This is a genomic window from Pseudomonas moraviensis (assembly GCF_900105805.1).
Lineage (GTDB): Bacteria > Pseudomonadota > Gammaproteobacteria > Pseudomonadales > Pseudomonadaceae > Aquipseudomonas > Aquipseudomonas moraviensis_A.
This window is the reverse complement of the sequence record NZ_LT629788.1, coordinates 1,246,878-1,302,825: the sequence shown is the minus strand read 5'-3', so window position 1 is coordinate 1,302,825 and position 55,948 is coordinate 1,246,878. Positions and strand designations below refer to the sequence as shown.

The window sequence follows — 55,948 nt, the reverse complement described above, 5'->3', positions numbered from 1 at the left end:
GCGAGGCCTATGCCTTCGCCCGCAAAGGCAAGGACAAGGCGCAGGGCATCGAGTGGACATTGAGCGCACTGGGCAACCCGATCCTCGCCAATGCCACGGCGGTGATCGAGTGCGAGTTGTGGCGTGAATATGAAGGTGGCGACCACGCGATCATGGTCGGCGCGGTGAAGAACCTGATCGTCCCTGAGCAAGTCGCCGGGCCGCTGGTGTACTGCCACGGCAAGATGGGTGCGTTGCCGGTTGTGGCGTGATCCCGGAACTGCTGAACACATCAATCCCATGTAGGAGTGAGCCTGCTCGCGATCGCAGTGTGTCAGTCGATGCAGATGTTGGCTGATATTCCGCTATCGCGAGCAGGCTCACTCCTACAGGGGTTTCGGTGTAGCTGATTACGTCCGGAACCGGCTCACCAACTGATTCAACGTCTGCGACAACGCCGTCAGGTTCTGCGCATCCTGGCGAGTCGAGTCCGCAAGGCTTGCCACTAACTGCGCATCGCCATGAATCTGGCTGATGTGGCGATTGATGTCCTCGGCTACCTGATGCTGTTCCTCCGCCGCCGTGGCGATCTGCGTGTTCATGTCGCGAATCACGTCGACCGATTCCCGGATCAATTCAAAACTCGCCCGCGCCTCGTTGATCGACACCACGGTTTCCTGCGACACCTCCAGGCTGGCGTGCATCTGCTTGCCCATCTGATGAGTGCGCCGCGCCAGATTGCCCAGCAGTGCGTCAATCTCACCGGTCGAGTCTGAAGTGCGCTTGGCCAGCGCGCGAACTTCATCGGCGACCACGGCAAAGCCCCTGCCCTGTTCTCCGGCGCGCGCGGCTTCGATAGCGGCGTTGAGCGCGAGCAGATTGGTCTGCTCGGCAATCGAGCGGATGGTGCCGAGGATCGACTGGATATCGTTGCTGTCCTGCTCCAGTTGCTGCATCGCCTCGGCACTGTGGCCGATCTCCTGACTCAAACGGCCGACGTTGCTCACCGCCGCGTCGATCTGTTGCTGCCCGGTGTGTGCCTGGCGCTGACCGTTGTCTGCCGAGTCGGCGGCCTGACTGCACGAGCGCGCGACCTCGTTGGACGTAGCGACCATTTCGTGAAACGCGGTCGACACCATATCCACCGCCTCGCGCTGACGTGCAGCCACGTCGGCCATTTCCGCCGAGACTTCGGTGGCGCTGCCGGAGCTGCTGTGAATCTGTCCCGCCGCCTGGCCGATACGCTGGATCAGCGTACGGATCGCTTCGAGAAACTGGTTGAACCATCCAGCCAATTGCGCGGTTTCGTCCTGCCCGCGCACTTCCAGTCGCGCCGTCAGATCGCCCTCGCCTTGAGCAATGCCTTCGAGACCGCTGGCGACACCACGAATCGGCTTGACCATCAGCCCGGCGAACCACGCGCCGACCATCGCAAACAGCAACGCGCAGATCACTGCGATAGCGCCGATCAGCCAGGTCAAACGAGTCGCCCCTGCCATCACATCGCTCGCCTTCACCAAGCCGACAAACCGCCAGCCCAACGCCTGCGAGGGCCAGACCAGCGCCATGTAATCCTCGCCGGCCAATTGCACCTCGACCAGGCCTTTGCCGGCCTCGGCCAGTTGCTGATAACCGTCGCCGAGCTCGCTGAGTTTCTTGAAGTTGTGCGCCGGGTCGCTCGGGTCGACCAGCACGGTGTTGTTTGCTTCCATCAACATCAGATAACCGCTTTCACCGAGGCGGATCTGCTTGACCAGATCGGTCAATTGCTTGAGCGACACGTCGATGTTGACTACGCCGGCATTGCTGCCCAACTGGTTGTTGAAACTGCGCACGGTGCTCACCAGCACCACATCATCCGCCGCCCAGTAATAGGCCTCGGTGCGCAGCGTTTTGCCGGGATTTGCCATCGCCGTTTTGTACCAGGGACGGGTGCGCGGATCGTAGTTCGCCAGTTGCGCATCGCCCGGCCAGAACAGATAACCGCCCTGCTCGGTGCCGAGTGACAGGTAGGTGTAAGCCGGATGCGCCTTGGCCAGACCATCAAACAGCTTGAACAGCTGTTGATCCTGCGGCCCCATTGGCACTTGCGCGGCGTCACTGCTCAGGTAGCGTTTGAGGCTGGCGTCGATGCTCTGCAGTTGCGGATGCTCGGCCAGGTAGGCAACGTTCTGGCTGATGCCCTCGAAAAACAGCTGCATGGCGTTTTCCACCTGACGCACTTCGCGCCCGGTGCTGTCGGTAAAGGTGTCGCGCGCGCCCTCGCGGACATTGAGGATGATCAGCGCTGCCACCAGTAACACCGGCAGGCTGGCGATTACCGCAAACGCCAAAGTCAGTTTTTGTTTTATGTTCATTGCTTGCGCCTTCCTTGTTCGAAGTGTCGGTCAGAAATATTTTGCGGATATTCCGTATTATGGTATACCAATATTCAATCAACCGAACAGCCGTCCTTGCAGGCGTGCTTGAATGGTGAGAAGACTAGCGAGCGCACAGCGTTCACGTCAGTTCGACAGGCCCGCACACGACCGGCCAATTACAAAAGACTCGAGGTAGCGTCATGAAATTTTCCCTGTTCGTACACATGGAACGCTGGGACGAAAGCGTCAGCCACCGCCAACTGTTCGAAGACCTGACCGAACTGACCCTGATGGCCGAGGCCGGCGGTTTCAGCACCGTGTGGATCGGCGAACACCACGCCATGGAATACACCATCTCCCCAAGCCCGATGCCGCTGCTGGCCTACCTCGCAGCGAAAACCACGACCATCCACCTCGGCGCCGGCACCATCATCGCGCCGTTCTGGCACCCACTGCGCGTCGCCGGTGAATGCGCCCTGCTCGACGTGATCAGCAACGGCCGCATGGAAGTCGGCCTCGCACGCGGCGCCTATCAAGTCGAATTCGACCGCATGGTCGGCGGCATGCCCGCCTCCAGCGGTGGCCAGGCCCTGCGCGAAATGGTCCCGGTGGTCCGCGCCCTGTGGCAAGGCGACTACGCCCACGACGGCGACATCTGGAAATTCCCCACCTCCACCAGCGTGCCGAAGCCGATCCAGAAACCAAATCCGCCAATGTGGATCGCCGCCCGCGACCCCGACTCGCACAACTTCGCCGTGGCCAACGGCTGCAACGTCATGGTCACGCCTTTGATGAAAGGCGACGAAGAAGTCCTCGACCTGAAGAACAAATTCCAGACCGCGCTGGACAACAACCCTGACGTGCCGCGCCCACAACTGATGGTGCTGCGCCATACCCACGTGCACACCGCCGACGAACCGGACGGCTGGAAAGTCGGCGCAAAAGCCATCTCACGTTTCTACCGCACCTTCGACGCGTGGTTCGGCAACAAGCAAACCCCGGTCAACGGCTTCCTCGCCCCGAGCCCCGAGGAGAAATTTGCCGGGCGTCCGGAGTTTGAACTGGAAAGCCTGCACAAGACCGCGATGATCGGCACCCCGGAAGAGATCATTCCGCGGATCAAGTACTACCAGGAACTGGGCGTGGATGAGTTCAGTTTCTGGTGTGACAACAGCTTGCCGCATGCGGAGAAGAAGAAGTCGCTGGAGCTGTTCATCAAGCATGTGGTGCCGGCGTTTCGCTGACAGCACGGTAGGCTGACACTCAATAAAAAAGGGGCGAATTCATCGACATGAATTCGCCCCTTTTTTTGCTTGGAGAAAACGGGGACAGACCACGTTTTCCACTAAATCGTCGGCTTTTTGGGCCGTCCCGGGCTCCCTCGCTGCACACGACGACCGATCATTGCCTCGACATCAACAGCAAACTTTGAACCGCCAAAAACATTATTTCCATTGGTCGCGTCACGAATCTGGTCAACCAATTCCGACTCTAAGTCATTTTTGAACAGTTCGCGGTAAGCTTCTGCCGGTTGCCCGCCCAGCCCTCCAAGCGCCAAATACTGAGCATGAGGGGTAACAATGTGTGATCGCTCTGATTGTGCGTTAACACGGTAACTTGACCAGCGATATTCTGCCGGATGATTTACTATTTTAGCTCTCACGGGATTCAATTCGATGTATCGATAACAACACAACAAATATCGTTCATTCTCAACAAGGCATGAACGATACCGGCCTTCCCACAAACACCCGCTGCGACTATACGTACGATTTATATATTGAGCGTATCTCTGACCGACACCTTTCATCAGCAGGCTTGCGCTGTTGGCATTATGAGGACTGACTAACAAATGAATGTGATTGGTCATTAAGCACCACGCATGAATATCACAGTCATTTTTAGAAGCCTGCTCGACCAAAAGCTCCAAATAAAAAAGGTAATCTTCCTCGGTAAAAAAACAGACAGATCTATTGTTTCCTCGCTGAATCAAGTGGAGTGGCACGCCTGGTATCAAAACTCGGGCTCTACGCGGCATCAATGAATCCTTTCAATTGGTCGAACTGAAAGCTTAGCGGGCCGAAAGGTAAACATGATGGCAAATTTTTACGTATTGTTGCAGTCAATTACATTAAACGTGGTCTGTCCCCATTTATCCAATAAAGCTCTGACAAAATCAGCATCAAACTCCATTATCAAACCAATGGCATCCTTGACTTTCCATCGGTGCAGTTCGGGATGTTCAACCATTGCGATCAAATGCTGCTTCAGCAGCGGGAGGTACTCTGAATACTTTTCACGATGCACGAAAGAATATATTTCCGATATTTCAAAAGGCCTCTCGTTGGCCAGAGCGATTATTTTTGAAAGCACATCATATACCTGACGCCTCGCTAATTCCTTTCCACTGACCTCAGCGGCATTCGCGAAATACATCGTCACTGCCATCAATATATGCCGATATGTATCATCGTACCCATGGAGTCTATGGGTATAAATACCCTCAATAATCTCTGGGCGCCGCATATATTCTTCCAGCACTATCAAGCCGTCATGGACGCCCCAACTGGTGAGAAGTTTAGAAGCCTGAAAACGCTCCATTTCATTCTCACAGTTGAGCAGCTGTCTCACTGCCGCCATTCTTTCTTGTGAAATGTCTTCTCGGTCAAGGTCACCCGCCTCCACAGCGTAATCGGCGTGTTCCGGAATACCATTGAGCAGTTCGTATGTTTTGGGATCCATCGCCTTCACCTACTTTCTAAACGTGGTCTGTCCCCATTTATCCATTTATCAACTTGCATTATCGAGTCATGAAGAAGCATCCGGATCGGCTTCCGTGCAAGCGCATCAAATTACACAAATGGCAGTAATCAGCTGCTGAGGTTCTTCTTCCAGCGGTACTCCCCAGCCTGAAACCTCAATCAAACCAAACTTTTCATCTGTTATAAACCAGCCTTCGCCCTTATCAAAGTCCAATGACGTGATTTTTTTCAACTCAGCAACATTGCTCCCCAATCTTATATTCGAAGTTAGCGATCCCTGGTAGACAAAAGCACTAGCCGCCTCACCGGGAAAACTAAAATCATAAACTTTAAGCGCGAAAACTTTGTTGCATTTCAGCATTATACTTAAAGCAGGAATACCAAACTTATTGGAATTGATAACACTATTATCATATAAATAAAATACATAACCACCTTCGCCCTTTCGATTATCGCACTTTGTCAACCTTAGGATTGGACCTTCTTCAAATTTATATAAGGTTTTTGCTTCGTCGATAGCATACATTGCCAGCCATGTTTCGAGATCAGGCGCCGCTAGCCCTAGCGGCACTCCAGCAAGTGATCTTCCAGGCAATATGGTTGCGACCCAAGATATAGAAACATTACTCATTTTGGTACCCACTTGTTGGTAGCCGGGTTAAATAGCATTTCTTGCCCCTGAGGGTTCATGAAAAGCGTATCTTTGTCATAAATCGGCTCGTTCGGCCCTTTAAACTGAGGTCGATACGTATCAGGATCAACCACTTTAACTGAAGTATTATCACTATACGTGATTCTATAGTACTCACCTATGTGCGTTGATTTATTGACGCTATCAACGGTAGACGGACTATATTGGATTTCCTTAATACCTGTTGCACTCCCACTGATCTCGTAAACTTGAGCATTACCTGACGTTTTGCTCTTAGTCGACAAAGTAGCGGTTGCTCCGTCCATTGTAAGTGACTGTTTAATATCGTCAATCGATCGTCCCCAAACGCTGGATGGATTACCAATCATATCCCGCGGAATGCCCGCCTGTCCTGCGAGATCCTCTTTCAAACCTACGCGGGAAATGGCAGACGTGGCAGGAGGTATATCTTCACTCGGCCCTTTCGTGGACGGTGAATTTGGGAGGGAAGACTCGGTGTTATCAGCAATGCCAGTCTTAGTCGTTCCTTTGCTACCGCCCGGTTTACCACCGCCCGCGACATCTGCGGCTACGCCTGCAGCATCTGCCCAAAACGCGGCGCTTTCACCATCACGCTGAACCACAATCTCTCTGATGATCGTGTTTTGCGCAGTTTGGTTATTCTCCGTAATGATCCAGCCTACGTTTGCAGCTGCACCTATATCCCCACTGAGCCTGAGCTGCTCTGCCAGTTCGCGAATTTTTGGCTGATCGGCTAGGAGCTGATCCGAAAGCTGCTTGCAGGCACTTAAGTTTTTCTGACAGAGGCTACCCAACTCCGCATTTCGCTGCTCATCCAGATTGGCATAACGCTCTCGCACTTCTGCTTTGCACGTCTCGGATGCGCATTTTGCCTGCTCATCCAACATTTCCACGATTTCGTGGTGCATAAGGTAGTTGTAATTAGTAGCGTCCTTCGCAATAGTCGCGCCCTCTTGAAGGTTACCGTCGCTTACGGCTGCCGCAGCGATACCCACCAGTTGGGAGGACATCGACAACAGGTTGCTGTCGTTCTTGACCAGCGTGGCCAACTGGGTAACCAGAGCCTCATTTGCACCCGCCGCCAATGCACCCGTTTTGAAATCGCCACCCGCAGCTTCAGTCAGCAACCCTCCAACAACCGCGTGCAATGCGATTTTTTCGAGACTGCCGTCTTTCCAGCCCTGTTTAGCAGCAAAATCGCCTACAGCATTGAATGCCGCCGCGTTCAGAGTACTCAACAGAGCGCCCGTCAACGCATTACCGAAATTCGCGTGCTGACCGAAAGTCGCGCCCAAAACAGTGGAAGTCGTGTTCTGCAGCAGCTGGTTACCGGCGAAACGGCCGATGCCTTCCAGACTGCTCAAGTCAGTCATGACTTGGCCGGTTATCGGATTTGTTGTGGTCTTGAGAATGCTGTCGAAGTAGCCCGCCGTCAGGCCAGCAGTTACTCCTGAAATAACATAGCCAGCCAGCGCATCAGAAGACGTTACATCTTTGAATACAGCGCCAAGGTTGCCACCGTTATTGATAAAACTGGTGGCGGCATTTGTCGCTGCTCCGGTGGCTACAGCAGCATAAGATGCCGCCCAGAACGTGCCCATCCCACTCATCGCCGTCAAAGCTGCCGGTCCAACAACCGCAGCCATAACGATCGCAATAATCATCTGCGAAGCCGGACCAAGCCCCGAGTTGTTGTACTTGAACGACTCGTGAATCTCTTTAACCAGACGCCAGTCGACGTCCCCACGGGCCTCGGCCTCTTTCAACCACGCCAACTGCGGGTCAGCCTTGACCATGCTGTCGATGGTCTGACTGACGGACTGCTGGTTCACATCCTTGATATCGATCTTCAAGCCATCGACGGCTTTGATGACGATGTTGCCCTTGGCAATCATTTGGGTCTGACGCAGGGTTTCGTCGGTGTTGCCCTTGCCCTTGGAGGACACCCACGCGGCGTTGTTGTCAGTCTTGGTATGGCTTTCGTTATGAAGGTCTTTTACCGCTTCAAACGTGATCGCCCCACCGCTATCGAGTGTGATGTTGTTGCCACTTTCGAGCTGGGCGACCTGATAAAGCTGATCGCCTCCGCTCTTGAGCGTCAGATCGCCGCCAGCCTTGATTTCCGAGCCGACATACTTGTTGTCGGTGACCTCGTCATGCTGCATTTTCAGCTTGCCGAAGCCGCCCTTCTTCTTCATGTCGTAAAGCGAGTAATCGGTGTCTTGCAGCGCCAGGATCTGCAGGTTGTCACCAGCCACCAAATACGCCTCATCCCCCGCCGTCACCCGACTGGAAATCACACTCAGGTCTTTGCCCGCATCCAGCCTGACATCGCCGCCTGCGGTGATGCCTGACATGACCTGAGTGACATGGTCCTCCTGGCGTTTCTCGTTCTTGTTTTTCGAGTTCGAATGTTCCTCGTCCGCCGCCGAGGTAATCACCAGATTCTCGGTCGCCTTCATCGATACATCGCGCTTGGCATCGATTTCGCTGGCGATGATGTGGATATCGCGTTTGGCGTCTGCCTTGAAATCACGCCCGGCATCGATATCAGCACCCAGTTGGGTAACATCGCTGGCACTTGCCCTCGACCCGAGTGACACGCTGTCGTTGACCTGTACTGAGGCGACATTGACGTCGCGCCCGGCATTCAACGTCATGTCCTGGCCGCTTTTCAGAACACCGCCAATAACGTTGATGTCCTTCGCCGCTTTGACAGTCAGGTCGTTGACGGCTTCGATGCGTGCGGCGTTATCGGCGTAATCCTTATGCTGGGTGACTGACCCGTACTGGTCGTCCCTTGAGGTGATGGTCCGTTCGTTGATCACATCGCCGGTGCGAGTGGTCAGGCTGACGTCCTTGCCGGTAATGATGCCGCCCGCCTTGTTGACGATGTTGTTGGTCGCCAGCAAATCCAGATGATTACCCGCCTCGATTGAGCCGCTGTTGACCAAGTCTTTGCCGGCTGTGGCGGACAGGTTATTCGTCGCTTTCAACGTACCGACGTTATCGAGGTTTTCACCCGCAATCAGCGTCACATCGTTACCGGCAATCAGCGCCCCGGTCGGGCCGAGACGGCCATTGGCTTGCGCCAGATAAACCACCGGCACCAGCACTTTCTCGCCATTCACTTCGTGTTCTTCGAGCCAGACGATGTCGTGGGTCAGCGCCGCGACTTCCTGCGATGTAAGGCCGACGCCGACCGACAGGTTGAGTGCGTCCTTGCTGGCGATGGCGTTGTTCATCAGGTACTTGAACATGCCCTCGTTGGAGGTCTGGCCATCGAGGAAAGCCTGGCCGGTGCGAGCGGTGACGGCTTGCTGGATCAGGCGTTGTTCGTAGAGGCCGTCGCCCAGACGCTTGGCGCTCTGGTCGGGGTCGAAGCCAAGTTTGTCGAGCAGGTAATCGGAGCTCATGAACGACTTGATGTCGGTGAGTGCCGGGTTGGTTTCGATCAGGTATTTGTGCGGATTGGACGGTGCTTTGGTGTCAGGTAGTCCAGTAACACGGGTGACCGGACGGGTGTCGATCGACTCTTTCATGTCGTTGCCGCGACTTGCCATGCCCGAGCCGGTGGCGCCCTCTGGTACCTTGACATCGACCGTACTGGCAACCGCCTGAACCATGCTTGGGGTGCGGTGGAAAGTGTCAACGGCGCGCGTGCTGTCAGACACCGCTGCCGGGGCATCGATGAACAGGTTGCGCGGCCCGCCACTGGTCGCTGCGACCAGATGGTCCTGGGCATTTACCGCAACATTACCGACTGTCCAGGTCAGAGCCGGTGCGGTGTTGCTGGCTGCAAAGGAAACGGGGACAGAGCACGTTTTGGAGTGCCTTCTAAACGTGGTTTGTTCCCATTTACCCGATTTAATTTCAAATGCCTCAGCCTCCGATAAGGCGACGTTGATCCGGCTGGGTGACATCGTAAACATGCTGCTCGCAACCCTGCCCGGCAAACTGAAACTCCACCAGGTAGACCGTGCTTCGCTCCGGCGTAAAAGTGCTGTTCAGCGGCCCGCAGCTATAAGTATTGCCGGTGCCCATGCTGTTGGAACGCCCCGACACCTCGAAGGGTTCGTCGGCATTGGCTTGCGTTTCCAACTGAGGGAAGTGCTTGAACGTGGCGCTATTGGCCGCTTCGCTGAGTTTGGCGATCCAGCCGAATACCTTGCCCCGCCCGGAATCCACCACGGTACCCAGCACTTCCATTCGTTGATCGGGATCTGAAGCCCGGCGAACCGAGAACTCGACAGGGTATGTGTAACCTGTGGCTTTCATGATTACTTTGGCGTGTTGCGTATCTGGCGTGACAGTTCTTTGTTGTAGTTGCAAGCCGTTTTTCAGGAGGCTGGGGGAAGAATCTCTGACGTTGGAATGGCAGCCGGTTAACGTGAGAATAAAAGACAGCAGCAGTCGAGACAGTTTCATGTATGAAGGCCCTCCGAGGGATGTGTAGTAACAAAAGCCAAACGCCAGGACGCCGACCATTTACGCGTCATTAAGCTTAGGGTATGAAAATGGTGAATCAGCTAGCGAGTTCAAATGCCACACCAATCCGCCAGATTCGCGGCTTATACGATGCGAACACCATCCGTGTTTACCAAGCTTATTCTGATGTCATTGCCGATGCCGCGCTAAGTCACGGCACCTTTGTTTCCCCGCCTTTCAAAATGGAACGGATGACATGGATAAAGCCATCCTTCCTGTGGATGATGCATCGGTCGGGATGGGGCTTGAAGGACACAAGACAGTCTCGAATTCTGGCCATCGATATTTCATGAGATGGGTTTGAATGGGCACGGAAGATTCCATGAGTGAGGAAGAATGGCTAAAACTTAAAAAGCAGACACCTGTCCGAATTCAGTGGGACCCAGATCGAGACGAACATCTCAAAGCTCAGATAAGCCGTGCCATTCAGATAGGCCTGAGCGCAAAAGCCGTCGAGCTCTATGTCAACGACATGGATCCAGAACATAAGCGATGTCACTCCACTTGCTCATGACATTCACGAGTTGCTGCTAAAGGGCGAGATTGAAAAAGCCAAAGAGCTCATCCCAATCGAATAATCCTATAATGCAGCAACTAGTGACTTGTAACCTACACCTTACTTTTTCATGGAATTAGCAATCGCACTGCAAGTTCTGACATTTCAGGAACGTCGACCTTCATCAACAACTGCAGTTTTTCCCGTGCATCATCCGCCCCTATTTCATATAGCGCGTAAATGCACTTAACTCCAAGCGCGTAATCGGAAGCAATGTATTGATGGTGAGTTAGCGCTGCTTTAAATAAATAATCAACCGCGCTAGGGTATTTAAACACCTTCAATTCCCTGGCGATATTTTCATGACTGGTGTGCCAATCCTGAATTAACAGACGGCACAAAATATCGGCACAATCCTGTGCAAATCCAAAAACAGAACCGAATATCAGCAGGCATTCAACATTATCAGAATCTTTGATTTCGAGCGCAACTTCCAACTCACGACGGAGATATCCATCAGGAATGTCGCCCCCAAAAAATATCTCAACCAATCTTTCCTTGGAAATTTTTTTTGACACCAAATCGATAATCAGATCCTGCTGCTCATGATTCATCGTTTAGCCTCCAATCGGAAAAGTCTGGCGAAAGCTCTGCGTGATGAGGTACATCATCAAGCGCAGAGCCTGGAGTGGATTTGTGAGCATCCCTCAGGGTCTGTCCACATTTATCCCATCTCCTATCTATCCCCTCTCAAGAAGCCCACTGGGTTTTCTCGGGAAACTCGCCTTTTACAAAGAGCCGAGCGAGCTTCATACCGGCTCTCTCCGACCATTTTCCGCTTACATCCAACGGGCACTCCTTTATGACGCTTATAGTTTCCTTTATTTTATCTAGCCGTATCAGACCTACATCGCCGCCCCGACCAAACGTATATTCAACATAATCTTCAGTCTCTATAACCTTGTCCATCTCTATATAAATAGCCACGTACACCTCTCAATCTAGCGGGCTTGGATAACGTATCTGTGTTTTATCATGAGAAACGCCATAATCCTGTCTAAATATACCCTCGAATCTGGACTCGAAATACTCATGCTTGAACAGCTGGATATCTTCCTGCTTAAAAGTACCACTTTGAAATCTCGACCAGGTTTCTGCGATGCCAGCATCAGGATCAAAACGACCTACACTTCCATCACGCATAGTATGTTCGTTGAAGAAAAGGACTTTAAGCAGCTCGTTGAGCTGCGGCACGCCGAGGCATTCGCCGATATAGGGTTCGAGCAGACGCGCCTTTTCGCGCTCGGACAGGCTGTCGGCGCCTTTGAGCTCAATGTCCTTGATGGTGAAACAGCGACTATCGGCGGGGGTCGTCGGTTGCGCTGGTCTGGCGTCTTTGCCGGGCAGGTCCTTGAGTTCTTCGAGACGCCGTTGCTGCTCTTCGAGCAAACGGTTCTGACGTTCGCGGATCAGGTCGGTTTCGCCGGGGGTGGGCGCAGCCCAAGCGGATTCAAGCGGAGAAAGGCAGAGCAAAGCCAAGCACCACCGCGCCGTGAAGGCGGGTGAAAACATCTTCGATCCCTCGACACAAAAAGTGACATCAAAATAGTGGCACGATATTAGATGACCATCATTTTGACATCAAACTTATGTTTGCACCGTTCATCGGGGTTCGTCGCGTTTTCAAACGTGTGAAACCAGCACCTGCGTACAAGTGACTTTCGGATTTTGCGCGGATAGTGGCCGTTGCCCATTCGGCATCTATTCTTGCCACACACGATCACAAGGAGTTTGCATGAGCACCTTCAAGACCCAAGACGGCACCGAGATCTATTACAAGGACTGGGGCAGCGGCAAGCCCGTGCTGTTCAGCCACGGCTGGCCGCTGGATGCCGACATGTGGGAATACCAGATGGAATACCTGAGCAGTCGCGGCTACCGCACTATCGCGTTCGACCGCCGTGGTTTCGGTCGCTCGGATCAGCCGTGGACCGGCTACGACTACGACACCTTCGCTGATGACATCGCCGGCCTGATCAACCATCTGGATCTGCGCGACGTGACCCTGGTCGGCTTTTCCATGGGTGGCGGCGACGTCAGCCGTTACATCGCCCGGCATGGCAGCGAGCGCGTTGCCGGTCTGGTATTGCTGGGTGCGGTCACGCCGCTGTTCGGCAAGAAAGCCGACTTCGCCGATGGCGTCGACAAATCGGTATTCGACGGCATCAAGGCTGGCCTGCTGAAGGATCGCGCGCAGTTCATCGCTGACTTCAACACGCCGTTTTACGGCATCAATCAGGGCCAGAAAATCTCTGACGGCGTGCTCACGCAAACTCTGAACATTGCGCTGCTGGCGTCGCTCAAGGGCACAGTCGACTGCGTAACCGCGTTCTCGGAAACCGACTTCCGCCCGGACATGGCCAAGATCGACGTGCCGACTCTGGTGATCCATGGCGATGGCGACCAGATCGTGCCGTTCGAAATCACCGGCAAGCAGGCCGCCGCGCAAATCAAGGACGCTGAGTTGAAGGTCTACGCAGGTGCGCCGCACGGGTTTGCCGTGACCCATGCGCAGGCGTTGAATGAGGATCTGCTGGCGTTCCTCAACCGCTGATTTCCGCTGGGCACAAGCGGCCGGTAAATGCTTATCCACCAAGGCCCGCGCAATGCGGGCCCTGTGTTTTGCGCTATGGTATTTTTCTGCGTCCGACACCAGGAGAAGGAAATCCCATGCTGCGAATTCTCGGCAAAGCCTCATCGATCAATGTGCGCAAAGTCCTGTGGACCTGCGCCGAACTGGACATCCCGTTCGAGCGTGAAGACTGGGGGTCGGGTTTCAAGTCGCCGAACACTCCGGAGTTTCTCGCGCTCAACCCCTGCGCCATGGTGCCGGTGATTCAGGACGGCGATTTCACCCTGTGGGAATCCAACACGATCATTCGGTATCTGGCGACGCGCTATGGCGGCGCGAATTTGTATCCCGCCGAGCCGATCGCCCGGGCGCGGGTCGATCAGTGGATCGACTGGCAGGCCTCGGAGCTGAATCGCTCATGGTCGTACCCGCTGATGGCGCTGGTGCGCAAGTCGACGGATTATCAGGACCGCGACGCCCTGGCCGCTGGCTGCCGGGACTGGACGCGGAACATGCAAATCCTCGATCGCCAACTGCACAAGACCGGTGCTTACGTCAGTGGCGAGCAGTTTTCCCTGGCGGATATCCCGATCGGGCTGTCGGTCAATCGCTGGTTCGAAACGCCGCTCGATCACGGGGACCTGGCTGCGGTGCGCGCCTACTACGATCGCTTGAATCAGCACGACGGTTATCGTTTGTACGGGCGCAACGGCACGCCGTAACCACGCCTGCGCTCAGCCCTGTTCACTCACCACGCCACGCTCCTCAAGCAACCGCACGAACATGCTCAGACTGCGCGACACCGTGCCCCGACGCCACACCAGCCAGGTAGTCAGATAGCGGAAATCCGCCGTCAGCGGCCAGACGCTGACCGTCGCGCTGCCGGGCATGCTTTGCAGCATTTTGCGCGGCATCAGCGCCAGGCCAGCACCGGCACTGACGCAGGCGAGCATGCCGTGGTAGGACTCCATTTCGAAAATCTTGCCGGGCACGGCGGCGTCAGTGCTGAACCATTTTTCGAAATGGTGACGGTAGGAACAGTTGGAACGAAAAGCGTAGATATTTTCGCCATTCACGTCCGCCGCACGCTCGACCGGTGAATGGTTGAGCGGCGCGATGATGACCATTTCCTCCTCGAACGCCGGCACGCCTTCCAGGGCCGGATGCAGTACCGGGCCGTCGACAAATGCAGCGGCGAGACGCCCGGACAGCACGCCGTCGATCATCGTCCCCGATGGGCCGGTCGAGAGGTCGAGGTCGACCTTCGGATGCTGCTGGTTGTACGCGGCCAGCAGTTCCGGAATGCGCACTGCCGCGGTACTTTCCAGCGAACCCAAAGGGAACGCGCCCTGGGGTTCTTCGCCCGCTACAGTGGCCCGGGCTTCTTGCACCAGATCGAGAATGCGCCGCGTGTACTCGAGAAAACTCCACCCGGCCGGTGACAGGCGCAGACGGCTTTTCTCGCGGATGAACAGATCGACGCCGAGATCCTGCTCCAGCTGTTTGATCCGCGTGGTCAGGTTCGACGGCACGCGATGAATCTGCGTGGCGGCGGCGCTGATGCTGCCGTGCTCGGCCACGGCCTTGAAGATTTCCAGTTGCACCAGATCCACAGGCATTCTCCAATCGTGAAAGAAACGATCTTTATTATTCAGTTTCCAGAAAACAAACACCACCCTACTCTTGGCCCATCCGACGAACATGAAGGACAACGCCATGAGCCAGATTTCCAGCCAGACCCACGCCATCTCGATCAACCCCGCCACCGGCGAGCAGATCGGTCACTACGCGTTTGAATCCGCCGCTGCCCTCGATGCAGCACTGACCCGCGCCGCTTACGGCTTCGGCAAGTGGAAGCGCAAGCCGCTGCAGGATCGCTCAAGCCTGCTGACCGCTCTGGCCGGCGCGCTGCGTGAAACCTCAGAAGCGATGGCGACGATGATCACCCAGGAAATGGGCAAGCCGATCACTCAGGCCCGTGGCGAAATCGAGAAATGCGCCAAGCTCTGCGAGTGGTACGCCGAACACGGCCCGGCCATGCTCGATGCTGAGGCCACACAAGTTGAAGGCGGCAAGGCGCGCATCGAGTATCGCCCGCTGGGGCCCATTCTGGCGGTGATGCCGTGGAACTTCCCGATCTGGCAGGTGCTGCGCGGCGCGGTGCCGACGCTGCTTGCCGGCAACACCTACGTGCTCAAGCATGCGCCGAACGTGATGGGCAGCGCTTATCTGCTGCGCGATGCGTTCGTCCGCGCCGGTTTCCCCGACGGCGTGTTCGAAGTGCTCAACGTCACCCCGGAAGGCGTTTCCACCGCCATCGCCGATCCGCGCATCGCCGCCGTGACGCTGACCGGCAGCGTCCGCGCCGGCATGGCCATCGGTGCTCAGGCCGGTGCAGCGTTGAAGAAGTGCGTGCTGGAGCTCGGCGGTTCCGATCCATTCATTGTGCTTAATGACGCCGATCTGGATGAAGCCGTGCATGCGGCGGTAGTCGGTCGTTATCAGAACTCCGGGCAGGTCTGCGCGGCTGCCAAGCGCCTGATCATCGAACAAGGAGTGGTCGAGGAATTCACGCGTAAGTTCGTTGAAGCTACACGCCAGTTGAAAATGGGCGATCCGCTGAACGCCGACACTTACATCGGGCCGATGGCGCGTTTCGATCTGCGTGACGAACTCGATCAGCAAGTGCGCGACACCCTTGAAGAAGGCGCGACGCTGTTGCTCGGTGGCAGAAAGGCCGAAGGCGCCGGCAACTACTATGAGCCGACGGTTCTGGCCGATGTCACTGACCGCATGACTTCGTTCAAACAGGAACTGTTCGGCCCGGTCGCCTCGATCATCACCGCCCGCGATTGCGCGCACGCCGTGGCTCTGGCCAACGACAGCGATTTTGGCCTGACCGCGACGATCTACACCGCCAACGTGGCGCTGGCCCAGCAACTGACCAGCGAACTGGAAACCGGCGGCGTGTTCATCAACGGCTACTCCGCCAGCGACCCGCGCGTGACCTTCGGCGGCGTGAAGAAGAGCGGCTTCGGTCGTGAGCTCTCGCACTTTGGCGTACGGGAATTCTGCAACGCGCAGACCGTGTGGCTGGATCGCAAATAAGCCAATCACGGTAGCAATTGTGGGAGCGAGCCTGCTCGCGAAAGCATTCTGTCAGTCGCCGAAAGTATTGACTGGCACGCCCTCTTCGCGAGCAGGCTCACTCCCACAGGGGCACGGCGGCGTATGTGAGTCGGGGCGCAACACCCTTCCACTGTGGGAGCGAGCCTGCTCGCGAAAGCAGTCTGTCAGTCGCCGAAAGTATTGACTGGCACACCCTCTTCGCGAGCAAGCTCACTCCCACAGGGGCACGGCGGCGTATGTAATGTGGGGCGCAACACCCTTCCATTGTGGGAGCGAGCCTGCTCGCGAAAGCATTCTGTCAGTCACCGAATGTATTGACTGACACCACCTCTTCGCGAGCAGGCTCGCTCCCACAGGGGCACGGCGGCGCAGGTGAGTCGGGGCGCAACACCTTCCATTGTGCGAGCGAGCCTGCTCGCGAAAGCATTCTGTCAGTCACCGAATGTATTGACTGACACCACCTCTTCGCGAGCAGGCTCACTCCCACAGGGGCACGGCGGCGCAGGTGAGTCGGGGCGCAACACCTTCCATTGTGCGAGCGAGCTTGCTCGCGAAAGCATTCTGTCAGTCGCCGAGAAAGTATTGACTGGCACGCCCTCTTCGCGAGCAGGCTCACTCCCACAGGGGGACGGCGGTGTAGGTGATGTGGGGCGCAACACCCTTCCATTGTGGGAGCGAGCCTGCTCGCGAAAGCATTCTGTCAGTCACCGAATGTATTGACTGACACCACCTCTTCGCGAGTAGGCTCGCTCCCACAAGTCCGCGCAAGTTACAGATATTTCAACCAGCTGATGTCCCGGCGCCGCGCTTTCAGTTGCGAAAACCAGCGCACTGCCGGGTACAACACCACGGCAAGGACCACCGCTGCCAGCCACACAGCCGCCACCGTCGAAAAGCCGAAATAGCTGCCCTGATTCAGGCCGAACAGCGCCACGCCAATCAGGTACAACACTTTCAACACGTACAGATGCAGCAGATAGAAAAACATCGGCGCCGAGCCGAATACGGTCAGCCAGCCAATCCAGCGGCGACTCTGCACGCGCTCGAAGGCGAGCAGCAGCAACAGGCCGGAGCTAACGGTCAATGCGATGAACAGCAGTGACGGCGGGTACTTGGTGATGTTGAAAAAGCTCATCAGCGTCTGCACCAGCGAATCGCTGACCGCCCACGGTTTCTCGCCGTAGCCGTTGATCAAGCGCAGTGCCGCAAACCCCAGCAACCCACCGACTCCGGCAAGCAGCAAACGACGCTGACGCACCGCCGCATCCATACTTCGGGCAAACCACGGGCCCAGCGCGTACCCCAAGCCGATCACACCGATCCACGGCAGCAGCGGGTACGAGGTACGCAAGCGCAGGGTGTCGCTGATCTCGATCCAGCCTCGATCATGCAGAATCGCCCAAGGCACATGCAGCGCCGACTCCACCGGGAAGTGCAGCGTATCAAGCAAGTTGTGTCCGGCGATGATCGCCAGGCTCAGCGTCAGCAACACCGCGCGCGGCAACCAGACCAGCAGCGCCAGCGCGATCATGCTCAGGCCGATCGCCCAAATCACTTGCAGGTAGATCACGCTGGGCGGTAACTGGAACGTCCAGGCGAAGTTGACGAGAGTGAATTCCAGCACCACCAGAAATAATCCGCGCTTGAACAGAAACGCGCTGACATCGGCTTTGCCGGCGTATTTTTCACCGTACAGCCAGGCCGACAGTCCGGTCAGCAAGACAAACACCGGCGCACACAAATGCGCCAGCGTGCGGCTGAAAAACAGCGCCGGCTCGGTGCTGGCGACGTCCATCGGATCGGAGACCTGGCGGTGCAGCAGGAAGGTTTCGCGCACGTGATCGAGCAGCATGAACAGGATCACCAGGCCTCTGAGCGCATCAATGGAGAGCAGCCGGCCAGTCGTCAATGGGGCAGAACGGGGAAGCACAGGGGTCATGGATCTTTCGCAATCGAGAGGGATAACACCGGACGGCCACACCGCCGCCCGCAAATTCTCGTTACCTTATAACATCAAAAAAGCAAAACCCAAACATCTCAGGATCAAGGTTGCCCATCGGCCCCGGCCTTCTATAGTGAACAGGTCTGCCCTGCCGTCGCGGCCTTCCTTGAGCGTTGTCCATGGTCAACACCGAACACCTGATCATCTGCGAGCACTGTGATTGCGTGTACGAAAAAGTCGTGCTCGCCAAGCACCAGAAAACCCTGTGCGTGCGCTGCGGTGGCGTGCTGCAGCGCTTCAACGGCCTGACGATCGAGCAGCGTCTGGCGCTGACGTTCACGGCGGCGATGCTGTGGCTGTTTGCCAATTTCTATCCGGTGATGAGCATCAGCCTCAAAGGCATGAAAAACAGCGCGACGCTGTGGGATTCGGTGCTGGCGCTGAGCCAGGGACCGATCACGTTTATCGCCATGGTCGCGGCGATTGCGATCATCATCGCCCCGGCCTTTCAGCTGGTGCTGCTGGTCTGGGTGCTGGGTTTTGCCCTCGGCCTGCGTCGGGCACCGGGGTTCAATCTGTGCATGCGCTGGCTGGAAACCCTGCGCCCGTGGAGCATGCTTGAGGTGTGTCTGCTGGGGGCGATGGTCGCAGTGTTCAAACTCGCCGGTCTGCTCGATGTGCTGCCCGGGATCGGCCTGTTCGCCCTGGCGGTGCTGAGCCTGATGATGATCCGCATTGCCGGCCGGGACATCCGCGAACTGTGGGACATTTTATGAAGCGTCCGCCGACCGCCAGCGAACTCAACCTGTGCCTGTGCCACAGCTGTGGCCTGGCCTGCGATATGACCGACGAGCCACACGAGTGCCCACGCTGCGATGCGCCGTTGCATCGGCGCAAAACCAATTCGCTGGCGCGCACCTGGGCGTACATGCTCGCCGCGCTGGCCTTTTATGTTCCCGCCAATCTGCTGCCGGTGATGAACACGGTGATGCTCGGCAACGGTGCCGACAGCACGATCATGAGCGGCGTGCTGGAGTTCTGGGAAGCCGGGGCGTGGGACATTGCCTTGATCATTTTCATCGCCAGCATCGCGGTGCCGGGGATCAAATTCGTCGCCCTGACCCTGCTACTGATCACCGTCCAGCGAAACAGCGATTGGGCGCGCAGGGAACGTTCGAAGTTATATCGCTTCGTCGAGCTGATCGGTTACTGGTCGATGCTCGACGTGCTGGTGGTCGCGCTGGTCGCGGCACTGGTGAAATTCCAGGCGCTGGGCGATATCGAGCCACGACCGGGTATCCTGTTCTTCGGCCTGGTCGTGGTGTTCACCATGCTCGCGGCGATGAGTTTCGACCCGCGCCTGATCTGGGACCAGGACACCAGCGACACGATCAGCGACGCAGAGCCTCCAGCAACACCTGCAACGGATGGCGCAGCGCCCGATCCGACTGGCGCTTGACCTGGCTGCGGCAGGAATAGCCGGTCGCCAACGCCTCGCCCTGCTCCGCCGGCGCCTGCACCTGACGCGCCCACGACTGCTCGTAAATCAACGCCGACGTCTGGCGATTGCGTGCCTCGTGGCCATAGGTGCCGGACATCCCGCAGCAACCGGTGGCTTGCGTCGCCAGCTGCAAACCGGCACGTTCGAAAACCTGTTCCCACTGCCGGGTCGCGGCCGGCGCGTTGGTCTTCTCCGTGCAATGGGCGAGCAGGCGGAACGCTTTGGCCTGAGTCTTAGGCGTCTGCTCCGGCATGACTTCGAGCAACCATTCCTGCACCAGCGCCACTTGCGGACAGGCCTGCAGGCCCGGGACGTTCAAGTACTCCTGACGGTAGACCAGGGTCATCGCCGGATCGAGCCCCAGCAGCGGCACGCCAGTCTGCGCCAGCGCCTGCAATTGCTCAGCGTTGCGCAACGCCGCCCGATTGAACGCCGAAAGAAAGCCCTGCACATGCAGCGGTTTGCCGTTGGCGCTGAACGGTGCCAGATACACCTGATAACCCAGGCGCGAAATCAGCTCGACCAGATCCGCCAACAACGGCGCTTCGAAGTAGCGTGTGAAGGCGTCCTGCACGATGACCACGCTGCGTTCGCGTTGCTCCGGCGTGAGCGTCGACAGTGTCGCAACCGTCGCTGGCTGCACCTGCCAACGACGCATCGCCGCGTGGAAATCGAAACGGCTGAGCAACGGCACATCGACCATGCCGCCGATACGCGCCAGTGCGCCACGCACCCGGCCAGCGCCCATCAAACCGTTATACAGCGCCGGAATTCGCGCCATGTACGGGATCGTATATTCCAGCGAAGCAATCAGATAATCCCGCGCCGGACGCAGGTAACGGCTGTGATACAGCTCAAGAAAGCGCGAGCGGAATTCCGGCACGTTGACCTTGACCGGGCATTGCCCCGCGCAGGATTTACAGGCCAGGCAACCGGCCATGGCGTCATACACCTCATGGGAAAAGTCCGCCGACGGATCGCGACTGTTACGCCAACGCTGCCACAGCGTGCGGAAGAACGCCGGTTGGCGAATCGCATCCGAAAGCACATCAACACCCGCCTCTCCCTGCAACCGCAGCCATTCGCGAATCAGCGAGGCGCGGCCTTTAGGTGACTGCGCACGCTCGCGGGTGGCTTTCCACGACGGGCACATGGCGTCATCGGGATCGAAGTTGTAGCAGGCGCCGTTGCCGTTGCAATGCATGGCGGCACCGTAGCTCTGCCAGACCTTCTCGTCGATCTGCCGATCCAGTTCGCCACGCAGGGTCACTTCATCGATCTTCAGCAGCGCCGCGCCGCCGTTGGCAGGCGTGGCGATCTTGCCCGGGTTGAACTGGTTGAACGGGTCGAACGCTGCTTTCAAGGCTTGCAGCGCCGGATACAGTTCGCCAAAGAATGCCGGCGCGTACTCCGAACGCAGGCCCTTGCCATGTTCGCCCCAGAGCAGGCCGCCGTAGCGCTGGGTCAATGCCGCGACACCATCGGACACCGGGCGCACCAGCGCCGCTTGCTGCGGGTCTTTCATGTCGAGGATCGGCCGCACGTGCAACACACCGGCGTCGACATGGCCGAACATGCCGTACTGCAAACCATGGCTATCGAGCAGGTCGCGCAGTTCGGCGATGTATTCGGCCAAGTGCTGCGGCGGCACGGCGGTGTCCTCGACGAAGGGCTGCGGGCGGGCTTCACCGGCGACGTTGCCGAGCAGGCCCACCGCACGTTTGCGCATGCCGTAGACCTTGTTCACCGCTGCCTGACCGACCGCCAGCGTGTGGCCCAAGCGCTCCACGGTGCGATCATTTTTCAGGTGTTCGACGAACACTTCGACGCGACGCTGCAAATCTTCGGGGTCGTCGCCGCAGAACTCGACAAGGTTGATCCCCAAAGTCGGGCGCTCAGCGTTTTCGGGAAAATACTCGGCAACACCGTGCCAGACGATGTCCTGCATCGCCAGCAACAAGACCTTGGAATCGACGGTTTCAATCGACAACGGCTTGAGCGCCATCAACGCCCGCGCATCGCGCAGTGCATCCATGAACCCGGCGTAGCGGATATTGACCAGCATCGTATGTTTGGGGATCGGCAGCACGTTGAGACGCGCTTCGACAACGAAGCCCAGCGAGCCTTCCGCGCCACAGAGTACGCTGTTGAGATTGAAGCGCCCGTCGGCCTCGCGCAGGTGCGCCAGGTCATAACCGGTCAGGCAACGGTTGAGATCGGGGAAGCGTGCCTTGATCAGCTCGCCCTGCTCATCAATGATCTGCCGTGCACAACGATGGACTTCGCCGACCCGATCATTGCGAGCGCACTGCCTTTCAAGCTCATCCTCCGTCAGTGCCAGACCGTGCAGACGCTCGCCGCCGCGCAGGATCATCTCAAGTTCCAGCACATGGTCGCGGGTCTTGCCGTAGGTGCAACTGCCCTGGCCACTGGCGTCGGTATTGATCATGCCGCCGACCGTGGCGCGGTTCGAGGTCGACAATTCCGGGGCGAAAAACAACCCGGCGGATTTCAACGCGGCGTTGAGCTGATCCTTGACCACCCCGGCCTGCACCCGCACCCAGCGCTGTTCGACGTTGATTTCCAGGATGCGGTTCATGTGCCGCGACAGGTCGACGACGATGCCGTCCGTCAGCGACTGGCCGTTGGTGCCGGTGCCGCCGCCACGCGGGGTGATCACTACGTTCTCGTAGGCGGGCTCGGCAATCAGCCGTGCTACCCGCGCCACATCGCCCGCATCCAGCGGAAACACCGCCGCTTGCGGCAGGCGCTGGTAGATCGAGTTATCGGTAGCGAGCACCACGCGGCTGGCGTAATCGGCGCTGATTTCACCGCGAAAGCCGCTGTCTTTCAGGGCCGCGAGGAATTGTTGGTAATCGCCGGTGAGGGCTTTGGCGGGCGACAGCTGGGCAATCATCGGTCAGGTCATCTCGGTCAAATCGGGCTGTGTGGCGGTGAACAGTTGTGCGCAACGAATGATTGCGTCAGGCTCCGCCATCTGATTGCGCCCATGTTCATTGCTGGCAAACCTTGGAACAAGCGTAAATTCGGCCCGCTATCAATGAGTTTTACGAATGAATCCGCGCACCCTCACGCCGTCCATGTCGCTGCTCCTGGCTTTCGAGGCCGCCGCCCGGCACGAAAGCTACACCCGCGCCGCCCATGAACTGTCACTGACGCAGAGCGCGGTCAGCCGGCAGGTACAGATTCTCGAGAAGATGCTCGGCATGCGCCTGTTCACTCGCGAAGGCCGGCAGGTGGTACTGACCGATGTCGGGCGCATGTATCAGCGCGAGCTCGCCGAAGCCCTTGGGCAGATTCGCAGCGCGACGTTGCAGGCGATGGCGTTTGGTTCGGGCATTCACAGCCTGCGCCTGGCGACGTTGCCGACCTTCGGGTCGAAATGGCTGCTGCCACGGCTGAAGGATTTCTACACGGCGCACCCGGGCATGACCGTGCACCTGCACTCGCGGATCGAGACCATCGACTTCGACACCAGCGAAATCGACGCCGCCATCTGCGTTGGCGGGGGTGAGTGGCCAGGCCTGACTGCCCTGCCCTTGCACACCGAAGAACTGGTGGCGATTGCCAGCGCGCAGCTGTCGGAAACTGAACGCGACGAGGCCGAGGGGAACATCGCCGGGCAGTTGCTGCTCAACGTCAGCAGCAATGCCCAGGCGTGGGCGGAATGGTTCAGCCATCATCAACTGCCGCACCGCAGCATGAGGATCGGGCCGAGCTTTGAGATGACCTCTCACTTGATTCAGGCGGTACGCGCCAATATCGGCGTGGGCCTGGTGCCGCGAATTCTGGTCGGGGAAGAATTGCTCAAGGGCGAATTGCTGCAACTGGGCGAGCCAATTACCAGCCGGCGCAGCTATTACCTGGTGTATCCGCCGCGCAATGAGAATCTGCCTTCGTTGAAGGCGTTTCGGGATTGGCTGCTGGAGACGCTTTGACAGCACCGGCGCCATCGCGAGCAGGCTCACTCCTACAGGGGAGCGCATTTCAAACTGCAGGAGTGAGCCTGCTCGCGATAGCGCCAAATCAGACACCTCAGAATCGGGGTTTGACCGCCCGCCAATCCGCCTTGTACCGCTGCATCTGCCGCACATCATCCCTCTGGCGAATCCCGCAGGTCAGGTACTGATCATGCAGCTTGCCCAGTTGCTCATGATCCAGTTCCAGCCCCAGCCCGGGCGCCCTGGTGATCTTCACGCAGCCATCGACGATCGGTAGCTTGCCGCCCTTGATCACTTCCTCGTCCGGCTCCTGCCACGGGTAGTGAGTGTCACAGGCGTAATCCAGATTCGGCACCGCCGCCGCGACGTGCGCCATGGCCATCAGGCTGATGCCCAGGTGCGAGTTGGAATGCATCGACACGCCGAGCCCGAATACCTCGCACATTTTCGCCAGCGTCTGCGTATCACGCAGACCACCCCAGTAATGGTGGTCGGCAAGGACGATCTGCACACTGTTCTGCGCAACGCTGCGGCGGAACTCGTCGAAATCGGTGACCACCATATTGGTCGCCAGGGGCAGACCGGTGCGCTTGTGCAATTCGGCCATGCCATCAAGGCCGGGGGTCGGGTCTTCGTAATACTGCAGATCATCGCCGAGTAGTTCGGCCATGCGAATCGCCGTCTCCAGCGACCAGTTGCCGTTTGGGTCGATGCGCAGCGGAAATCCCGGAAAGGCTTTTTTCAGCGCCTTGATGCACGCCACTTCATGCTCCGGCGGCAAGGTGCCAGCCTTGAGCTTGATGCTCTTGAATCCGTACGCCTCGATCATCCGCGCGGCCTGCGCGACGATCTGCTGCTCGTTCAGCGCCTCGCCCCAGTTGTCCGGCTTGTAAGGCGAGTCGATATGCTCGGCGTATTTGAAAAACAGGTAGGCGCTGAACGGCACTTCCTCGCGGATCGCCCCGCCGAGCAGGTCCACCAGCGGCACATTCAGGTAGTGCGCCTGCAAATCGAGAAACGCCACTTCGAATGCCGAGTAGGCATTACTCACCGCTTTGCTGGCGTGGGAACCGGGCGCCAGTTCGGCGCCAGCGATGCTTGCGGGTTTATTCGCCGCCACGGTGGCTTGTACGATCGCGCGCAATTGATTGAGATTGAACGGATCAAGGCCGATCAACTGACTCTGCAATTGTTGCTGGATCGCCAGCGCCGGGGCATCGCCGTAGCTTTCGCCGAGGCCGATGTAGCCGTTGTCACTCTCGATCTCGATGATCGAGCGCAAGGCAAAAGGTTCGTGGATGCCACTGGCGTTGAGCAGTGGCGGATCGCGGAAGGCAATCGGGGTGACGCTGACACGGGTGATTTTCAAGATGACGCTCCTGACAGATCAACAATCGATTCAGTGGCTCGCAGCCGGACGAACCGGCGCCACAACGGCGGCTTCGTCACTTGGCTTTGCCGGGATTTGGCCTTTGGCACCGGGCGCTGTGCGGGCGAAGAAGATCACCACGGCGGCGACCAGCGATGTCGCTGCCAGGCCATACAGGCCGCCTTCGATGGAGCCGGTGGTTTGTTCGAGAATGCCGAACGCGGTCGGCGCGACAAAGCCGCCAAGGTTGCCAATGGAGTTGATCAGCGCGATCACCGCCGCAGCGATGCGTGCATCCAGATAGCTTTGCGGGATCGGCCAGAACAGCGCCGACGCCGCTTTGAAGCCGATGGCCGCGAAACAGATGGCGACGAAAGCAAACACCGGCCCGCCCGTGGTCGACATGAACATGCCGATGGCCGCGATCACCAGGGTCAGCGCGACCCAGGCCTGTTGGAATTTCCACTTGCCGGCCATCGCTGCAAAGCCGTACATGGCGACAATCGAAATAATCCAGGGAACCGAATTAAGCAGCCCGACCTGGAAATCTCCGAGGTTGCCCATCTTCTTGATCATGCTTGGCAGCCAGAACGTCGCGCCATAGATGGTCAGGGCAATGGAGAAATAGATGAAGCAGAACAGCGCGATCTGCCGGTCGGCCAGCAGCTTGAACATCGACGGCTTGGCGACTTGTACCGCTTCGCGGGCGCGCTGTTCCTCGGCAATCGCCGCGACCAGTGCGTCTCGCTCTTCCTCGCTGAGCCATTTCGCTTGCCGCGGATGCGATTGCAGCCAGAACCAGACGAATGCGCACAACACCACCGAGGCCGCGCCTTCGATCAGAAACATCCATTGCCAGCCGTGCATGCCCAAGCCACTGATATGCAGGAGCGCACCGGAGACCGGGCCGGAAATCACCGAGGCAATCGCCGAGCCGCTGAGAAACACCGCCATGGTTTTGCCGCGCTCGGACGCCGGCAGCCACTGGGTGAAGTAGTAAATGATGCCCGGGAAGAACCCGGCCTCCGCCGCGCCAAGGATAAAGCGCAGTACATAGAAACTGGTTTCACCCTGGACAAATGCCATGGCCATGGCCGCAGCGCCCCAGGTGAACATGATCCGGGTCAGCCAGACCCGCGCGCCGTAGCGCTGCAACAACATGTTCGATGGCACTTCGAACAATGCGTAACCGATAAAAAACAGACCGGCACCCAGTCCATAAGCCGCCGCGCCGATGCCCAGATCGGTCTCCAGATGGCTGCGCACGAAACCGATGTTGACCCGATCGATGTAATTGACGATGAACATCACTACGAACAGCGGCAGCACATGGCGCTTGACCTTGGCGGCGGCGCGGGCAAGCACCGTGATGTCCGGCGAATTCTGGAGGGTTTTCAAGGGGCGACTCCCGATCTTGTTTTTTTAGGGATGGCTTGAAGCGATGAGCCGATCATGGACGCCGCGCATTGATCCCGTCTAATCTAAACTGGCATTCGATTGATACCCGGATTAGATCAATGTTCGAACTCACCCAACTGCGCTGTTTCACCACGGTCGCCACGGAACTCAACTTCCGCCGCGCCGCCGAACGCCTGAACATGACCCAGCCGCCGCTGAGTCGGCAGATTCAATTGCTCGAACATCACCTTGGCGTCGAGCTGTTCACCCGCAGCACCCGCAGCGTTGCGCTGACGGCGGCGGGCCGGGCGTTTTTCGTTGAAGCGCAGAATCTGCTGGAGCGCGCACAGCAAGCGGCGGTCACCGCGCGCCGGTTTGCCGAGGGCGATATTGGTACGGTGAACATCGCGTTCGTCGGCAGCGCGGTGTATGAGTTTCTGCCCAAGGTGATCGCCGAAGCGCGACTCAAGCAGCCCCAGGTAAAAATCGATCTGGCAGAGATGAACACCTATCAGCAGCACGAGGCGTTGAGGGCTCGCCGTATCGACTTGGGCATCGCCCGGGCGCCATTGCAGGAACCGGGCTATGCCACCGAATGCCTGGTGCGCGAGCCGTTCGTGCTGGCGGTACCGAGCGGGCATCGGCTGGCAAACGCGGCTGAAGTGTCAGTCGCTGATCTGGATAAACAACCGTTCCTGATGTACTCCCATGAAGCTTATCCGCCGTTCAACGAACTGTTGACCGGTACGCTGCGTTCAGCGCGGGTGGCACCGGATTACGTGCAATGGCTGGGGTCTTCGCTGACGATTCTGGCGCTGGTCAACGCCGGCATGGGTCTGGCACTGGTACCGCGTTGCGCGACCAGCGTGGTGTTCAGGAATGTGGTGTTTCGCGAGATCGATCTCGGCGAAGGGGTGCAGAGCGAGCTGCATCTGATCTGGCGGGAGAACAATGACAACCCGGCGTTCGCGATGTTGCTGGAGGCGATTCGCCGGGCGGTGGTGGAGGGTTGGGGCTGAGGAAGCTTATCGTGTAGGCCGGGGTTTCAGAGGCGGCGGCGCACTGGGCCCCTTGATCAACGGCACTTCAAGCATTTTCCCGTCCGGCCCGACAAAGAGTCGCTCTAAATGCTTTGGCATGGGTTGTGGTGCTCTGGCAGTTGGCATGCTGATCCCTCTGATGTTGGGCTGAACTCAACCCATTTGACTTTGGCGGAATCTATCAATAAAAACTCGGCGCCAATAGGTGCCGGTTGGCCATCATCGCTGAGCCAACGCGGGTATTTCATCACGAACTGACCATTGGATGATTCGCGTGGCCACTCGACGGGCCAGCCTAATACGCGCCTTTCGTCATTTAAATGCAGGGTTATGAAGCGCTCATATTGGGAAAAAGCGCAGAACCATTCACTCGGATAAGAAGATTGTTTCGTGACGTTTCGCCGGCGTAACCAGCCATGCAATTTGTCATTCGTAGCCAGGTAACAGGCAAACAATCCCAGCATCAGCGAAAACACAAATGCCCAGAGCGTTTGCGCCCGATCATCCCAGCGTCCTAATGAAAACCCCTTCGAGCCGATCCACAGACAGAGATTGCCCACCGCCAACACCGCGCCCTGAATCAAATCTCCATCCAGGAAAAAAGGCAGACACCGGGGATTCGGTGTCTGCCTTTGCTGTGAATCAGAGGCGTGGCTACAGGCAGTCACGCACCGATTGGCGCAGCGACCCGGACTTGGCCCATGGCGGCCCTTGGTAAAGGGACACTTTGCTGCCGTCCTTGTACTTGACGATATCGAGAATCTCATCCGCCGTGATAATGCTCGGCGCGGTAATTCGATAGCCGTTGGAAATCGACGTCTGCGCAGTCTTGGCGACGTCCTTCTGCCACAACGGTAACAAACATGCCGCATATTCTCTGGGAGGCTTGTCACTGGTCTTGCTGAGGTTTGGCTCGCCCGGCACCAACGATGCTGGTAACGAGCAACCCGTCAACAGGGCCAATGCCAAAGTGCCGATCCATACGCGCATGCTGTTTACCTGATCTGAAAAAAAGCGAATGTACCGTTTAACCGCGTGCACATCCATCGTGGCACCCCGCCGTTATCGGCGATCGGACAATTTTTTACATCGGTTCAGCCGAGCGTCAGATGACCCGGTTGCATCTGGAAAAATGCGACTACTCTTTTCTACCGAGAATGTTCTGGAGGTGATCATGCGGCTCAATGAATACGAACACGAACTTCAACGGGATCTGCAAAGCGTGGCGTCCGACCTGAGGTGGTCGGCAGTCGACCTCAAGCGCATCGCTGAACAGCTGCGCAAATCGGGTAACGAGGCAGACGCCCAGACCGTTTTGCGCTCTTGCGAAATCCTGCAAAGCGACGAGGAAAGATTGCAAGGTTATGCCAAGGAGGTAAAAGCCCGGACCATCAGCCGATCCAAAATCCACTGACGCCGATGCGCCTGCTTCAACAAAAAAGCCCCGGTCGCAACCGGGGCTTCATGACTACATGTCAACCGACTTTGTGACTCTGCACCGGCCTGGAGCGTTTTTTATAGCCGGGAAGCGCCGCCGCATAGGCCATCGCCTCCTCCCTGCTGGTGAATGACGCCAATCGATCGCCCTGCGTGCAGACCCGCCAGGGGCCGTTGTTCACGCTGAGCACGTCATAACCGTTCATGTGCAGCTTGTTCAGCATTGGAATGCTCATGAGCACCTCCTTTTTGCCAACGGTGTTTTCGGTGTACGTGTTCACCTTACACCGGGTCCCCGCTGCGGTGTAAACCGGATGTCGCGTCCCTTACCGTCAATAGGCCGGCACTTTTCCACATGCAGAAGGCTCCCAATTAAACGGGAACCTTTAAACCCGCGCACGGCTCGAATATTGCAGTTCAATTACAGTTTTATGACATCAACCAGCAAGGCATCCATGAAAGTACGCGCTACCGTCATCTGCGAGCAGGATCGTCACATCCTCCTCGTGCGCAAACCCCGTCATCCGTGGTCATTGCCCGGCGGCAAGGTCGAGCGCGGGGAAACCCGCGCGGCCGCTGCCGTGCGCGAGTTGCAGGAAGAAACCGGGCTGAATGCCGATGAAGTGCTGTACTTGATGGACCTGCAGTCCGGTAGCACGCGGCATCACGTTTACGAGGCCTCAGTGGTCAACATCGACGATGTCCGCCCACAGAACGAAATCGTCGATTGCATCTGGTTTCCGCTCGATGCCGTGCACAATCTCGAAACCAACGACGCCACGCGGCGCATCGTGCAGGCCTTTCAACGGCGTTTATAAAGTCAGCCGGCGAAAGCCCGGCGTCCCGCGCTCATTTCAGTGCGCAACTCACCGATGAAATTGGAAATGTCCCGGATGGTCACCAGATGTTCGGGAGAAACGCCATCCAGCAACAGTTCAATACGCCCGCTGCCCGGCTCATACACCTCGATGCGCAACAACCCCTGCGCCGTTGGCGCGCAATCACATTTGTAGTTAGGGAAGCCTGACTCGACGATGCGACAAATATCGGCAATGGCAAGCATGGACGGACGCCTCGCAGGCGGAATCGATCCAACGAGCATAGATGCAGGAAGTGTTCATTGCCCGGCCCGAAAATGCCAAGCCGATCACAGATTACTTACGCCTCAATGTGCGTCGTGATCCCAGATCCAGTTCCACATTCCGGGCAGATTCACCGGTTCAGCGCTTTCCTGGACAATACGCGCCAGCGCAGCTTTTTCCAGCGCGGCCTGATCGTCGTAGAACGGCTTGTCCGCCAGTCTGACCCCGGTTGCCGCCGCGCTATCGAGCAGAATCTGCAGATATTCCCGGGTGTGGCGCGCCGTGTAGCGATTGAGATCATGGAACGTCACCACCACCGGAATCACACCGTCCACCGTCGGCAATTGACCAACGGCGATGCGTTCGCGCACTTCGGACAACTGCCGCAGCATATTCGCGCGACGCCGGGGACTGGCATTGAAGCCCCAGACCTTGCCGTCATTGGCGCTCACATCCGTGAGCAAAACCTGCAAGCCGTGCTTCTGGTAGGCCGCGAATGTGCGTTTGTCATAGTTCCAGAATGGCGGGCGCAACAGCTTGGGCGGCGCTCCAGTAATAGCTGCGATGTCGGCGCTGCCTTCGGTCAGCGACTGCTCCAGTTCTTGCGGATCGAGCGAGCGATGGTTGGTGTGCCAGTGAGTCGCGGTGTGAAAGGCCAGAATATGCCCCTCGGCGTGTTCACGACGCATCAAGCTGCGACCGATCTCGCTGTCACCTGCCCGAGGCGCCCGGGTCTGCACGAAAAACACGGCTTTGATGTTTGCCTGCACAGCGCTGCTTTTGAGGCTGTCGAGCACCGTGGCCGTGGGGTTCCACAAACCTGAATCGCTGGGGCCATCATCGAACGTCAGGAGAAAACGTACGGGTGCCCGGGACTGCAGGCGGGTTTCGGTTTGCGCGGTCATTTCGACCGGCGCGGCGATGCAGCCGGCCAGACCGAACGCGACGAGCGCAGCACAGAGAAGTTTGCATCCGGAAGTCATGTTTCGCCCTGAGTCCGGCGATAGCCGTCGTGTTGTCCAATGGCAAAACTCCCTCGCCCTTGTCCTTTCCTGCGCTGCTACCAGCGAGCGCAGGTTGGATAAGGTACACAGGGTTTGGTTCCGATGCTGGTTTTCAGTGAGTCAAGGCTTGTTGAAACGAAGTGTCGATGATGCCTGCCGTCGCCAGCGGTGCGGGCAGTGCTTTGACTTTGAACAGGAAGTCCGCCGTGCTCTGCAGATCCGCTGCCGCCTGCTGATCCACCGGTCCGACGCTCATGTGCGCCTGGCGCAACCAATGCCGCGAGACCGTCTGATCGAGATTGGCTTTTTTTGCCCAGAGGTCAGCGTACTCGTCGGTATGGTGATCAACCCAGGCTCGCGCTTGTTTCAATCGTCCGAGAAAATCGGCAATCGCCGCACGCTTGCTGTCGATGGAAGGAGTCGAAGCCGCGATGGCGCTCAGCCCTGGCATCAGGTTTTTCGCCGTCAGGATCGGCCGAGCGCCAGAGAACACGATCTGTTGCGAGATATACGGTTCCCACACCGGAAAGGCGTCGATGCTGCCCTGCGGCAAAGCGGCGGCCGCGTCGATCGGCATCAGCTTGACGAAGTCGACGTAGTTTTCCGGCAGACCACCCTGCTCCAGAGCGCGCAAGGTCAGTTGCTGGCTCCAGGCTCCGGGCCAGTAAGCGACTTTTTTCCCCTTGAGGTCGGCGATGGTTTTCACCGGCGAATCCTTGGGCACCAGTAAGGCAATGGTGTCGGGGTTCTGCCGCGATACGCCAATCAGTTTCACTGGTGCCTGTTTGGCAGCAAGGAAAAGGAAACCGGAATCGCCGAGAAAACCCAGATCCAGCGAGCCGGTTTGCAACGCTTCAGCGAGCGGCGCGGCAGCCTGGAAGTGTTTCCAGTCGACTGTGTAAGGCGCGTCTTTCAACACACCTGAGGCTTCGACCGAAGCACGGATGTTGTAGTAGTTCTGATCGCCGACGTGCAGGACTAAAGGCTCCGCGGCGTAGGCCAATGGCGAGATCAACAACGCAATGGTCAGCGCGCGGCGTAGGAAACGAGACAGCTTCATGGCGAGTCCTGCAAATGAGATTTGCATAGACCATAACGCTCTTGAATTTAATTTTTAAATTCTAATTTTGCATAACGTAATCACGGTATTGCGCACCGTCGAGGCAGACTGGCGGGCGAGCAGTTGAACGAAGGATCGACTAAATATCTACCGACTCGGCGCGTTATCCGAACATGCCTTGCATTGATTCCTCAGCGTTACAAAAAGTGTTTCAACCGCGAAACAGCCTCGATAAAACAGCCGTTTGAGCGAATCAACCGCCTGTCTGACATTTCGACTGTCATACATACATTTTCTCGCGCTGCGGATAGCATGCGCGCCGCCTTTCCGATTGGTATACCAGTTGACCAAAGAGTCAAAGAGATCAGGAATCCATCAACAACTTTCAAGCCTTGCAGAGAAATAAGTGAGCGACGATTTTGCAATCAAACAGGTCAGCGGCCTGAAGTGTGTCCATCTGTCCAAGACAGAACGCCTGGAACTCGACTGTTTTATCGGCCATTACATCAAGACCCGAAACCTGCACAGCGTGCCCGACATCGAACGCACCTTGCGCAGCACCCTCGAGGGTTATCCCGGCCATCCGCCGGTGATGGTCAATGAGCTCAATGCGTGGATCGATCGAACGTTGGGGTATCGAGCGACATACCCGGACTTCACGCAGCTGGAAGACCTCTGAAACGCGAAGAGCCCCGCTGATGCGGGGCTCTTCGTATGCGCCGTTCAAGGCTTCAGAGGACGCTCCTGATCGCGCTCCGACAGCTCGCGGCTGTCATCATGCTTCCAGGTTTTCTCCTCCCTTCTCTTCTGCCGCTCGATCTCGGCCTCTGTCGGCTCATCTTCATCGGGACGCGTTTGCTCGTTCGCCATGTGCATCTCACCTCTGAACAAGTTGATCATTGTTAAAGGGTAGAACACTTTTCCTGATCCGAATTCACCAAGGAATTTTGTCTCGCGCGGCGTACCATAGCGCCATTCATCTTCACGTCAGGAAGACGCCATGCTGTACCGAATCGCCGCCGACGGGCTGGTGCTGTTTCACTTGAGTTTCATCCTCTTCGTCCTGCTCGGCGGGCTGTTGGTGCTGCGCTGGCCACGGCTGATGTGGCTGCACCTGCCAGCGGCAGGCTGGGGCGTGGCGGTCGAGGTGTTGCACCTGACCTGCCCGCTGACCTACTGGGAAAACCTGATGCGCCACGCGGCCGGGCAGACCGAATATGCCGGCGGCTTCATCGAGCATTACATCTGGCCGATCATCTACCCGGCAGGTCTGACCCCGCAGATTCAACTGGCGCTCGGCAGCGTGGTACTGGCGATCAACCTGATCGTCTACGCGCGACTGCTGCGCTCATGGAAACTGCGCCGCGCCCGGCGCATTCCGTTTTAACGCGAGGCCGGTTTCAATGTCTCCAGCCATTGCGGGTCGAAGCGTGGCTGGTGTGGATCAAGGCCCTGCGCCTGCATCCGCGCCTTATGCTGTTCGACTTCGTCACGCAATTGGCCGTGATCGCTCGAGTTGCCGTCCAGCTCGTGCATCTGCAGCAATCCCAAGTGGTAGAAACGCAACACCTTCATCGCCGTCGGATCATCGCTTTGCACTGCCGCTGTCACCTGATGCATCACATTGGTGATGCTCATCAGGTTGCGCTTGAGGCGCCAGCCATACACGGCTGGTGCCATCCAGGTCTGATGCCAGAAACGTCCGCGCAACAGCGCTGCCGTCAGCAGAAACGCCACGAACACGCCGCCAACATTGAAGCGCAGATTATCCCCATCGGGCTCACCGAACACTGCCACCGCGACCGACGAAAACAGCATCGCCAGCAACAGGAACAGCACCGCGATGATGACTGTGCTGCGGCGCGTCTGCTGGCGAAAGGTAGCGGGGTCCATCGGCTGAATCTCGAACATCGAAAATGACTTCCCTGAGTGACAAGAGGCGCAATGGAAAAAACTCGCCGGCGCATTATCGCATCGCAGCGGGTTTTAGCTATGCTGGGCTCCTTTTCATCTTTTCAGCGTCCAACGGGGACATGGCGGTACAGCGCAGATCGTGCCATCTTCATTCATGGATACACACTATTCGGATGCCCTCCGCTGCGTTGCGGAAGGCATCGTTTTAAGGATCACTGCATGACCCAACGACACGTAATCAATGCCTCGGTCAGCCCGAAAGGCAGTCTGGAAACCCTTTCTCAACGTGAAGTCCAACAACTGAGCGAAGCCGGATCCGGCAGCACCTACACCCTCTTCCGCCAGTGCGCCCTGGCCATCCTCAACACCGGCGCGCATGTCGACAATGCCAAGACCATTCTCGAAGCCTACAAAGACTTCGAAATCCGTATTCACCAACAGGATCGCGGGGTGCGCCTGGAGCTGCTGAACGCTCCGGCCGACGCGTTCGTCGACGGCGAGATGATCGCCAGTACCCGCGAGATGCTCTTCAGCGCTCTGCGCGACATCGTCTACACCGAGAACGAACTCGACAGCCAGCGCATCGATCTGAGCAATTCCCAGGGCATCAGTGACTATGTATTCCACCTGCTGCGCAACGCGCGCACCCTGCGCCCGGGCGTCGAGCCGAAAATCGTGGTGTGCTGGGGTGGCCACTCGATCAACACCGAAGAGTACAAGTACACCAAGAAAGTCGGCCACGAACTGGGCCTGCGCAGCCTCGACATCTGCACCGGTTGCGGCCCGGGCGTAATGAAAGGCCCGATGAAGGGCGCAACCATCGCCCATGCCAAACAGCGCATTCACGGCGGCCGCTACCTCGGCCTGACCGAGCCGGGCATCATCGCTGCCGAAGCGCCAAACCCGATCGTCAATGAACTGGTGATCCTGCCGGACATCGAAAAGCGTCTGGAAGCCTTCGTCCGTGTTGGACATGGCATCATCATCTTCCCGGGCGGCGCCGGTACTGCCGAGGAGTTCCTCTACCTGCTCGGTATCCTGATGCACCCGGGCAACGAAGGTCTGCCATTCCCGGTGATCCTCACCGGGCCGAAGCATGCCGCGCCGTATCTTGAGCAACTGGATGCGTTCGTCGTCGCAACACTCGGCGAAGCGGCGAAGCAGCATTACGAGATCATCATCGATGACCCGGCCGAAGTGGCGCGGCAGATGACCCAGGGACTGAAAGCGGTGAAGCAGTTCCGCCGCGAGCGGAACGATGCGTTTCATTTCAACTGGCTGTTGAAGATCGACGAGGGCTTCCAGCGTCCGTTCGATCCGACTCACGAAAACATGGCCAATCTCAAACTGCACCGCGACCAGCCACCGCATGAACTGGCGGCCAATTTGCGTCGAGCGTTTTCCGGCATCGTCGCCGGCAACGTCAAGGACAAGGGAATTCGCCTGATCGAAGAACACGGGCCGTATCAGATTCGTGGTGATGCGGCGATCATGCAGCCGCTGGATGCACTGCTAAAGGCCTTTGTCGCCCAGCACCGGATGAAGTTGCCGGGTGGCGCGGCATACGTGCCGTGCTATCGGGTGGTTGCGTAATACCTTCAGGCACCACGCAACGAATGTAGGAGTGAGCCTGCTCGCGATCGCGGTCTATCAGTCAGCTTTTATTGACTGAACCACCGCTATCGCGAGCAGGCTCACTCCTACAGGGGCTGCGGTGTGGCGCAAATTGTTTTCACAACCTCAATATCCTGTAGGGGCGAGCCACAGGGAACGCATCAATCCCTCAGACTCTTCACCAACCGCCCTGCCAACGCTTTAGCCTGCGCCGCGACATCCGTCACCGCCGTACTCTCCCACCACATCCCGCGCAACGGCGGGCCCATGGCAAACAGCTGAGCACTCACGCGCCCATCGGCATCCAGCACTGCGCCGTCCACAGCGGCGATCCCCAGCGCCAACGGCCCCGCCTGCACCAGTCCCCGCGCCAGCAACTGCTGCGGCAACGGCCGAGCAACCCGCCGCCAGTCGTATTCGATGCCGCTGGAGTTGATCAGCGCCGCACCACTCACGACGCGTGTTTCAGTCTCACCGCGAGGACGGATGCGAATGGCCACAGCATCGCCACTGCCCGGCTCAAGCCCCTTGAACGAAGCGGCATGAATGCGCAAGCGCCCTGCCTTACTCAGCCGCTCGATCAACTCGGCACTCAGCGGCGGCGAGCGATGGTGATGGCTCTCCCACCACGGCCGTACATGCCGTACGAATTGTCGACGCTGCACGTCAGTCGCCTGACTCCAGAGCCGTCCAATATGCGCGCGAACCGTATCCAGTGGTGCCTGCCAATCGATGCCTTGGGCGATGGCATCGCGACAGTGCCGACGCAGTTCGCGCAACAACTGGCGCGGCGTACGGATGCTGTGATCCTGCGCCAGAAAATCCACCCAGGCTGGCGGTTGCCGACGAACATGGGGCAGCAACCCATGCCGTGAAAACACTTCGATCGGCCCGCGATGCCCGGCCTGCTCCAGCGACACCACGGCATCGACCATGGTCAGACCGGAGCCGATGATCAGTACGGTGGATTGCGGATCGAGATTGCGCATGGCCGCCACATCCCAAGGATCGAGGGCGGCGGCATTGAGTCCAGTGGATTGCGTCTGCGGCGTGCGGGCGGCGGGGAACATGCCGGTGGCGAGGACGGCGCGGGAACCCTGCAAAAGCTGACCATCGCTCAAGGTGAGCTTCACTGAAGCGGGATCAACTTGCAGGTCGACGGCCTCGGCACAGATGTGTTCGACAGTCGAACCTTGCAGCGCACCCACTTCCCTGGCCTCTGCAAGCCGGTGCTGTACGTAGACACCGAACAGCCCACGAGGTGGAAACAGGTCACTGACCGGCACATCCTGCTCAGCCGACTCCGGCCAGCCGCCAGCAGCAATATGCGCGCTCAACCACTGCGTCAGATCATCAGGATTATCCGGGTCGACGCTCATCCGCGCAGCGTTGCCGTTAAGCGTATGCCCCAACTCGACAGCGCTGTAGGCCTCCCCCCGCCCCAGTTCAGTACGCGACTCGACGATCAAAATTCTTCGTTGTCCAGGCAGACGTAACAATTGCACCGCCAGCATCGTGCCGCTGAGCCCGCCGCCGATGATCAGGATGTCCGCAGGCTGCTCCATTCAGATCACCACATTACGCACGAACCACGCTGCGACTTCGCCATCGTTGCGATAAGAATGCGGCTGATTGCTGGCGAACATGAAAAACTCTCCTTTATTGATGTGCTGCGGCTGATCGCCGAGCATCAGCGTCAAACAGCCTTCGAATACGTAGATTTGCTCGCTCCAGCCATCGGCGTCTGGTTGCGACGGGTAGACCTCGCCCGGTTGCAGACACCACTCCCATTGCTCGACTTCGCGGGTCGCGGTGGCCTTGGACAGTAGCACGGCCCTGCTGCCGGTAATCGCGCCCGCCCAGGCAACCTCGTTGATCCGGCTCGGGTCGCGCGCATCGGGGGCTTGAATCAGATCGCTGAAGGCCACGTCCAGCGCTTCGGCGACGCGATCAAGCGTGGTCAGGCTGACATTCTTCTCGCCGGCCTCGATCGCCACCAACATGCGTCGGCTCACCCCGGATTTTTCCGCCAGCGCGGCCTGGCTCATGTCCGCAGCATGGCGCAGACGTCGGACATTCTGGCTGACGTGTTGCAGGACGGAGGCTCGCTGAGTCGAATCTTTGTGCACTATATTGCTCACTCGGTGGGGTTGGGCAGTATACTGCGCAACGTTGGCGGCATTGTGCGGCCTCTCTTTTACAGTGCGCAAGGTCATGATGTCGCCGAACAATTCTTCTTCCCGCATCCGCTTCTCCCGCTTCAGCAAAGCCGAGTGCGTGCTGGTGCTGATTACCATGATCTGGGGCGGCACGTTTCTGCTTGTGCAGCATGCCATGACGGTCAGTGGCCCGATGTTTTTCGTCGGCCTGCGCTTTGCAGCAGCGGCGGCAATCGTCGCAATGTTTTCCTGGCGTCACTTGCGGGAGCTGACCGTGTTCGAGGTCAAGGCGGGGTCGTTCATCGGCGTGGCGATCATGCTCGGCTACGGCTTGCAGACAGTCGGGTTGCAAACGATTCCAAGCAGCCAGTCGGCGTTCATTACCGCACTGTATGTGCCTTTTGTGCCCTTGCTGCAATGGCTGGTGTTGGGACGGCGACCGGGGCTGATGCCAAGTATCGGGATCATGTTGGCGTTTACCGGGCTGATGCTGTTGTCGGGCCCTTCGGGGGCGGCGTTGAACTTCAGTCCCGGAGAAATTGCGACATTGATCAGCGCCGTGGCGATTGCTGCCGAAATCATTTTGATCAGCACCTTCGCCGGGCAGGTCGATGTGCGCCGGGTGACGGTGGTGCAACTGGCGGTCACGGCGATGTTGTCGTTCCTGCTGGTAATCCCGACCGGTGAAGTGATTCCGGACTTTTCCTGGTTGTTGCTGGCGACGGCTCTGGGCCTGGGCGCGGCGAGTGCAGCGATTCAGGTGGCAATGAACTGGGCGCAGAAGAGCGTTTCACCGACTCGGGCAACGTTGATCTACGCAGGTGAACCGGTGTGGGCCGGGATCGTCGGACGAATTGCCGGAGAGCGTTTGCCGGCGATTGCGCTGGTTGGGGCCGGGTTGATTGTTGCAGCGGTGATTGTCAGTGAGTTGAAGACCAAGGGTAAGGTTGTTCAAACGCAGGATGAACTGGAGCAGGAAACGCTTGGTTGAGATCGGGAATCTGCCTTGCACGATAAATAGCTATCGCGAGCAGGCGCACTCCTACAGGTGAACGCGTTGCAAATTGTAGGAGTGAGCTGCTCGCGGTGAGGACTTTTGCGGCATCAAATCCGTCTCTGAAACAACGCTAAACACAAAATTCCAGACTACTTTGTAGGATTCTGAGACATCCTCGCGTTTGGTGATCGGGGAGCTGGCACGTATGATGCTTCACAAACTTCCGCAGATTAGAAGCCTATGTCCCTGATAGTTCTACTGCTTCTGCCATTCATTGGCAGCTGTCTGGCAGCTGTGCTGCCGCACAATGCGCGTAATGCCGAATCGCTGCTGGCGGGCCTGGTTGCCTTGATCGGCACCGTTCAGGTCGCGATGCTGTACCCGCAAATCGCCCACGGCGGCGTCATCCGCGAAGAATTCATGTGGTTGCCCAGCCTGGGGCTGAACTTCATTTTGCGCATGGACGGCTTCGCCTGGCTGTTTTCGATGCTGGTGCTGGGCATCGGCACACTCGTCTCTTTGTATGCTCGTTATTACATGTCGCCGGACGATCCGGTGCCGCGTTTCTTCGCGTTTTTTCTGGCATTCATGGGCGCCATGCTCGGTCTGGTGATCTCTGGCAACCTGATTCAGATCGTGTTTTTCTGGGAGCTGACCAGCCTCTTCTCATTCCTGCTGATTGGCTACTGGCACCACCGCGCCGATGCGCGACGCGGTGCCTATATGGCGCTGATGGTCACCGGTGCCGGCGGGTTATGCCTGCTGGCGGGGGTCATGATTCTCGGCCATGTCGTCGGCAGCTACGACCTCGACAAGGTCCTGGCCGCCGGTGATCTGATTCGCGCACATGCCCTCTACCCCGTTCTTTTGCCACTCATTCTGATCGGCGCGCTAAGCAAAAGCGCGCAATTTCCGTTTCATTTCTGGCTGCCCCACGCGATGGCGGCACCGACTCCCGTCTCGGCATATCTGCACTCGGCGACCATGGTCAAGGCCGGGGTTTTTCTCCTTGCACGTTTGTGGCCGTCGCTGTCGGGCAGTGAAGAATGGTTCTACATCGTCAGCGGTGCCGGCGCCTGTACGCTGTTGCTCGGCGCGTACTGCGCGATGTTCCAGAACGATCTCAAAGGTTTGCTGGCCTATTCGACCATCAGCCATCTGGGCCTGATCACTTTGCTCTTGGGCCTGAACAGTTCACTGGCCGCGGTCGCCGCGGTTTTTCACATCCTCAATCACGCCACGTTCAAAGCCTCTCTGTTCATGGCCGCCGGCATCATCGACCACGAAAGCGGCACCCGTGACATCCGCAAACTCAGTGGTCTGATCAAACTGATTCCCTATACGGCGACGCTGGCCATGGTCGCCAGTGCCTCGATGGCCGGCGTGCCGTTGCTCAACGGTTTCCTGTCGAAAGAAATGTTCTTCGCCGAAACCGTGTTCATCAACGCCACCGCGTGGGTCGAAACCAGCCTGCCGATCGTCGCGACCATCGCCGGCATGTTCAGCGTCGCCTATTCGCTGCGGTTCACGGTCGACGTGTTCTTCGGCCCCACCGCTACCGATCTGCCGCACACCCCGCACGAACCGCCGCGCTGGATGCGCGCGCCGGTGGAGCTGCTGGTCTTCACCTGCCTGCTGGTGGGGATTTTCCCGGCGCAGATTGTCGGGCCATTGCTTGCCGCTGCGGCACTGCCGGTTGTTGGTGGTGAGTTGCCGGAATACAGCCTCGCCATCTGGCACGGCTTGAACGCACCGATGATCATGAGCCTGATCGCCATGTCCGGTGGCATCGTCCTGTATCTGCTGCTGCGCAAGCAGTTCAAGCTCGGCCGCTTCAAGTACCCGCCGCTGGTGGGCCGCTTCAACGGCAAGCGGCTGTTCGAGCGCAGTCTGGTCGTGATGATGCGCATCGCCCGGCGTGTCGAGCGTCGACTCGGCACCAAACGTTTGCAGATGCAGCTCTTTCTGATGGTATTGGCCGCCGTCTTCGCTGGTCTGATCCCGATGCTGCACAGCAGCCTGAGCTGGGGCGACCGGCCGAAAATCCCCGGTTCGATTGTCTTCGTGACCCTGTGGCTGCTGGCGATTGCCTGTGCGCTTGGCGCCGCGTGGCAAGCCAAGTATCACCGTCTCGCCGCCCTGACGATGGTCAGCGTCTGTGGCTTGATGACCTGCGTGACCTTTGTCTGGTTCTCGGCGCCGGATCTGGCGCTGACGCAGCTGGCGGTCGAAGTGGTAACCACGGTGTTGATTCTGCTTGGCCTGCGCTGGTTGCCGCGACGTATCGAAGAAGTTTCGCCATTGCCGGGCAGCCTGCGCAAGGCGCGGATTCGGCGTCTGCGCGACTTGCTGCTCTCGGTTGCCGTCGGCGCCGGCATGGCCCTGCTGTCCTACGCCATGCTCACCCGACAGACGCCTAACCACATTTCCTCGTTCTACCTCAGTCGCGCCCTGCCCGAGGGCGGCGGCAGCAACGTGGTCAACGTGATGCTGGTGGACTTCCGTGGCTTCGACACCCTCGGCGAAATCACCGTCCTGGTCGCCGTGGCGCTCACCGTATTCGCCCTGCTGCGCCGCTTCCGCCCGCCCAAGGAAAGCCTGCAGTTGCCGGCCCAGCAGCGCCTGCTGGCACCGGACGTGGTTACCGATCTGGTCAACCCGCGTTCGGCCAGCGACACGGCACTTGGCTTCATGATGGTCCCGGCGGTGCTGGTCCGTCTGCTGCTGCCTGTCGCGCTGGTGGTGTCGTTCTACCTGTTCATGCGTGGACACAATCAACCGGGCGGCGGTTTTGTCGCCGGGCTGGTGATGTCGGTCGCGTTCATTCTGCAATACATGGTTGCCGGTACCCAGTGGGTCGAGGCGCAGATGAGCCTGCGCCCACTGCGCTGGATGGGCACCGGGCTGCTGTTCGCGACCGCCACCGGTCTCGGTGCGATGCTGGTCGGCTATCCGTTCCTTACCACCCACACTTGGCACATCAGCGTGCCGTTGCTCGGCGATATCCATATCGCCAGCGCGCTGTTCTTCGACATCGGCGTGTACGCCGTAGTGGTCGGATCGACGCTGCTGATCCTCACCGCCCTCGCCCACCAATCGGTGCGTGGTCACAAGACAGCATCGCTGCCCAAGTCCGTCGCCAGCAAAGGAGCCGTCTGATGGAAGAAGTCATCGCAATCGCCATCGGCATTCTCGCCGCGTCCGGGGTCTGGCTGATCCTGCGGCCGCGTACCTTTCAGGTGGTCATGGGCCTGTGCCTGCTGTCCTACGCGGTCAACCTGTTCATTTTCAGCATGGGCAGCCTGTTCATCGGCAAAGAGCCGGTGATCAAGGACGGCGTGACCCAGGATCTGCTGCACTACACCGACCCGCTGCCCCAGGCGCTGGTACTGACGGCGATCGTCATCAGCTTCGCCATGACCGCGCTGTTTCTTGTCGTATTGCTCGCTTCGCGCGGCTTGACCGGCACCGACCATGTCGACGGCCGGGAGCCTAAAGAATGATGGCAATGACTCACCTGATCGCCGCACCGATCCTGCTGCCGCTGCTGACCGCCGCGATCATGCTGATGCTGGGCGAGAAGCACCGGCCGCTGAAGGCGAAAATCAACCTGTTCTCCAGCCTCGTCGGCCTGTTCATTTCGGTAATGCTGCTGCAATGGACCCAGACCACTGGCGTGCCCGGCTCCATCGGCGTGTACCTGCCGGGCAACTGGCAGGCCCCGTTCGGCATCGTCCTTGTGGTTGATCGCCTGTCGGCACTGATGCTGGTGCTGACCGGGATCATCGGCGTCAGTGCCCTGCTCTTCGCCATGGCCCGCTGGGACGGCGCCGGCTCGAGTTTCCACGCACTGTTTCAGATTCAGCTGATGGGCCTGTATGGCGCCTTCCTGACGGCGGACCTGTTCAACCTGTTCGTGTTCTTCGAAGTGTTGCTCGCCGCCTCCTACGGCCTGTTGCTGCATGGATCCGGCCGCGCGCGGGTGTCATCAGGATTGCATTACATCTCGATCAACCTGCTGGCCTCGTCGCTGTTTCTCATCGGCGCGGCGTTGATCTATGGGGTGACCGGCACGCTGAACATGGCCGATCTGGCGATGAAGATCCCGCTGGTGCCGGAAGCCGATCGTGGTTTGCTGCATGCGGGGGCGGGGATTCTTGCGGTAGCGTTTCTGGCCAAGGCTGGCATGTGGCCGCTGAATTTCTGGCTGGTGCCGGCCTATTCCTCGGCCAGCGCGCCGGTGGCAGCGATGTTCGCGATCATGACCAAGGTCGGCGTCTACACCCTCCTGCGCCTGTGGACCCTGCTGTTTTCCGGTCAGGCCGGCGCCTCGGCTTTCTTCGGCGGCGACTGGCTGATCTACGGCGGTATGGCGACCATGGCTTGCGCAGGGTTGGCGATCCTCGCCGCACAGCGTCTGGAGCGCATGGCCAGCCTGAGCATTCTGGTGTCGGCGGGCATTTTGCTCTCGGCAATCGGCTTCGCGCAGCCGAACCTGATCGGCGCTGCGCTGTTCTATCTGGTCAGCTCGACCCTGGCGCTGAGCGCACTGTTCCTGCTGGCTGAACTGATCGAACGCTCGCGCTCGGCCAACGAAATCCCACTGGAAGACGAAAGCGAACTGCTGCCGCGTCCGCAGGAATCGCTGCAACCGCCCAAGGGCATCAACCTCGACGACGAGCAGAAAGCCGTGGTCGGCCAAGTCATCCCGTGGACCATGGCGTTTCTCGGTTTGAGCTTCATTGCCTGCGCACTGTTGATCATCGGCATGCCACCGCTGTCCGGATTCATCGGCAAGCTCGGCCTGATCGGCGCATTGCTCAACCCGCTGGGGCTTGGCACCGAGGCGCCGCTGTCTCCCGGCGCGTGGGGATTGCTGGCCCTGCTGATCCTGACCGGCCTGGCCTCCCTGATGGCCTTTTCGCGCCTCGGTATCCAGCGCTTCTGGACGCCGGAAGAACGGCCATCGCCATTGCTGCGCAAACTTGAATGCGCGCCGATTTTCCTGCTACTGGGGCTGAGCATCGCTTTGACTTTCAAGGCTGAACCGCTGCTGCGCTACACCCAGGCCACGGCCGATGCGCTGAACAATCCGCAGCAATATGTGCTGGCCGTCCTTGGCACGCGCGCGGTGCCGAGCCCGCAGGCCAGAGCCGACATGCTCGAGGTGCAGCCATGAACCGACTGTTTCCGGCTCCCTGGTTATCGCTGGCCCTGTGGATTCTGTGGCTGACCCTGAACCTGTCGGTCAGCCCGGGCAACCTGCTGCTCGGCGCCGCTCTGGGGTTCGCTGCGCCGCTGATGATGCGCAAGCTGCGACCTAAACGCGCGCGCATCCGTAACCCCATGGCCATCCTGCGCCTGTTCTTCCTGGTCGGCCGTGACGTGATCATGTCCAACCTGATCGTCGCCTGGGGCGTACTCAACGCCGGACGCCGCCCACCGCGATCATGCTTCATCAAAGTGCCACTGGACCTGCGCGATGCCCACGGTCTGGCGGCACTGGCGATGATCTGCACCGTGGTGCCCGGCACTGTATGGTCGGAACTGGCGCTGGATCGCAGCGTTCTCTTGTTGCACGTCTGGGATCTGGACGATGAAGCGCAATTCATCGAGCACTTCAAGAGCACTTACGAGCGACCGTTGATGGAGATTTTCGAATGAGCCCATTACTGTCGAATGCGATCCTGCTGACATTGTTTCTGTACTGTATGGCGATGGCTTTGACCCTGGTTCGGTTGTTCAAAGGCCCGTCAGCTCAGGATCGGGTTCTGGCGCTGGATTATCTGTACATCGTCGCCATGTTGATGATGCTGACCCTGGGTATCCGTTACGCCAGTGATACCTACTTCGAAGCGGCGCTGCTGATCGCACTGTTCGGCTTTGTCGGCTCGTTTGCCCTGGCGAAATTCCTGTTGCGTGGCGAGGTGATCGAATGAATGCCGAATTGTCTCTATGGGTCGAGATCCCGGTGGCGGCTCTGCTGGTGCTGAGCGGCGTTTTTACCCTGCTGGGCGCGACCGGGTTGCTGCGCATGAAGGACTACTTCCAGCGCATGCACCCGCCAGCACTAGCCTCGACAATCGGGGCATGGTGTGTGGCACTGGCGTCGATCATCTGCTTTTCAGCACTGAAATCCGGGCCGGTAGTGCATGCCTGGCTGATTCCGGTTTTGCTGGCGATCACCGTGCCGGTGACGACGTTGCTGCTGGCGCGGGCAGCGCTGTTTCGCAAACGTATGGCTGGGGATGATGTGCCAGCTGAGGTCAGTAGCCGCCAGACCGAGAGCGGAAGCTGAGATTTTGGCGGTGGCTATGACGCCGCCATCGCGAGCAGGCTCACTCCTACATTTTTGAGATGCGTTGCCATGTGTGAGCAAGCCTGCTCGCGAAGAGGCCAGTCGGGTCGTTGCAAATCCCGGATCAGCTCAGACCCAGGCCACCGCCAACAACCCCGCCCCCAGCAGCGCACACAACGGCGAATACACCCAGGTATCCAGCCGTGCGAATCGCGAATCCTTCACTTCCTTGAAAAAACCGACCAGATTCGAATCACCGATCGCTCGGGCAAACATCAGTAACGCAATCGCGCTGATGACCCACTGCAGTGCCTTGTGCTGCACCGCAGGCACTCCCCAACCGACCCGCATGCAAACCAGCGCCGCGATCACCAACAGCGCAGCGGCAACTAACAGAGTCAGCCAGCCTGAAGGCTTGAACGCTGGGCGCACAGTGGCGACGAAGCCAGACACCGGCACCTGCGGCACCACCACCGCAGCCGCCCATTGCCCACCCAACGCCCAATACACGTGCATCAGGCCGATTGCCGCGAAGACCGTCACCAGCCATTGAGCCAACACAAAGGTCATGGTTGAAATCCTTCAAAGGGATTTGAACAAACCATCGTAGTCGGATTTTTTGCCGGTGCACGACCGGTCGGCGGTGCGGTACTTTGTTCGCGTTATTTCAGATCAGCCGTCACCTTGTCGGCCACATCCTTGGGCAGCCACGCTTGCCACACATCCGGATGCGCTTTCATGAACGCCACCGCCGCCTCACGAGGCGCGGTGTGTTTATCGCTCATATCCGCCAGCGCTTTGTTCAACGGCTCGATCGGGAAATCAACCTTGCTGAAGAACTCGGCAATTTGCGGATTCTGTTTCTGGAATGGCGTCGATACGCCGATCGACAGCTTCGATGCCAGCGAGCGGGTCGGTTTCGGATTGGGATTATCAGCGTCGGTCAGCGTCTTCCACGCTTCGGCATCGAACGGTGGCTCTTGCAGCTGCACCAGTTTGAATTTGCCAAGCAGTGGCGTCGGCGACCAGTAATAGAACAACACCGGTTTACCGCGACGAATCGAAGAGCTGATTTCGGCATCCAGCGCGGCACCCGAGCCGCTGCGGAAGTTGGTGAAATCGTCCTGCAAGCCATACGCCGTGAGCTTCTGCTTGTTGACCACTTCCGAGGTCCAGCCGATCGGGCTGTTGAGGAAACGACCCTTGCCCGGGCTTTCCGGGTCCTTGAACACATCCTTGTACTTCTTCAGATCCGTGACACTGCGCAGATCCGGCGCCAGCGGCTTGATGCCTTTGGCCGGGTCGCCCTTGATCACGTATTCCGGCACCCACCAGCCTTCAGTGGCGCCTTTCACGGTATCGCCAAGGCCGACGACCTTGCCTTCTGCCTCAGCCTTGACCCAGACCGGACTGCGCCCCGCCCACTCTTCGCCGATCACCTGAATGTCGTTGTTGGCCAGCGCGGTCTCAAGGGTAATGGTCGTGCCCGGCAAGGTATCGGTCGGCAAGCCGTAGCCTTTCTCGACGATGATCCGCAACACCTCGGTGATCAGGCTGCCGCTTTCCCAGTTCAGGTCGGCAAAGTGGATCGGCGCTTGTGCAGCCTGCAGCGATTGCGCTGACGTCAGCAAACCAAAGGTGGCCACGCTGGCAGCCAGTAACCGTCGAAATCCGTTCATGCATCGCACCTCGTGCTGTTCACAGCAATGGCAGTTGGCCTGACAGAAACGCAAGCCTCTGAATGACTCAGTCAACTGACTTTAGCCGAGGTTCCTGCTTTTTCCGGGGTCTGCTGCGCGCGCGATTACATTTCAGACTTTTCCTGCAGGCTTTGCAGCTCACGTCTGACCATGCTGGCGTAAGCCGCCGGTTGCAATGCGTAGATCTGCGACGCCACCCAACTCAGCCAGGCACCTTGCAGTTCGGCTTTTCGGGCGAGCAGGCGCTGCGCTTCTGCACGTGCATTGTCGAGGTTTTGCGAATGGAATTGCGCGCGGCTCACTCGCTGGCCTTGAACGTGACCAGCTCGCCCTTGCGCCATTTGGCAGCTTTGGCGGTGACAGCTTTCAGGGTTTTGGTCAGGCCTTCCTGCAATTGTTCATTGGCGGCAAACACGGTGACGACGCTATGGCCTTCCTTGAACAGGATCGCGTGACCGTCGGCCGTGCTGACAAACGCGTAATCGCCCAGGCCGTAGACCGTCAGTTTGATGTCGCGAAAACGAATGTCCATCTTGCCGCCTTCACGGCTGGGCAGAACCGATGCAATGAAATGGTCGCCGACCTTGAGTTTGAGCCCCGGTTTGTCATCGACTACCAACGCACTTTCGGTATCGATTTCGGCGATGTAAATGCCTTCGGCGTTTTGCTCGGTGATGTAAACAAAACGTGATTGGAATTGCTTGACCAGCTTTGCACGCAAATCACCCAGCACGAACAAAGCATGCATATCGAGGTTACTGACTGCCAAAGAAACATCCCCACATTTGAAAAACCGCGCAGCGAAAAACGCCCACGGCAAAGAAACGGCCAGGCCGATGAAAACTGCAAAGACACTCAAAAACCCGACGCGAGCAAAGCGCTCTTGAATCGCGAGGTTCGTAGACTACTGGATTGTCATTAGTGAAACCCGCTCTGAAATCGCCAAACCTTGAAGGAAAAAGCCTCAAGTGCGACTAGAGCAAATCTGACTACGAACTTTAGGGAAATTTCTCACGAAAAAAAGCACTTTTCCGACATATCGCTGGCGAAAAATTGCTTTAGATAAGCCCGGTCGTCAGCAGGTTCTGGCGATTCTAGAGCAGCGATGCTCATTACGACTACCCGCAACGGCCGTTAAATTCAGGCCGACTGATGAAAAGGACTTCATATGTGCACCTTGACTCATTTCGCCACGTCGGCTGACGCAGGAATCAGCACACCTCTGACGGTGCAGGTTGCCGACCTCGATCAGCTTCCGACATCTTCTAACAATCACCAAACCCCGCACTTCCAAGTGGTGCCAGCGGGCATCGCCTTCTTTCATATCAAGGAAATATCCACGGGACGTGTCAGAGGTTTCCGCGGCAATCACAACGAAGCGTGCGCCCTCGCCCGCTCGCTCGAATCAAAAATCGAACTCCGCGCCAGCGCATGCCTCTGATAAGGAAGTGAGCGAACAAGCCCTATCGGCACCGACCCAGGAGTAGATGATGGAACTGCCAACCGAGCTTAACCTGACCACCCTTTTCGAACAGCTGGGCCTACCGGCCGATGAAGCGTCGATCAATGACTTTGTCGAAGCCCATCCGCTGGACCCGGATACCAAACTGATCGATGCCGGTTTCTGGACGCCCCAACAGGCGCAATTACTCAAAGAGTGGCTGCGTGCCGACGGTGAGGAAGCGGTCATTGTCGATGAGCTGAACGTACGTTTGCATCGCGGCAAATAAGGGCGATCAGTGCAGGCTGTCGCCGGGCTCGATGCTCAATTGTTCGAGCCAGGCAGCCTTGCACTCCTCCGCCTCATCGCGACTGGCGAAGGCTGTGCCGCGTCGCTCACCGTTGAGCAGAACCACCCAACACACACTGCGCCCCAGCGCACGTAATCCGGCCGGCACGCCGCTGCCGATCATCACTGCCACATCCACCCTGCACTGCATGTGCTCTCCGAATAATTAGCTACCTAACTAAGTCGGCAGAGTAATACTTTCCTTCGCGCGGAAACAGCAAGGGCCGTGCACAGATTCATTGCGCCAACGGTAACAATCTCAGCGCGGATTTTCCGGTTTGTAACCCAGACGCAACCCGCCCCAATGACGGCCCCTGATCATGATCGGCACCGACAAGTCATGCATCAGCTCACCCGTGTCGCGCGTGTAAGTCTGCAACAGCACCGGTTGTTGATGGCTGCCGCAACGGCTACCCGTGCGGTCACTGAATTTGCGCTTGGTGCGGTTATTCACCGTGTCGACCTGCACATCACCTGTCAACGGTTGGCTGAATGCCTGATTATGCGTCGGTACATAGCCCTGCTGCGTGCAGGCGATCGCGAACACCAAGCCTTCATGACGCGCTAACAGCGGTTCCTGAATCGCCGGCAAGACCTGATCGGTGTAACGATCGAACCGGGTCTGGAATTTGGCCGGTTCGGTGCCCGGAATCGGTTGGTAACTGCGGTCGAACAAATCATCCAGGCTGATCCGCCCCTGCTCGACATCCGCCTCGAAGCGCGCTGCGATCTGACTCGCACCTTCGCGCGCCAGGTCATAAATGCGCTGGTGATAGTCGTCCAGGCCCACCTCGGCCAAGCGTTCGCTGATGGTTTCCGCCTGCCCCTCCATCTGCACCGCTGCTTCTGCGAGGCGGCGGGTCTGTTGGTCGCTGATCGCCAGATCACTGCGCATTTGCTCGATTGCGCTGAACAGCGCATCAAGCTGTTGGCGATTGGTTTGCGCGCCGCGGGCGATTTCGCTGACCTGGGTTTCGACGCCGGCTGCCAGTCGTGCGATGTTCTCCAAATGCTGGCCGGTGTGTTCGACCTGTTCAACACCAATGTGCAGATCGCTCGACAACTCGCGAATCTGCGCCACCACCTGCGCGGTGCGTTGCTGAATGTCAGCAACCATTTCGCCGACTTCGCCCGTGGCCGCCGCGGTACGCGCCGCCAACCCGCGCACTTCATCGGCGACCACAGCAAAACCGCGCCCATGTTCACCGGCCCGGGCCGCTTCAATCGCTGCGTTCAAGGCCAGTAGGTTGGTCTGGCTGGCAATCGACTGGATCACCAGCGTCACGCGCTGAATGTCGTCACTGCGCACACTCAAGGCTTCGATCAATTCGCGGCTGGCATTGGCGCGTTGACTGAGTTGCTGCATGCGCGCAATCGAGTCGAGCAATTCGCTACGTCCCGCCGCGCTGCTCTGATGCGCTTCGCTGGCGGCGTCGAGCGCCTCGCGGCTGAGCTGCGAGGTGGCCTGCTCGGTGGCGATCATCACTTCGGCGTTGCTGACGATCTGCGCCGCCGCGTCGAGTTGCGATTCAAGTTTGCTGGCCAGCGCCTTGACCGAGAACGCCACGCCGGCGGCCGACAGTGCGTTGTGACTGGTGGTGTAGGAAAGATCCCGGGTCAGTGCAGACAATGCGCTCGCACTATCGACCGCAACAGTGGCAGGAACGTTGCGTGAACGCAGGCGCGGCAGCCAGACGATCAGCACCGCCAGCGGCATGCCGAGGTACAGCGACCAGTCGGTCAGGGCCACGCCGGCGAGCAACAGCATCAGGGCAATGCTTTGCAGGGCCGGTGCGATCCAGCGTTCTTTCGGCAAAAGCACTGGTGCAGGCAGCGCCGCAACCAGAGATCCGTCTCTCGTCATCTCTAACACCCCACGTTTGTTCTCATTGTTGTACCTGCATTAAACGCCACTACAACGCCATTATCCATGGTCCGTTAGTCGTGGGTCTGTGGCAGGTCAATGGAACGGTTCGGGAAGAGTGCAGACGAGCAAAAGCAAAGATCGCAGCCTTCAGCAACGCCCGTGTAGGAGCTGCCGGAGGCTGCGATCTTTTCAAGGCGCCCTGTTGAAAGGGTCACCCCACAGAATCAGGCCTGACGCTGGTGCTTGTCGATCTGCTCGTGACGCTCTTGAGCTTCGATGCAGTACTTGGTGGTCGGGCTGATCAGCAGGCGCTTGAGACCGATGGCCTCGCCGCTGTCGTCGCACCAGCCAAAGCTGTCGTCCTTGATGCGCTCAAGGGCTTGTTCCAGTTGCGGCAGCATGCGCTGGTCGCGATCGATCGCATTGACCAGCCAGGTGCGCTCTTCTTCAACCGAAGCCGCGTCCGCCGGGTCAGCCGGGGTGTCCAGGCTTTCGATGGCGATACGATTTTGCTCAATGCGCTCGTGGGTTTCGACTTTCATGTTCTGCAACAGCTCGGTGAAGAAAGCGTGTTGCTCTGCATTCATGTAGTCATCTGCCGGCATGGCCAGCAACTTGTCCTTTGTCATTGATATCTCTATAAAAAAACGTGCATTAAGGCGAATAAGGGAGCGTTTCGGCGAACCGTGGGGGCCGTCGAAAAGGCATCGTTTTATTGCAAACGCCACCCGGCACTCAATTTACGAGGGGCGGCAGTCTAAGGCCCGATCAAGACCTCAGCAACAGTAAATACAGGGAATTTGTCCGACAGGACCAGGAAACTGCTCTGACACAGGCTTCACATGGCCATCGGAGTGCGTTTATAGCAAGAAATTCAGTCGAGCGGCTGTATATAGAAGACAAACGGCTAACCCCACCGCGTTCGTACGCAATTTTCTACTATGCACTGCATCGTTTCAGCAAAGCAGAACTGCAAAAGCCCCCCTAATATCAGCCGCAACCCAGCAACATTGCGGCGAGAGAGCTTGCTTGAGTTGGGGCGAAGAGGCCCAGTGTTTTACATCCGGGGCCTGCTACGCAGTCCAGCGGGAGCAAGCGCCCTCGCCACAAGGTGATCGATCAGCCCGAAGGAAGACTTATGCCCCGCCCCGCTATGCCGGCTACCGACGAGCACTCACTCGCCAGCCCCCCGATCATTGCCGAGCGCCTGCTGCAAACGATTACCGACGAATACGACGCGCTGCCGCGCCAGACTGACAATTGCCTCAGGCTCGGCTAGGTTATGCGTTCCCACCGGTTCGACTTGAAGGAACGCGTCATGAAACTGATCGGCATGCTCGACTCCCCTTACGTGCGCCGCGTAGCGATCTCCGCCAAATGCCTGGGGATCGACCTCGAACATGAGTCGGTCTCGGTGTTCCGCCATTTCGAGCAGTTCCAGCAGATTAACCCGGTAGTCAAGGCGCCGACGCTGATCCTCGACGACGGCATGGTTCTGATGGACTCGACACTCATCCTCGACTATCTCGAAAGCGCATCCGGTAAAAGCCTGCTGCCGAAAGAATTGCCTCAGCGCGCCCAAGCCCTGCGCCTGATCGGCCTGAGCCTTGCCGCCTGCGAAAAAGCCGTGCAGCTGTATTACGAACGCAACCTGCGCCCGGCCGACATTCAATATCAACCTTGGGTCGAACGCGTTGAAGGCCAACTCGCCGCCGCGTTTACCGCGCTGGAAAAAGAACTCGAGCATCGTCAATTACCCATCGACGGCTCGCTCGCCCAGGATGGCATCAGCCTGGCGGTTGCCTGGAGCTTCACCGACCTTGTGGTGCCCGATCAGATCGACGCCGCACGCTATCCGCGAATTGCCGAATACACCGCCTACGCCGAAGGCACCGACGCCTTCCTCAGCACACCGATGAACTGACCATGAGCACCACCGACACCGCCGCTCCGGCGCTAAAGGAAATCTTCAACGCCGAGCGTCTGCAGCACATTGCTGATGAAATGAGCGCGGTGTACCCGGCATTCAAAGCCCAAGCGTTTCTTGAACATGCCAGCCGCGGGCTGGCCGAGTTGTCGGTGATGCAACGCATGGCCCGCGTCGCCGAAAGCCTGCATGCAGTGCTGCCGCTGGACTACGAAGATTCCCTCGATGTATTACGTGAACTCGCGCCACGCCTGAACAGCGGATTCGTCAGCATATCCCTGCCGCATTATGTCGCGAGCTACGGTGCTCACGCTTTCGATACTTCTATGGAAGCCCTGAAGTACTTCACCACCTTCGGCTCATCCGAGTTCGCCATTCGCTATTTTCTGCGCGCCGACCTTGAACGCTCGCTGGAACGGATGCATGACTGGACTCGCGACGAAAACCACCACGTCAGAAGATTAGCCAGCGAAGGCAGCCGCCCTCGCCTGCCTTGGTCGTTTCGGTTGGAAGCGGTACAGGCGGATCCGCAGTTGGCCGCCGGGATACTGGATCGGTTGAAGGCGGATGAGAGTCTGTACGTGCGCAAGTCCGTGGCGAATCATTTGAATGATGTGACGAAAGTGCATCCGCAGTGGGTGTTGGACACGATTGAAGGTTGGTCGTTGGAGAACAAGCACACGGCCTGGATTGCCAAGCATGCGTTGCGGAGTTTGATCAAACAGGGGGATTTGCGGGCGCTGACGGTGATTGGCGCGGGGGCGAAGGCTGAGGTTGAGTTGCTGGATGTGAAGGTTGAGCCGGCGGTGGTGAGGTTGGGTGAGGCTATTACTTTATCGTTTACGGTGAAGTCCACGGTGGCGCATGAGCAGCGGCTGGTGATTGATTACGCGATTGACTATGTGAAGGCGAATGGCGGGGGTTCGAAGAAGGTTTTCAAGTTGAAAACGGTGGAATTGCCGGGGTTTGGGGTCGAGCCAGTGCGGCGCAGACAGGTCATCAAGGATTTTACGACGCGCAAGCATTTTGCCGGACGGCATGGGGTTCAGGTGATGGTTAATGGAGAGGTGTTGGGTAGTGCGGCGTTTGAGGTTTTGATTTGAGCAGTGTTTATTGACCCAAAGGGTCGATAGTGGATCAGTGCACTGGCGGCCGTGCATCGAAATTGAGCGCGGCGGCACAATGGACGACTCACGGCTTCAGCGGTTACCAACTCCCGTATGGGATGCCGAATTTTTCGATGTAACGTTTGGACTTTTCGCTTACGGGATATGCGTAGCGCCCTTGGTTCTTGCCTTGGCTAGGCCCTAGCGGTTCTATCTCTGCCTGCGCTCTCGCGACTTTGACAGGATGGTGGCATGAGTCTCTGACCCAAACCTGCACTACCCCTCCAGGCGCCAATCCCAAATAGACCGATGAAATATAGGTGCTCCGCTGCTCCGGTGTTTTCGCGCAGCGCTGGCTAACCGAAGTCCGCATCAGTTGCCTAGCTTCTTCCGGTATATCCACCCAGGCTCGATAGGTCTGAGGCTCTACGATGGACTGCCAGCGAACGAAAATTCGTTTTGGGAGATCAGCGCCGACCACCGCTTTTGCGGACGCGCCCACTCCGTCCCAGCCTCGGGCAGACTCAGTACCATCTTCTGGGTACCCGCCCGACGCAGAACCTCCACCCGTGCGCAGAAACGTCTTGCCCCTAATGTCTTCCACAGCAGTGTCTTCAACCCATACTTTCATGTAGTTGGGTTCGGTAAAACCGAGTTCCCACCATGGAGATTTAGGGTCGTTCTTTGCTGACAGCGGATCGGCATTACAGCCAGCCACAAAGAGCGCGCACAGCAGTGCTGTAAATAACTTCATTACCAAAGCGTCCAGTCCGGTACGTGTGGGTGCTTTACTCGGATTGCATCTTCCGTGGGGGCGTTGATGTAAACAGCTCTGATGCCACTTCCATCTCTCCTGCCAAGCGGATGGTTCCAATTGGCGGATGTGTGAATGTACTTGAGTTTGAGGATGTGCTCCTCCTCTGGCGTGGTGCTGTAGTCGCCGGCGGCAAAACGAGCACACATGGGCTGAAGCTCTTCAGGAACGGCGAAGTCTGGCGTCTCGGGAATGTCTTCGAAGCGAACGCCTTTGGCTTTGGCGAGTTGATGCATCACGCGCAGGCTCACTCTCGACAGTAACCCACTCACCGGACGCTTGAGTTGAACGGCGGCGTAGACTCGTTTGACTCGAGGACTCAGTCGATCCTGAGGACTGATCGGCATCAGTAAAGGAGGTGGTGTAACGACTTCAAGCATTTCGGAAGGCCAGCCATCGGCTAACCACTGATTTCTCACATTGACCGCATCCCGGTAGATCGATGTGGTGGTGATATCCGCGTAGTTGCCGACCTCTAGCGTTTGCATTGGGCTAATGAGCACACATTCTTCAGCTTCCTCAAGGTAACCGCCACCCACATCGGAATGCACACCTGGCAAGACAATTTCCGGATGATCCATCGCTACTCGATTGAGAGCGAAGTTAGCCCTGCACTCATCCCGCGCAGCCAACTGCACAACGTCGGTGAAGTAACGTCGGTCGAGGTAGAGTTTGATTCCTGTTGCGACTGCACTTTTGATATTGCCCAAATTGGACCATCCAGCAATCGACGGTACAGTGTCGAACAAACCAATGAAGCCCATGTTGATGTCGCTGTGGTATTGGTCGACAAAGGTCGAACTGAGCGCATCGGACTGATTGCGAAGAATCTCGCCCAAAGGGCCTTGTCTGCCACGCACAATCTCATTGGCGAAATGTCTGGCGGCTGCCGCACCGCGACTGAAGCCAAATGTATCGAAGGTCAACGAAACAATTTCACTACCGGGATTTTTGTCCAATACCTCAGTGATACGCTGCTCGATCACTGCGAAAGAGGATTGCACTCGCCCTGCAACGCCGGTTTCGCCACGTCCTGTACCGGCGCCGAACTTACTGTCTTCTTCACCCGAACGGGTACCTATGCCTTCGACGTAGACCATACCGAAAGCTTTCTTTCGTGGCCCCTCTCCCTCAGCGAGTCGCGTCGCCCCATACAGTTCACTAAGCTTTTTCACATTGCTGACATCGTTACCATAACTACTGTCCGGGTCACTCATGTAAGGCTGGCAGCTGGCGGGAATATCCTCAGGCGCAATCGGATGCTGAGCGCCACACAACAACCCAGCAGCAGAGTTGTTCGCATTATTCCCAGTACCATCAAAGAAAACCCCAATCCTCAACGCAATGCCGATTTTTTCAGGTTCGCGCGCAGGTTCTTTCCCGTACTTCTCATATTCCGCCCAACGCTCGGCATGAATATCGACGGGTTTGGCTTCTTCGTAACGAAAA

Annotated in this window: 57 protein-coding genes and 4 pseudogenes (2 of these 61 only partly in view); 28 read left to right on the top strand and 33 right to left on the bottom strand. The window is 58.2% G+C overall.

All coding sequences use genetic code 11. The features are described from left to right. Positions 1-251: the 3' portion of a flavin reductase family protein gene (locus tag BLU71_RS06295; protein WP_042606747.1), read on the top strand. 235 nt of this gene lie to the left of the window's left edge; only the last 251 of its 486 coding nucleotides appear in the window; its start codon lies beyond the left edge, outside the window; its stop codon occupies positions 249-251. A 138-nt stretch (positions 252-389) separates the two neighbouring features. Here the strand turns inward: BLU71_RS06295 and BLU71_RS28095 are convergent. Beyond that, positions 390-986, bottom strand: a pseudogene (locus BLU71_RS28095) (methyl-accepting chemotaxis protein); the annotation flags it as partial. Positions 987-1,295: 309 nt separating this feature from the next. After that, positions 1,296-2,180: pseudogene (locus BLU71_RS28090) on the bottom strand (cache domain-containing protein); the annotation flags it as partial. A gap of 359 nt (positions 2,181-2,539) precedes the next feature. Here BLU71_RS28090 and BLU71_RS06285 point away from each other — a divergent pair. Beyond that, positions 2,540-3,583: an LLM class flavin-dependent oxidoreductase gene (locus tag BLU71_RS06285; RefSeq protein ID WP_083352566.1), complete on the top strand. Its 1,044-nt coding sequence runs from the start codon at positions 2,540-2,542 to the stop codon at positions 3,581-3,583. A gap of 101 nt (positions 3,584-3,684) precedes the next feature. Here BLU71_RS06285 and BLU71_RS06280 read toward each other — a convergent pair whose 3' ends face one another. From BLU71_RS06280 to BLU71_RS06260, 5 genes are all read right to left on the bottom strand, one after another. Continuing rightward, positions 3,685-4,377, bottom strand: a complete 693-nt coding sequence (locus BLU71_RS06280; RefSeq protein WP_080902441.1) for a transposase — start codon at positions 4,375-4,377, stop codon at positions 3,685-3,687. 68 nt (positions 4,378-4,445) lie between these two features. Beyond that, a complete protein-coding gene (locus BLU71_RS06275; protein ID WP_042606744.1) occupies positions 4,446-5,081 on the bottom strand; it encodes a hypothetical protein in 636 nt (211 codons plus the stop codon). Positions 5,082-5,186: 105 nt separating this feature from the next. After that, positions 5,187-5,732, bottom strand: coding sequence for a hypothetical protein (locus BLU71_RS06270; protein WP_042606743.1), 546 nt, complete (start codon positions 5,730-5,732; stop codon positions 5,187-5,189). Further along, positions 5,729-9,706, bottom strand: a complete 3,978-nt coding sequence (locus BLU71_RS06265; RefSeq protein WP_083352565.1) for a DUF637 domain-containing protein — start codon at positions 9,704-9,706, stop codon at positions 5,729-5,731. The genes BLU71_RS06270 and BLU71_RS06265 overlap by 4 nt, the downstream gene beginning before the upstream one ends. Further along, a complete protein-coding gene (locus tag BLU71_RS06260; protein WP_083354306.1) occupies positions 9,657-10,202 on the bottom strand; it encodes a hypothetical protein in 546 nt (181 codons plus the stop codon). The genes BLU71_RS06265 and BLU71_RS06260 overlap by 50 nt, the downstream gene beginning before the upstream one ends. Before the next feature lie 83 nt (positions 10,203-10,285). On the opposite strand from BLU71_RS06260, the gene BLU71_RS27875 reads away from it, so the two are divergent. Both BLU71_RS27875 and BLU71_RS27870 read left to right on the top strand, forming a co-directional pair. Next, positions 10,286-10,555 carry a DUF4291 family protein gene (locus BLU71_RS27875; RefSeq protein WP_268893410.1) on the top strand — a complete coding sequence of 90 codons (270 nt, stop codon included), beginning with the start codon at positions 10,286-10,288 and terminating at the stop codon, positions 10,553-10,555. Positions 10,556-10,566: 11 nt separating this feature from the next. After that, entirely contained in the window at positions 10,567-10,776 is a 210-nt protein-coding gene (locus BLU71_RS27870) for a DUF4291 family protein (RefSeq protein WP_317615020.1), read from the top strand. Positions 10,777-10,886: 110 nt separating this feature from the next. Here BLU71_RS27870 and BLU71_RS06250 read toward each other — a convergent pair whose 3' ends face one another. Both BLU71_RS06250 and BLU71_RS27250 read right to left on the bottom strand, forming a co-directional pair. Beyond that, entirely contained in the window at positions 10,887-11,372 is a 486-nt protein-coding gene (locus BLU71_RS06250; protein WP_083352564.1) for a hypothetical protein, read from the bottom strand. 607 nt (positions 11,373-11,979) lie between these two features. Then, a pseudogene (locus tag BLU71_RS27250) lies at positions 11,980-12,330 on the bottom strand (POTRA domain-containing protein); the annotation flags it as partial. A 223-nt stretch (positions 12,331-12,553) separates the two neighbouring features. Between BLU71_RS27250 and BLU71_RS06235 the strand changes: the two are divergent. Both BLU71_RS06235 and BLU71_RS06230 read left to right on the top strand, forming a co-directional pair. Continuing rightward, positions 12,554-13,372: an alpha/beta fold hydrolase gene (locus BLU71_RS06235; RefSeq protein ID WP_064363468.1), complete on the top strand. Its 819-nt coding sequence runs from the start codon at positions 12,554-12,556 to the stop codon at positions 13,370-13,372. Between the two features lie 116 nt (positions 13,373-13,488). Further along, positions 13,489-14,112, top strand: coding sequence for a glutathione S-transferase family protein (locus BLU71_RS06230; RefSeq protein ID WP_064363469.1), 624 nt, complete (start codon positions 13,489-13,491; stop codon positions 14,110-14,112). A gap of 12 nt (positions 14,113-14,124) precedes the next feature. Here the strand turns inward: BLU71_RS06230 and ptrR are convergent, their stop codons facing one another. Continuing rightward, a complete protein-coding gene (ptrR, locus tag BLU71_RS06225; RefSeq protein ID WP_064363692.1) occupies positions 14,125-15,003 on the bottom strand; it encodes a putrescine utilization regulator PtrR in 879 nt (292 codons plus the stop codon). A gap of 103 nt (positions 15,004-15,106) precedes the next feature. Between ptrR and BLU71_RS06220 the strand changes: the two genes are divergently transcribed. Next, positions 15,107-16,498, top strand: a complete 1,392-nt coding sequence (locus tag BLU71_RS06220) for an aldehyde dehydrogenase family protein (protein WP_064363470.1) — start codon at positions 15,107-15,109, stop codon at positions 16,496-16,498. Positions 16,499-17,288: 790 nt separating this feature from the next. Here BLU71_RS06220 and BLU71_RS06215 read toward each other — a convergent pair. Beyond that, the gene (locus BLU71_RS06215) at positions 17,289-18,458 is read right to left on the bottom strand and encodes a DUF1624 domain-containing protein (RefSeq protein ID WP_083352562.1); all 1,170 of its coding nucleotides are present in this window, start codon (positions 18,456-18,458) and stop codon (positions 17,289-17,291) included. A gap of 182 nt (positions 18,459-18,640) precedes the next feature. Between BLU71_RS06215 and BLU71_RS06210 the strand changes: the two genes are divergently transcribed. Together BLU71_RS06210 and BLU71_RS06205 are read left to right on the top strand one after the other, a co-directional pair. Continuing rightward, the gene (locus BLU71_RS06210) at positions 18,641-19,237 is read left to right on the top strand and encodes a paraquat-inducible protein A (protein ID WP_042606737.1); all 597 of its coding nucleotides are present in this window, start codon (positions 18,641-18,643) and stop codon (positions 19,235-19,237) included. After that, positions 19,234-19,920 (top strand): paraquat-inducible protein A, encoded by a 687-nt coding sequence (locus BLU71_RS06205; RefSeq protein ID WP_083352561.1) that lies wholly within the window; start codon positions 19,234-19,236, stop codon positions 19,918-19,920. Before BLU71_RS06210 ends, BLU71_RS06205 begins: the two co-directional genes overlap by 4 nt. Here the strand turns inward: BLU71_RS06205 and BLU71_RS06200 are convergent. Continuing rightward, positions 19,853-22,879, bottom strand: a complete 3,027-nt coding sequence (locus BLU71_RS06200; RefSeq protein ID WP_083352560.1) for an FAD-binding and (Fe-S)-binding domain-containing protein — start codon at positions 22,877-22,879, stop codon at positions 19,853-19,855. The two genes, BLU71_RS06205 and BLU71_RS06200, sit on opposite strands and share 68 nt — an antisense overlap. Before the next feature lie 157 nt (positions 22,880-23,036). On the opposite strand from BLU71_RS06200, the gene BLU71_RS06195 reads away from it, so the two are divergent. Next, a complete protein-coding gene (locus tag BLU71_RS06195; RefSeq protein WP_083352559.1) occupies positions 23,037-23,921 on the top strand; it encodes a LysR substrate-binding domain-containing protein in 885 nt (294 codons plus the stop codon). Between the two features lie 97 nt (positions 23,922-24,018). On the opposite strand, the gene BLU71_RS06190 is transcribed toward BLU71_RS06195, so the two are convergent. Then, the gene (locus BLU71_RS06190; protein ID WP_083352558.1) at positions 24,019-25,293 is read right to left on the bottom strand and encodes a glucarate dehydratase family protein; all 1,275 of its coding nucleotides are present in this window, start codon (positions 25,291-25,293) and stop codon (positions 24,019-24,021) included. Between the two features lie 30 nt (positions 25,294-25,323). After that, positions 25,324-26,691, bottom strand: coding sequence for an MFS transporter (locus BLU71_RS06185; RefSeq protein ID WP_065616155.1), 1,368 nt, complete (start codon positions 26,689-26,691; stop codon positions 25,324-25,326). A gap of 119 nt (positions 26,692-26,810) precedes the next feature. Here BLU71_RS06185 and BLU71_RS06180 point away from each other — a divergent pair, with 119 nt between their 5' ends. After that, on the top strand, positions 26,811-27,710 hold the full coding sequence (locus tag BLU71_RS06180) for a LysR family transcriptional regulator (protein WP_064363475.1): 900 nt from the start codon (positions 26,811-26,813) through the stop codon (positions 27,708-27,710). Between the two features lie 104 nt (positions 27,711-27,814). Here BLU71_RS06180 and BLU71_RS06175 read toward each other — a convergent pair whose 3' ends face one another. Continuing rightward, a complete protein-coding gene (locus tag BLU71_RS06175; protein WP_328810087.1) occupies positions 27,815-28,315 on the bottom strand; it encodes a DUF6338 family protein in 501 nt (166 codons plus the stop codon). Positions 28,316-28,385: 70 nt separating this feature from the next. Further along, positions 28,386-28,721, bottom strand: coding sequence for a hypothetical protein (locus BLU71_RS06170; protein ID WP_064363476.1), 336 nt, complete (start codon positions 28,719-28,721; stop codon positions 28,386-28,388). A gap of 184 nt (positions 28,722-28,905) precedes the next feature. On the opposite strand from BLU71_RS06170, the gene BLU71_RS06165 reads away from it, so the two are divergent. Continuing rightward, positions 28,906-29,145, top strand: coding sequence for a hypothetical protein (locus BLU71_RS06165; protein WP_042606728.1), 240 nt, complete (start codon positions 28,906-28,908; stop codon positions 29,143-29,145). 61 nt (positions 29,146-29,206) lie between these two features. On the opposite strand, the gene BLU71_RS06160 is transcribed toward BLU71_RS06165, so the two are convergent. Continuing rightward, on the bottom strand, positions 29,207-29,404 hold the full coding sequence (locus BLU71_RS06160; RefSeq protein WP_065616154.1) for a DUF2188 domain-containing protein: 198 nt from the start codon (positions 29,402-29,404) through the stop codon (positions 29,207-29,209). 219 nt (positions 29,405-29,623) lie between these two features. Here BLU71_RS06160 and BLU71_RS06155 point away from each other — a divergent pair, with 219 nt between their 5' ends. Then, positions 29,624-29,986, top strand: a complete 363-nt coding sequence (locus BLU71_RS06155) for an NUDIX hydrolase (RefSeq protein ID WP_064363477.1) — start codon at positions 29,624-29,626, stop codon at positions 29,984-29,986. Between the two features lie 2 nt (positions 29,987-29,988). Here the strand turns inward: BLU71_RS06155 and BLU71_RS06150 are convergent, their stop codons facing one another. From BLU71_RS06150 to BLU71_RS06140, 3 genes are all read right to left on the bottom strand, one after another. Next, on the bottom strand, positions 29,989-30,231 hold the full coding sequence (locus BLU71_RS06150) for a DUF1652 domain-containing protein (protein ID WP_083352557.1): 243 nt from the start codon (positions 30,229-30,231) through the stop codon (positions 29,989-29,991). Between the two features lie 102 nt (positions 30,232-30,333). Continuing rightward, positions 30,334-31,233: a polysaccharide deacetylase family protein gene (locus tag BLU71_RS06145; protein ID WP_083352556.1), complete on the bottom strand. Its 900-nt coding sequence runs from the start codon at positions 31,231-31,233 to the stop codon at positions 30,334-30,336. Positions 31,234-31,366: 133 nt separating this feature from the next. Then, positions 31,367-32,314: an ABC transporter substrate-binding protein gene (locus tag BLU71_RS06140; protein ID WP_083352555.1), complete on the bottom strand. Its 948-nt coding sequence runs from the start codon at positions 32,312-32,314 to the stop codon at positions 31,367-31,369. A gap of 406 nt (positions 32,315-32,720) precedes the next feature. Here BLU71_RS06140 and BLU71_RS06135 point away from each other — a divergent pair, with 406 nt between their 5' ends. Then, complete coding sequence (locus BLU71_RS06135) at positions 32,721-32,993, top strand: hypothetical protein (RefSeq protein WP_042606722.1); 273 nt, start codon at positions 32,721-32,723, stop codon at positions 32,991-32,993. A 44-nt stretch (positions 32,994-33,037) separates the two neighbouring features. Here BLU71_RS06135 and BLU71_RS27460 read toward each other — a convergent pair whose 3' ends face one another. Then, a complete protein-coding gene (locus tag BLU71_RS27460) occupies positions 33,038-33,184 on the bottom strand; it encodes a hypothetical protein (protein WP_165839201.1) in 147 nt (48 codons plus the stop codon). Between the two features lie 130 nt (positions 33,185-33,314). Between BLU71_RS27460 and BLU71_RS06130 the strand changes: the two genes are divergently transcribed. Beyond that, positions 33,315-33,701, top strand: a complete 387-nt coding sequence (locus BLU71_RS06130; RefSeq protein WP_065616151.1) for a DUF2784 domain-containing protein — start codon at positions 33,315-33,317, stop codon at positions 33,699-33,701. On the opposite strand, the gene BLU71_RS06125 is transcribed toward BLU71_RS06130, so the two are convergent. Further along, positions 33,698-34,225 carry a DUF3087 domain-containing protein gene (locus BLU71_RS06125; protein ID WP_065616150.1) on the bottom strand — a complete coding sequence of 176 codons (528 nt, stop codon included), beginning with the start codon at positions 34,223-34,225 and terminating at the stop codon, positions 33,698-33,700. The two genes, BLU71_RS06130 and BLU71_RS06125, sit on opposite strands and share 4 nt — an antisense overlap. A gap of 222 nt (positions 34,226-34,447) precedes the next feature. Here BLU71_RS06125 and ppnN point away from each other — a divergent pair, with 222 nt between their 5' ends. Next, the gene (gene ppnN / locus BLU71_RS06120) at positions 34,448-35,821 is read left to right on the top strand and encodes a nucleotide 5'-monophosphate nucleosidase PpnN (protein WP_042606719.1); all 1,374 of its coding nucleotides are present in this window, start codon (positions 34,448-34,450) and stop codon (positions 35,819-35,821) included. 182 nt (positions 35,822-36,003) lie between these two features. Here the strand turns inward: ppnN and BLU71_RS06115 are convergent, their stop codons facing one another. Next, positions 36,004-37,407 (bottom strand): FAD/NAD(P)-binding protein, encoded by a 1,404-nt coding sequence (locus tag BLU71_RS06115; RefSeq protein ID WP_083352554.1) that lies wholly within the window; start codon positions 37,405-37,407, stop codon positions 36,004-36,006. Next, positions 37,408-37,971: a helix-turn-helix domain-containing protein gene (locus BLU71_RS06110; RefSeq protein WP_065616148.1), complete on the bottom strand. Its 564-nt coding sequence runs from the start codon at positions 37,969-37,971 to the stop codon at positions 37,408-37,410. It abuts the gene before it with no gap. 85 nt (positions 37,972-38,056) lie between these two features. On the opposite strand from BLU71_RS06110, the gene BLU71_RS06105 reads away from it, so the two are divergent. The 7 genes from BLU71_RS06105 (at position 38,057) to BLU71_RS06075 (ending at position 45,296) form a co-directional block, all read left to right on the top strand. Next, positions 38,057-38,992, top strand: coding sequence for a DMT family transporter (locus tag BLU71_RS06105; protein WP_083352553.1), 936 nt, complete (start codon positions 38,057-38,059; stop codon positions 38,990-38,992). A 246-nt stretch (positions 38,993-39,238) separates the two neighbouring features. Next, the gene (locus BLU71_RS06100; protein ID WP_083352552.1) at positions 39,239-42,157 is read left to right on the top strand and encodes a monovalent cation/H+ antiporter subunit A; all 2,919 of its coding nucleotides are present in this window, start codon (positions 39,239-39,241) and stop codon (positions 42,155-42,157) included. Beyond that, complete coding sequence (locus BLU71_RS06095) at positions 42,157-42,501, top strand: Na+/H+ antiporter subunit C (protein WP_016775082.1); 345 nt, start codon at positions 42,157-42,159, stop codon at positions 42,499-42,501. The genes BLU71_RS06100 and BLU71_RS06095 overlap by 1 nt, the downstream gene beginning before the upstream one ends. Then, entirely contained in the window at positions 42,498-44,177 is a 1,680-nt protein-coding gene (locus BLU71_RS06090; protein WP_042606714.1) for a monovalent cation/H+ antiporter subunit D, read from the top strand. Before BLU71_RS06095 ends, BLU71_RS06090 begins: the two co-directional genes overlap by 4 nt. Next, positions 44,174-44,662 carry a Na+/H+ antiporter subunit E gene (locus BLU71_RS06085; RefSeq protein ID WP_083352551.1) on the top strand — a complete coding sequence of 163 codons (489 nt, stop codon included), beginning with the start codon at positions 44,174-44,176 and terminating at the stop codon, positions 44,660-44,662. Before BLU71_RS06090 ends, BLU71_RS06085 begins: the two co-directional genes overlap by 4 nt. Then, positions 44,659-44,937: a K+/H+ antiporter subunit F gene (locus BLU71_RS06080; RefSeq protein WP_042606712.1), complete on the top strand. Its 279-nt coding sequence runs from the start codon at positions 44,659-44,661 to the stop codon at positions 44,935-44,937. The genes BLU71_RS06085 and BLU71_RS06080 overlap by 4 nt, the downstream gene beginning before the upstream one ends. Next, entirely contained in the window at positions 44,934-45,296 is a 363-nt protein-coding gene (locus BLU71_RS06075) for a Na+/H+ antiporter subunit G (protein ID WP_083352550.1), read from the top strand. The genes BLU71_RS06080 and BLU71_RS06075 overlap by 4 nt, the downstream gene beginning before the upstream one ends. A 129-nt stretch (positions 45,297-45,425) precedes the next feature. Here the strand turns inward: BLU71_RS06075 and BLU71_RS06070 are convergent, their stop codons facing one another. From BLU71_RS06070 to BLU71_RS06055, 4 genes are all read right to left on the bottom strand, one after another. Then, positions 45,426-45,866: a DUF3995 domain-containing protein gene (locus tag BLU71_RS06070; RefSeq protein ID WP_064363488.1), complete on the bottom strand. Its 441-nt coding sequence runs from the start codon at positions 45,864-45,866 to the stop codon at positions 45,426-45,428. Between the two features lie 92 nt (positions 45,867-45,958). Next, complete coding sequence (locus tag BLU71_RS06065) at positions 45,959-46,975, bottom strand: ABC transporter substrate-binding protein (RefSeq protein ID WP_083352549.1); 1,017 nt, start codon at positions 46,973-46,975, stop codon at positions 45,959-45,961. Positions 46,976-47,100: 125 nt separating this feature from the next. Next, positions 47,101-47,298, bottom strand: a complete 198-nt coding sequence (locus BLU71_RS06060) for a hypothetical protein (RefSeq protein WP_083352548.1) — start codon at positions 47,296-47,298, stop codon at positions 47,101-47,103. Beyond that, positions 47,295-47,765, bottom strand: a complete 471-nt coding sequence (locus BLU71_RS06055; RefSeq protein WP_039763128.1) for a hypothetical protein — start codon at positions 47,763-47,765, stop codon at positions 47,295-47,297. Before BLU71_RS06055 ends, BLU71_RS06060 begins: the two co-directional genes overlap by 4 nt. A 399-nt stretch (positions 47,766-48,164) precedes the next feature. Here BLU71_RS06055 and BLU71_RS06050 point away from each other — a divergent pair, with 399 nt between their 5' ends. Both BLU71_RS06050 and BLU71_RS06045 read left to right on the top strand, forming a co-directional pair. Beyond that, positions 48,165-48,437, top strand: coding sequence for a hypothetical protein (locus BLU71_RS06050; RefSeq protein WP_042606707.1), 273 nt, complete (start codon positions 48,165-48,167; stop codon positions 48,435-48,437). Between the two features lie 49 nt (positions 48,438-48,486). Further along, on the top strand, positions 48,487-48,726 hold the full coding sequence (locus tag BLU71_RS06045) for a DUF2789 family protein (protein WP_064363491.1): 240 nt from the start codon (positions 48,487-48,489) through the stop codon (positions 48,724-48,726). Positions 48,727-48,732: 6 nt separating this feature from the next. On the opposite strand, the gene BLU71_RS06040 is transcribed toward BLU71_RS06045, so the two are convergent. The 3 genes from BLU71_RS06040 to BLU71_RS06030 all read right to left on the bottom strand — a co-directional run bounded on the left by BLU71_RS06040 (position 48,733) and on the right by BLU71_RS06030 (position 51,281). Next, entirely contained in the window at positions 48,733-48,936 is a 204-nt protein-coding gene (locus BLU71_RS06040) for a hypothetical protein (protein WP_042606705.1), read from the bottom strand. Positions 48,937-49,044: 108 nt separating this feature from the next. Further along, entirely contained in the window at positions 49,045-50,268 is a 1,224-nt protein-coding gene (locus BLU71_RS06035) for a methyl-accepting chemotaxis protein (RefSeq protein ID WP_419866580.1), read from the bottom strand. A gap of 608 nt (positions 50,269-50,876) precedes the next feature. Next, complete coding sequence (locus tag BLU71_RS06030) at positions 50,877-51,281, bottom strand: TraR/DksA family transcriptional regulator (RefSeq protein WP_016775095.1); 405 nt, start codon at positions 51,279-51,281, stop codon at positions 50,877-50,879. Positions 51,282-51,790: 509 nt separating this feature from the next. Between BLU71_RS06030 and BLU71_RS27245 the strand changes: the two are divergent. From BLU71_RS27245 to BLU71_RS06020, 3 genes and pseudogenes are all read left to right on the top strand, one after another. After that, positions 51,791-51,904: pseudogene (locus BLU71_RS27245) on the top strand (MurR/RpiR family transcriptional regulator); the annotation flags it as partial. A 66-nt stretch (positions 51,905-51,970) separates the two neighbouring features. Beyond that, positions 51,971-52,576, top strand: coding sequence for a glutathione S-transferase (locus BLU71_RS06025; protein ID WP_064363493.1), 606 nt, complete (start codon positions 51,971-51,973; stop codon positions 52,574-52,576). Between the two features lie 2 nt (positions 52,577-52,578). Beyond that, positions 52,579-53,682 (top strand): DNA alkylation repair protein, encoded by a 1,104-nt coding sequence (locus tag BLU71_RS06020; protein ID WP_083352546.1) that lies wholly within the window; start codon positions 52,579-52,581, stop codon positions 53,680-53,682. A 103-nt stretch (positions 53,683-53,785) separates the two neighbouring features. On the opposite strand, the gene BLU71_RS06015 is transcribed toward BLU71_RS06020, so the two are convergent. Together BLU71_RS06015 and BLU71_RS06010 are read right to left on the bottom strand one after the other, a co-directional pair. Next, entirely contained in the window at positions 53,786-54,439 is a 654-nt protein-coding gene (locus tag BLU71_RS06015; RefSeq protein WP_083352545.1) for a DUF2931 family protein, read from the bottom strand. After that, positions 54,439-55,948, bottom strand: the 3' portion of a protein-coding gene (locus tag BLU71_RS06010) for a T6SS phospholipase effector Tle1-like catalytic domain-containing protein (protein ID WP_083352544.1). The gene runs 32 nt beyond the window's last position; 1,510 of the gene's 1,542 nt are visible here — the last part of the coding sequence; its start codon lies beyond the right edge, outside the window — the gene reads right to left on this strand; its stop codon occupies positions 54,439-54,441. The genes BLU71_RS06015 and BLU71_RS06010 overlap by 1 nt, the downstream gene beginning before the upstream one ends.

Bases quoted from the DNA above. Each gene is read 5' to 3' on its own strand.
- BLU71_RS06070 (WP_064363488.1), bottom strand. From the start codon at position 45,866: ATGACCTTTGTGTTGGCTCAATGGCTGGTGACGGTCTTCGCGGCAATC.
- BLU71_RS06030 (WP_016775095.1), bottom strand. From the start codon at position 51,281: ATGACAAAGGACAAGTTGCTGGCCATGCCGGCAGATGACTACATGAAT.
- BLU71_RS06220 (WP_064363470.1), top strand. From the start codon at position 15,107: ATGAGCCAGATTTCCAGCCAGACCCACGCCATCTCGATCAACCCCGCC.
- BLU71_RS06180 (WP_064363475.1), top strand. From the start codon at position 26,811: ATGTTCGAACTCACCCAACTGCGCTGTTTCACCACGGTCGCCACGGAA.
- BLU71_RS06155 (WP_064363477.1), top strand. From the start codon at position 29,624: ATGAAAGTACGCGCTACCGTCATCTGCGAGCAGGATCGTCACATCCTC.
- BLU71_RS06020 (WP_083352546.1), top strand. From the start codon at position 52,579: ATGAGCACCACCGACACCGCCGCTCCGGCGCTAAAGGAAATCTTCAAC.
- BLU71_RS06025 (WP_064363493.1), top strand. From the start codon at position 51,971: ATGAAACTGATCGGCATGCTCGACTCCCCTTACGTGCGCCGCGTAGCG.
- BLU71_RS06105 (WP_083352553.1), top strand. From the start codon at position 38,057: ATGATGTCGCCGAACAATTCTTCTTCCCGCATCCGCTTCTCCCGCTTC.
- BLU71_RS06285 (WP_083352566.1), top strand. From the start codon at position 2,540: ATGAAATTTTCCCTGTTCGTACACATGGAACGCTGGGACGAAAGCGTC.
- BLU71_RS27460 (WP_165839201.1), bottom strand. From the start codon at position 33,184: ATGGCGAACGAGCAAACGCGTCCCGATGAAGATGAGCCGACAGAGGCC.
- BLU71_RS06270 (WP_042606743.1), bottom strand. From the start codon at position 5,732: ATGAGTAATGTTTCTATATCTTGGGTCGCAACCATATTGCCTGGAAGA.
- BLU71_RS06260 (WP_083354306.1), bottom strand. From the start codon at position 10,202: ATGAAACTGTCTCGACTGCTGCTGTCTTTTATTCTCACGTTAACCGGC.
- BLU71_RS06165 (WP_042606728.1), top strand. From the start codon at position 28,906: ATGCGGCTCAATGAATACGAACACGAACTTCAACGGGATCTGCAAAGC.
- BLU71_RS06125 (WP_065616150.1), bottom strand. From the start codon at position 34,225: ATGTTCGAGATTCAGCCGATGGACCCCGCTACCTTTCGCCAGCAGACG.
- BLU71_RS06045 (WP_064363491.1), top strand. From the start codon at position 48,487: ATGGAACTGCCAACCGAGCTTAACCTGACCACCCTTTTCGAACAGCTG.
- BLU71_RS06075 (WP_083352550.1), top strand. From the start codon at position 44,934: ATGAATGCCGAATTGTCTCTATGGGTCGAGATCCCGGTGGCGGCTCTG.
- BLU71_RS06195 (WP_083352559.1), top strand. From the start codon at position 23,037: ATGAATCCGCGCACCCTCACGCCGTCCATGTCGCTGCTCCTGGCTTTC.
- BLU71_RS06145 (WP_083352556.1), bottom strand. From the start codon at position 31,233: ATGACTTCCGGATGCAAACTTCTCTGTGCTGCGCTCGTCGCGTTCGGT.
- BLU71_RS06160 (WP_065616154.1), bottom strand. From the start codon at position 29,404: ATGAGCATTCCAATGCTGAACAAGCTGCACATGAACGGTTATGACGTG.
- BLU71_RS06150 (WP_083352557.1), bottom strand. From the start codon at position 30,231: ATGCTTGCCATTGCCGATATTTGTCGCATCGTCGAGTCAGGCTTCCCT.
- BLU71_RS06065 (WP_083352549.1), bottom strand. From the start codon at position 46,975: ATGAACGGATTTCGACGGTTACTGGCTGCCAGCGTGGCCACCTTTGGT.
- BLU71_RS06130 (WP_065616151.1), top strand. From the start codon at position 33,315: ATGCTGTACCGAATCGCCGCCGACGGGCTGGTGCTGTTTCACTTGAGT.
- BLU71_RS06100 (WP_083352552.1), top strand. From the start codon at position 39,239: ATGTCCCTGATAGTTCTACTGCTTCTGCCATTCATTGGCAGCTGTCTG.
- BLU71_RS06015 (WP_083352545.1), bottom strand. From the start codon at position 54,439: ATGAAGTTATTTACAGCACTGCTGTGCGCGCTCTTTGTGGCTGGCTGT.
- BLU71_RS06170 (WP_064363476.1), bottom strand. From the start codon at position 28,721: ATGCGCGTATGGATCGGCACTTTGGCATTGGCCCTGTTGACGGGTTGC.
- BLU71_RS06205 (WP_083352561.1), top strand. From the start codon at position 19,234: ATGAAGCGTCCGCCGACCGCCAGCGAACTCAACCTGTGCCTGTGCCAC.
- BLU71_RS06275 (WP_042606744.1), bottom strand. From the start codon at position 5,081: ATGGATCCCAAAACATACGAACTGCTCAATGGTATTCCGGAACACGCC.
- BLU71_RS06215 (WP_083352562.1), bottom strand. From the start codon at position 18,458: ATGACCCCTGTGCTTCCCCGTTCTGCCCCATTGACGACTGGCCGGCTG.
- BLU71_RS06200 (WP_083352560.1), bottom strand. From the start codon at position 22,879: ATGATTGCCCAGCTGTCGCCCGCCAAAGCCCTCACCGGCGATTACCAA.
- BLU71_RS06235 (WP_064363468.1), top strand. From the start codon at position 12,554: ATGAGCACCTTCAAGACCCAAGACGGCACCGAGATCTATTACAAGGAC.
- BLU71_RS06040 (WP_042606705.1), bottom strand. From the start codon at position 48,936: ATGCAGTGCAGGGTGGATGTGGCAGTGATGATCGGCAGCGGCGTGCCG.
- BLU71_RS27875 (WP_268893410.1), top strand. From the start codon at position 10,286: ATGAAAATGGTGAATCAGCTAGCGAGTTCAAATGCCACACCAATCCGC.
- BLU71_RS06085 (WP_083352551.1), top strand. From the start codon at position 44,174: ATGAACCGACTGTTTCCGGCTCCCTGGTTATCGCTGGCCCTGTGGATT.
- BLU71_RS06280 (WP_080902441.1), bottom strand. From the start codon at position 4,377: ATGCCGCGTAGAGCCCGAGTTTTGATACCAGGCGTGCCACTCCACTTG.
- BLU71_RS06035 (WP_419866580.1), bottom strand. From the start codon at position 50,268: ATGATCGCCACCGAGCAGGCCACCTCGCAGCTCAGCCGCGAGGCGCTC.
- BLU71_RS06050 (WP_042606707.1), top strand. From the start codon at position 48,165: ATGTGCACCTTGACTCATTTCGCCACGTCGGCTGACGCAGGAATCAGC.
- BLU71_RS27870 (WP_317615020.1), top strand. From the start codon at position 10,567: ATGGGCACGGAAGATTCCATGAGTGAGGAAGAATGGCTAAAACTTAAA.
- BLU71_RS06250 (WP_083352564.1), bottom strand. From the start codon at position 11,372: ATGAATCATGAGCAGCAGGATCTGATTATCGATTTGGTGTCAAAAAAA.
- BLU71_RS06080 (WP_042606712.1), top strand. From the start codon at position 44,659: ATGAGCCCATTACTGTCGAATGCGATCCTGCTGACATTGTTTCTGTAC.
- BLU71_RS06210 (WP_042606737.1), top strand. From the start codon at position 18,641: ATGGTCAACACCGAACACCTGATCATCTGCGAGCACTGTGATTGCGTG.
- BLU71_RS06230 (WP_064363469.1), top strand. From the start codon at position 13,489: ATGCTGCGAATTCTCGGCAAAGCCTCATCGATCAATGTGCGCAAAGTC.
- BLU71_RS06095 (WP_016775082.1), top strand. From the start codon at position 42,157: ATGGAAGAAGTCATCGCAATCGCCATCGGCATTCTCGCCGCGTCCGGG.
- BLU71_RS06115 (WP_083352554.1), bottom strand. From the start codon at position 37,407: ATGGAGCAGCCTGCGGACATCCTGATCATCGGCGGCGGGCTCAGCGGC.
- BLU71_RS06265 (WP_083352565.1), bottom strand. From the start codon at position 9,706: ATGTTTACGATGTCACCCAGCCGGATCAACGTCGCCTTATCGGAGGCT.
- BLU71_RS06090 (WP_042606714.1), top strand. From the start codon at position 42,498: ATGATGGCAATGACTCACCTGATCGCCGCACCGATCCTGCTGCCGCTG.
- ppnN (WP_042606719.1), top strand. From the start codon at position 34,448: ATGACCCAACGACACGTAATCAATGCCTCGGTCAGCCCGAAAGGCAGT.
- BLU71_RS06140 (WP_083352555.1), bottom strand. From the start codon at position 32,314: ATGAAGCTGTCTCGTTTCCTACGCCGCGCGCTGACCATTGCGTTGTTG.